The 57,671-nt window shown below is 40.5% G+C and carries 50 protein-coding genes (1 of these 50 only partly in view); 15 read left to right on the plus strand and 35 right to left on the minus strand.

Annotation, left to right across the window (positions count from 1 at the left end; all coding sequences use genetic code 11):
* Both EZJ28_RS03460 and EZJ28_RS03465 read right to left on the minus strand, forming a co-directional pair.
* A protein-coding gene (locus EZJ28_RS03460; protein WP_131394980.1) for a nucleoside permease crosses the window boundary here: on the minus strand, positions 1-1,044 show its 5' portion. It extends 195 nt beyond the left edge of the window; only the first 1,044 of its 1,239 coding nucleotides appear in the window; the start codon lies at positions 1,042-1,044; the stop codon falls past the left edge of the window.
* A gap of 21 nt (positions 1,045-1,065) precedes the next feature.
* A complete protein-coding gene (locus tag EZJ28_RS03465) occupies positions 1,066-2,067 on the minus strand; it encodes a sugar phosphate isomerase/epimerase (protein WP_131394982.1) in 1,002 nt (333 codons plus the stop codon).
* A gap of 136 nt (positions 2,068-2,203) precedes the next feature.
* On the opposite strand from EZJ28_RS03465, the gene EZJ28_RS03470 reads away from it, so the two are divergent.
* Positions 2,204-3,907, plus strand: a complete 1,704-nt coding sequence (locus EZJ28_RS03470; RefSeq protein ID WP_131394984.1) for a GMC oxidoreductase — start codon at positions 2,204-2,206, stop codon at positions 3,905-3,907.
* Between the two features lie 10 nt (positions 3,908-3,917).
* On the plus strand, positions 3,918-4,562 hold the full coding sequence (locus EZJ28_RS03475; protein WP_131394986.1) for a gluconate 2-dehydrogenase subunit 3 family protein: 645 nt from the start codon (positions 3,918-3,920) through the stop codon (positions 4,560-4,562).
* 84 nt (positions 4,563-4,646) lie between these two features.
* Here the strand turns inward: EZJ28_RS03475 and EZJ28_RS03480 are convergent, their stop codons facing one another.
* Entirely contained in the window at positions 4,647-5,522 is an 876-nt protein-coding gene (locus EZJ28_RS03480) for a diacylglycerol kinase family protein (RefSeq protein WP_131394988.1), read from the minus strand.
* Between the two features lie 67 nt (positions 5,523-5,589).
* Here EZJ28_RS03480 and EZJ28_RS03485 point away from each other — a divergent pair, with 67 nt between their 5' ends.
* A complete protein-coding gene (locus tag EZJ28_RS03485) occupies positions 5,590-6,555 on the plus strand; it encodes an App1 family protein (RefSeq protein WP_131394990.1) in 966 nt (321 codons plus the stop codon).
* Between the two features lie 47 nt (positions 6,556-6,602).
* Here EZJ28_RS03485 and EZJ28_RS03490 read toward each other — a convergent pair whose 3' ends face one another.
* The 7 genes from EZJ28_RS03490 to EZJ28_RS03520 all read right to left on the minus strand — a co-directional run bounded on the left by EZJ28_RS03490 (position 6,603) and on the right by EZJ28_RS03520 (position 16,197).
* Positions 6,603-9,893 (minus strand): hypothetical protein, encoded by a 3,291-nt coding sequence (locus EZJ28_RS03490; protein WP_131394992.1) that lies wholly within the window; start codon positions 9,891-9,893, stop codon positions 6,603-6,605.
* Between the two features lie 125 nt (positions 9,894-10,018).
* Complete coding sequence (locus EZJ28_RS03495) at positions 10,019-10,849, minus strand: hypothetical protein (protein WP_131394994.1); 831 nt, start codon at positions 10,847-10,849, stop codon at positions 10,019-10,021.
* An 18-nt stretch (positions 10,850-10,867) separates the two neighbouring features.
* Entirely contained in the window at positions 10,868-11,071 is a 204-nt protein-coding gene (locus EZJ28_RS03500; RefSeq protein ID WP_131394996.1) for a hypothetical protein, read from the minus strand.
* 158 nt (positions 11,072-11,229) lie between these two features.
* On the minus strand, positions 11,230-12,081 hold the full coding sequence (locus EZJ28_RS03505; protein WP_131394998.1) for a dienelactone hydrolase family protein: 852 nt from the start codon (positions 12,079-12,081) through the stop codon (positions 11,230-11,232).
* A gap of 15 nt (positions 12,082-12,096) precedes the next feature.
* Positions 12,097-13,368 carry a M28 family metallopeptidase gene (locus EZJ28_RS03510; RefSeq protein WP_394346088.1) on the minus strand — a complete coding sequence of 424 codons (1,272 nt, stop codon included), beginning with the start codon at positions 13,366-13,368 and terminating at the stop codon, positions 12,097-12,099.
* A gap of 189 nt (positions 13,369-13,557) precedes the next feature.
* On the minus strand, positions 13,558-13,845 hold the full coding sequence (locus tag EZJ28_RS03515; RefSeq protein ID WP_165499023.1) for a YtxH domain-containing protein: 288 nt from the start codon (positions 13,843-13,845) through the stop codon (positions 13,558-13,560).
* A gap of 138 nt (positions 13,846-13,983) precedes the next feature.
* Positions 13,984-16,197 (minus strand): bifunctional alpha,alpha-trehalose-phosphate synthase (UDP-forming)/trehalose-phosphatase, encoded by a 2,214-nt coding sequence (locus tag EZJ28_RS03520; RefSeq protein WP_131395004.1) that lies wholly within the window; start codon positions 16,195-16,197, stop codon positions 13,984-13,986.
* 95 nt (positions 16,198-16,292) lie between these two features.
* Here EZJ28_RS03520 and EZJ28_RS03525 point away from each other — a divergent pair, with 95 nt between their 5' ends.
* Complete coding sequence (locus EZJ28_RS03525; RefSeq protein WP_131395006.1) at positions 16,293-18,089, plus strand: glycoside hydrolase family 15 protein; 1,797 nt, start codon at positions 16,293-16,295, stop codon at positions 18,087-18,089.
* Here the strand turns inward: EZJ28_RS03525 and EZJ28_RS03530 are convergent.
* The 7 genes from EZJ28_RS03530 to purL form a co-directional block, all read right to left on the minus strand.
* Complete coding sequence (locus EZJ28_RS03530) at positions 18,080-19,141, minus strand: mechanosensitive ion channel family protein (protein ID WP_131395008.1); 1,062 nt, start codon at positions 19,139-19,141, stop codon at positions 18,080-18,082. The genes EZJ28_RS03525 and EZJ28_RS03530 overlap by 10 nt on opposite strands.
* Before the next feature lie 152 nt (positions 19,142-19,293).
* Positions 19,294-21,108: an acyl-CoA dehydrogenase family protein gene (locus EZJ28_RS03535; protein WP_131395010.1), complete on the minus strand. Its 1,815-nt coding sequence runs from the start codon at positions 21,106-21,108 to the stop codon at positions 19,294-19,296.
* A gap of 69 nt (positions 21,109-21,177) precedes the next feature.
* The gene (locus EZJ28_RS03540) at positions 21,178-22,368 is read right to left on the minus strand and encodes an acetyl-CoA C-acyltransferase (RefSeq protein ID WP_131395013.1); all 1,191 of its coding nucleotides are present in this window, start codon (positions 22,366-22,368) and stop codon (positions 21,178-21,180) included.
* 64 nt (positions 22,369-22,432) lie between these two features.
* On the minus strand, positions 22,433-24,838 hold the full coding sequence (locus tag EZJ28_RS03545; RefSeq protein ID WP_131395015.1) for a 3-hydroxyacyl-CoA dehydrogenase/enoyl-CoA hydratase family protein: 2,406 nt from the start codon (positions 24,836-24,838) through the stop codon (positions 22,433-22,435).
* A 32-nt stretch (positions 24,839-24,870) separates the two neighbouring features.
* Positions 24,871-25,332 (minus strand): MarR family winged helix-turn-helix transcriptional regulator, encoded by a 462-nt coding sequence (locus tag EZJ28_RS03550; RefSeq protein ID WP_131395017.1) that lies wholly within the window; start codon positions 25,330-25,332, stop codon positions 24,871-24,873.
* Between the two features lie 162 nt (positions 25,333-25,494).
* A complete protein-coding gene (locus tag EZJ28_RS03555) occupies positions 25,495-27,276 on the minus strand; it encodes a long-chain fatty acid--CoA ligase (RefSeq protein WP_131395019.1) in 1,782 nt (593 codons plus the stop codon).
* A 124-nt stretch (positions 27,277-27,400) separates the two neighbouring features.
* A complete protein-coding gene (gene purL / locus EZJ28_RS03560; RefSeq protein ID WP_131395021.1) occupies positions 27,401-31,066 on the minus strand; it encodes a phosphoribosylformylglycinamidine synthase in 3,666 nt (1,221 codons plus the stop codon).
* 137 nt (positions 31,067-31,203) lie between these two features.
* On the opposite strand from purL, the gene EZJ28_RS03565 reads away from it, so the two are divergent.
* Positions 31,204-31,770 (plus strand): DUF4377 domain-containing protein, encoded by a 567-nt coding sequence (locus EZJ28_RS03565; protein WP_242670062.1) that lies wholly within the window; start codon positions 31,204-31,206, stop codon positions 31,768-31,770.
* A gap of 25 nt (positions 31,771-31,795) precedes the next feature.
* Here the strand turns inward: EZJ28_RS03565 and EZJ28_RS03570 are convergent, their stop codons facing one another.
* Positions 31,796-33,007, minus strand: a complete 1,212-nt coding sequence (locus EZJ28_RS03570) for an RsmB/NOP family class I SAM-dependent RNA methyltransferase (protein WP_131395023.1) — start codon at positions 33,005-33,007, stop codon at positions 31,796-31,798.
* Positions 33,008-33,079: 72 nt separating this feature from the next.
* Between EZJ28_RS03570 and EZJ28_RS03575 the strand changes: the two genes are divergently transcribed.
* Positions 33,080-34,147 carry an oxidoreductase gene (locus EZJ28_RS03575; RefSeq protein ID WP_131395025.1) on the plus strand — a complete coding sequence of 356 codons (1,068 nt, stop codon included), beginning with the start codon at positions 33,080-33,082 and terminating at the stop codon, positions 34,145-34,147.
* Between the two features lie 80 nt (positions 34,148-34,227).
* Here the strand turns inward: EZJ28_RS03575 and EZJ28_RS03580 are convergent, their stop codons facing one another.
* From EZJ28_RS03580 to EZJ28_RS03590, 3 genes are read right to left on the minus strand one after another with little or no spacing between them, the layout of a single operon-like run.
* On the minus strand, positions 34,228-34,680 hold the full coding sequence (locus EZJ28_RS03580) for a hypothetical protein (protein ID WP_131395027.1): 453 nt from the start codon (positions 34,678-34,680) through the stop codon (positions 34,228-34,230).
* A 3-nt stretch (positions 34,681-34,683) separates the two neighbouring features.
* On the minus strand, positions 34,684-35,214 hold the full coding sequence (locus EZJ28_RS03585; RefSeq protein WP_131395029.1) for a hypothetical protein: 531 nt from the start codon (positions 35,212-35,214) through the stop codon (positions 34,684-34,686).
* A 31-nt stretch (positions 35,215-35,245) separates the two neighbouring features.
* Entirely contained in the window at positions 35,246-35,791 is a 546-nt protein-coding gene (locus EZJ28_RS03590; protein WP_131395031.1) for an RNA polymerase sigma factor, read from the minus strand.
* A gap of 377 nt (positions 35,792-36,168) precedes the next feature.
* Here EZJ28_RS03590 and EZJ28_RS03595 point away from each other — a divergent pair, with 377 nt between their 5' ends.
* Positions 36,169-36,525: a hypothetical protein gene (locus EZJ28_RS03595; RefSeq protein WP_131395033.1), complete on the plus strand. Its 357-nt coding sequence runs from the start codon at positions 36,169-36,171 to the stop codon at positions 36,523-36,525.
* Positions 36,526-36,570: 45 nt separating this feature from the next.
* Here the strand turns inward: EZJ28_RS03595 and EZJ28_RS03600 are convergent, their stop codons facing one another.
* The 4 genes from EZJ28_RS03600 to EZJ28_RS03615 are packed head-to-tail and all read right to left on the minus strand — an operon-like array spanning position 36,571 to position 41,676.
* Positions 36,571-38,394 carry an ABC transporter ATP-binding protein gene (locus EZJ28_RS03600; RefSeq protein ID WP_131395035.1) on the minus strand — a complete coding sequence of 608 codons (1,824 nt, stop codon included), beginning with the start codon at positions 38,392-38,394 and terminating at the stop codon, positions 36,571-36,573.
* Positions 38,395-38,404: 10 nt separating this feature from the next.
* Positions 38,405-40,135, minus strand: coding sequence for a phospho-sugar mutase (locus EZJ28_RS03605; RefSeq protein ID WP_131395037.1), 1,731 nt, complete (start codon positions 40,133-40,135; stop codon positions 38,405-38,407).
* 49 nt (positions 40,136-40,184) lie between these two features.
* The gene (locus EZJ28_RS03610) at positions 40,185-41,144 is read right to left on the minus strand and encodes a glycosyltransferase family 2 protein (protein WP_131395039.1); all 960 of its coding nucleotides are present in this window, start codon (positions 41,142-41,144) and stop codon (positions 40,185-40,187) included.
* Position 41,145: 1 nt separating this feature from the next.
* Positions 41,146-41,676, minus strand: coding sequence for a DUF4199 domain-containing protein (locus EZJ28_RS03615; protein WP_131395041.1), 531 nt, complete (start codon positions 41,674-41,676; stop codon positions 41,146-41,148).
* 146 nt (positions 41,677-41,822) lie between these two features.
* On the opposite strand from EZJ28_RS03615, the gene EZJ28_RS03620 reads away from it, so the two are divergent.
* Both EZJ28_RS03620 and EZJ28_RS03625 read left to right on the plus strand, forming a co-directional pair.
* Positions 41,823-42,077: a type B 50S ribosomal protein L31 gene (locus tag EZJ28_RS03620; RefSeq protein ID WP_131395043.1), complete on the plus strand. Its 255-nt coding sequence runs from the start codon at positions 41,823-41,825 to the stop codon at positions 42,075-42,077.
* 124 nt (positions 42,078-42,201) lie between these two features.
* The gene (locus EZJ28_RS03625) at positions 42,202-43,374 is read left to right on the plus strand and encodes a GlmU family protein (RefSeq protein WP_131395045.1); all 1,173 of its coding nucleotides are present in this window, start codon (positions 42,202-42,204) and stop codon (positions 43,372-43,374) included.
* Here EZJ28_RS03625 and EZJ28_RS03630 read toward each other — a convergent pair.
* Entirely contained in the window at positions 43,371-43,634 is a 264-nt protein-coding gene (locus EZJ28_RS03630) for a hypothetical protein (protein ID WP_131395047.1), read from the minus strand. The genes EZJ28_RS03625 and EZJ28_RS03630 overlap by 4 nt on opposite strands.
* Before the next feature lie 159 nt (positions 43,635-43,793).
* Between EZJ28_RS03630 and mtaB the strand changes: the two genes are divergently transcribed.
* The gene (gene mtaB / locus EZJ28_RS03635) at positions 43,794-45,125 is read left to right on the plus strand and encodes a tRNA (N(6)-L-threonylcarbamoyladenosine(37)-C(2))-methylthiotransferase MtaB (protein ID WP_131395049.1); all 1,332 of its coding nucleotides are present in this window, start codon (positions 43,794-43,796) and stop codon (positions 45,123-45,125) included.
* Here mtaB and EZJ28_RS03640 read toward each other — a convergent pair.
* Complete coding sequence (locus EZJ28_RS03640; protein ID WP_131395051.1) at positions 45,122-45,418, minus strand: GNAT family N-acetyltransferase; 297 nt, start codon at positions 45,416-45,418, stop codon at positions 45,122-45,124. The genes mtaB and EZJ28_RS03640 overlap by 4 nt on opposite strands.
* Before the next feature lie 10 nt (positions 45,419-45,428).
* Positions 45,429-46,142: a pirin family protein gene (locus EZJ28_RS03645; RefSeq protein ID WP_131395053.1), complete on the minus strand. Its 714-nt coding sequence runs from the start codon at positions 46,140-46,142 to the stop codon at positions 45,429-45,431.
* A gap of 100 nt (positions 46,143-46,242) precedes the next feature.
* On the opposite strand from EZJ28_RS03645, the gene EZJ28_RS03650 reads away from it, so the two are divergent.
* Both EZJ28_RS03650 and EZJ28_RS03655 read left to right on the plus strand, forming a co-directional pair.
* Positions 46,243-46,947, plus strand: coding sequence for an alpha/beta fold hydrolase (locus EZJ28_RS03650; RefSeq protein WP_131395055.1), 705 nt, complete (start codon positions 46,243-46,245; stop codon positions 46,945-46,947).
* 6 nt (positions 46,948-46,953) lie between these two features.
* On the plus strand, positions 46,954-47,919 hold the full coding sequence (locus EZJ28_RS03655) for a lytic transglycosylase domain-containing protein (RefSeq protein WP_131395057.1): 966 nt from the start codon (positions 46,954-46,956) through the stop codon (positions 47,917-47,919).
* 15 nt (positions 47,920-47,934) lie between these two features.
* On the opposite strand, the gene EZJ28_RS03660 is transcribed toward EZJ28_RS03655, so the two are convergent.
* Complete coding sequence (locus EZJ28_RS03660; RefSeq protein WP_131395059.1) at positions 47,935-48,636, minus strand: TlpA disulfide reductase family protein; 702 nt, start codon at positions 48,634-48,636, stop codon at positions 47,935-47,937.
* 119 nt (positions 48,637-48,755) lie between these two features.
* Positions 48,756-49,271, minus strand: a complete 516-nt coding sequence (locus EZJ28_RS03665) for a DUF2892 domain-containing protein (protein ID WP_131395061.1) — start codon at positions 49,269-49,271, stop codon at positions 48,756-48,758.
* Positions 49,272-49,423: 152 nt separating this feature from the next.
* On the opposite strand from EZJ28_RS03665, the gene rpmH reads away from it, so the two are divergent.
* The 3 genes from rpmH (at position 49,424) to EZJ28_RS03680 (ending at position 53,196) form a co-directional block, all read left to right on the plus strand.
* Entirely contained in the window at positions 49,424-49,582 is a 159-nt protein-coding gene (gene rpmH, locus EZJ28_RS03670; RefSeq protein WP_011708966.1) for a 50S ribosomal protein L34, read from the plus strand.
* 101 nt (positions 49,583-49,683) lie between these two features.
* Entirely contained in the window at positions 49,684-52,536 is a 2,853-nt protein-coding gene (gene carB, locus EZJ28_RS03675; RefSeq protein ID WP_131395063.1) for a carbamoyl-phosphate synthase large subunit, read from the plus strand.
* A 261-nt stretch (positions 52,537-52,797) separates the two neighbouring features.
* On the plus strand, positions 52,798-53,196 hold the full coding sequence (locus tag EZJ28_RS03680) for a DUF423 domain-containing protein (protein ID WP_131395065.1): 399 nt from the start codon (positions 52,798-52,800) through the stop codon (positions 53,194-53,196).
* Positions 53,197-53,205: 9 nt separating this feature from the next.
* Here EZJ28_RS03680 and EZJ28_RS03685 read toward each other — a convergent pair whose 3' ends face one another.
* The 5 genes from EZJ28_RS03685 to rmuC are packed head-to-tail and all read right to left on the minus strand — an operon-like array spanning position 53,206 to position 57,635.
* Entirely contained in the window at positions 53,206-54,156 is a 951-nt protein-coding gene (locus EZJ28_RS03685; protein ID WP_131395067.1) for a bile acid:sodium symporter family protein, read from the minus strand.
* Positions 54,153-54,704, minus strand: a complete 552-nt coding sequence (locus EZJ28_RS03690; protein ID WP_131395069.1) for an acyl-CoA thioesterase — start codon at positions 54,702-54,704, stop codon at positions 54,153-54,155. The genes EZJ28_RS03685 and EZJ28_RS03690 overlap by 4 nt, the downstream gene beginning before the upstream one ends.
* Before the next feature lie 2 nt (positions 54,705-54,706).
* The gene (locus tag EZJ28_RS03695) at positions 54,707-55,072 is read right to left on the minus strand and encodes a 6-phosphogluconate dehydrogenase (RefSeq protein ID WP_131395071.1); all 366 of its coding nucleotides are present in this window, start codon (positions 55,070-55,072) and stop codon (positions 54,707-54,709) included.
* Positions 55,073-55,074: 2 nt separating this feature from the next.
* Positions 55,075-56,211 (minus strand): serine hydrolase, encoded by a 1,137-nt coding sequence (locus tag EZJ28_RS03700; RefSeq protein ID WP_131395073.1) that lies wholly within the window; start codon positions 56,209-56,211, stop codon positions 55,075-55,077.
* Positions 56,208-57,635, minus strand: a complete 1,428-nt coding sequence (rmuC, locus tag EZJ28_RS03705; protein ID WP_131395074.1) for a DNA recombination protein RmuC — start codon at positions 57,633-57,635, stop codon at positions 56,208-56,210. The genes EZJ28_RS03700 and rmuC overlap by 4 nt, the downstream gene beginning before the upstream one ends.
* Between the last annotated feature and the right edge of the window lie 36 nt (positions 57,636-57,671).

A 57,671-nucleotide genomic window follows, 5' to 3' on the forward strand; every position in this document is an offset into this window, starting at 1 on the left:
AAGCGTTATAAGCCCTTGTGCTGAACTTTTGTATTTGTCGCCTGCCTTAAAATCTGTATAGATCTGACCTGAGACAAAAAAGAAGTCATAGCAGATACCGTGCAGGGCAATCCCTGTAATTAGCATAAAGATAAGTTCTCCGGTATCACCATAAGCAAATAGAAGATACCTTAGGATCCAGGCCAGCATCCCTGCAATTATCGTCATTTTGAATCCAAATCTTTTAAAGAAAAAGGGGAGCAATAACATAAAGAGTACTTCAGAAACCTGCCCAATGGTCATTAAACCAGTTGGATTTTCAACACCGATCTCTGAAAGGAAAGGATTGGTATTCTGATAATAAAAGGCCAGAGGTATACATATAAGGACGGAAGCTGCAAAGAACATGAGGAAATTCTTGTCTTTAAGAAGCCCGAGTGCATCAAGGCCAAGAGTTTCAACAATACTAACCTTTTTGGATTTGTCGGTAGAAGGAGGTGTTTTAGGAAGCGTAAAGCTGAACAGACCAAGAAAGGCCGAAGCGATACTCACCATCAAAAATGTATATTTCAACATTCCTTCTTCACGTGCTGCGGGTGCATCCCAGAAGAACACATAGCTTATTACCAGTCCGGCTACGATCCATCCAATGGTCCCGAATACCCTGATATATGAAAATTCCTTTGCAGGATCTGTCATTTGATTAAAGCTTACTGAATTCACCAGCGCGAGGGTTGGCATATAGGCGATCATATAGCCGAGTACTAAAGGATAGAATTCAGCAAAATCTGTACTCGCATACATCATGTAAAGTAGAATGGCTCCAAGAATATGAAGGAAACCAAGTATCCTTTCAGCGTTAAAGAAACGGTCGGCAATAAGACCTATAATAAAAGGGGCAATAATTGCTCCCCAGGACTGGGTTGAGAATGCCGTGGATATTTGTACATCGGTTGCATTTAGATTATATCCCAGAAATGTTCCAAGGGTTACAAACCAACCACCCCAGATAAAGAATTCAAGAAACATCATCAGGGAAAGTTGAAATCTAACAAGTTTAGTCATGGTATTTGATTGGTTACAGGTTTATAGTTGTTTTCCGGTTGTTATAAGTAATTCTTTAGTCGCAATAATGCCTTCCTGGGCTGAGATACTGTCTCCTTCAAATTCGATTCCTATATACCCGTTATATCCAGCATCTTTAATGATTTGAAGCATCTTCTTATAATCTATTAATTCTTCATCCCCATTTTCGTCAAAAGAATATGACTTGGCACTAACGGCCTTGGCATAAGGCATCATTTTTTCAACACCCTCATATCGGGGATACTCCTCTATACATTCAGCATCCCATTGTTCGCCATCTTTTCTTTTAAGACAGAAATTACCAAAATCGGGGAGTGTTCCACAATTTTCCATATCCACCATTTCCATCACCTCAACAAGGAGATCGGCATCTGAAGAGAGGTAACCATGATTCTCAACCAGCACGTTCACATTTTTATCGGCAGCATATTCTGAAAGTTTAGAGAGGGCATCGGCTGAAGCATTTTTCCATTCTTCCCGGTCCTTGGTGCCAAAAAGGTTTACACGCACGGAATGACATCCAAGAAAACTGGCTGCATCTACCCATTTTTTATGATTTTCCACGGCTTTATTCCGGGCAACCGAGTCGGTCACGGCAAGATCTCCTTCACCATCAATCATAAGAAGAAGATTCTGGACTCCAAACTCCTCACTTTTAGCTTTCAGGCTATCCAGTACCAGTTGCATTTCTGCTTGCGGATCTTCAGCCTCATTAATTCGGGTTGCATAGAAACCGGTAACATATTCTATACCTTCAAATCCCATTTCATTGGCCTTTTCAGCAAAATCCATAGGATCCAGTTCACCGCTGAAGATGGACTTGTTAAGGGACCACTGTGCCAGTGATATTTTAAAGAAAAGAGAATCGGTTTTTGCGTTTACAGTCTCTGTTGAAGAGTTTTCTTTAGTGTTTTCTGTCTTGTTCTTACAGGAAATAATACTGATGCTTAATAAAAGGCTGATAATCAGAAAACTTGGTAGTCTGAGTGTTTTCGAGGTCATTTTATATGTTGAAACTTAAGGATTAATTAAATCGAATTTTAAATGTAGGCTTTTTTTCAAAGATGTAAAATTATAAGCTTAAATTTATATATTTGACAGGTTTCGAAATAAATTTTCACCGAAAAATCAAAAAATTGTGAGTAACATTTATGAAAATGACAGCTATGATGCAATAGTTGTTGGTACTGGTATTAGTGGTGGCTGGGCGGCCAAGGAATTATGTGAAAAGGGTTTTAAGACCTTGGTTCTGGAAAGAGGAAGAATGGTGGAACATGTCAAGGACTATCCAACAATGAACGACGATCCTTGGGATTATAAATATAAGGGACAAATAACAAGCGAAGAAAAGAAAAGGCAGTTTAAACAGGCCCGAACGGGATATACCACTAGTGCTCCAAGTAAGCACTGGTTCGTAGATGATATTAAACATCCATATAACGAGGTAAAGCGGTTTGACTGGATGCGTGGCTATCATGTTGGAGGAAGGTCTATTATGTGGGGCAGGCATAGCTACAGGTTGAGTGATCTGGATTTCGAAGCTAATAAAAAAGATGGGCATGGAGTTGACTGGCCCGTTCGTTATGAGGATATCGCCCCCTGGTATGATTATGTAGAATCATATATTGGGGTATGCGGTGAAAAGCTTGGATTAAGCCAATTGCCAGATGGTCAGTTTTTACCACCGATGGATCTTAACTGTGTTGAAGATCATTTTAGACAGAGTATAGCAGAGAACTTTGATGGCAGGGTGATGACCTCAGGTAGGGTTGCTCATATTACCGGTGATAAAAAATTCGAAGGCCGATCAAAATGTCAGTTCAGAAACCGCTGTATAAGAGGTTGTCCTTACGGAGCCTATTTTAGCAGTAATTCTTCCACACTTCCGGCTGCGAGCCGAACTGGGAATATGGATCTTAGACCTTATTCTATTGTTTCCCAGGTTCTATATGATCCGGATACCAAAAGAGCTACAGGTGTAAAGGTCATCGATACCGAGACCAAGGAAGAATTTGAATATAAAGCAAATGTGATTTTCCTGTGTGCCTCAGCCATGGCTTCCACAAGTATTCTTATGCAGTCAAAAAGCGACCGATTCCCGGATGGAATGGGGAACGATAGTGGAGAGTTGGGACATAATATTATGGACCATCACTTTAGAGTGGGTGCTTCAGGTAAATATGATGGCTTTGAAGATTCTTATTATAAGGGGCGGAAACCTAACGGGATCTACCTACCTCGTTTCCGTAATCTGAATGGACAGGACAAAGATGTAGATTTTGTGAGAGGTTATGGATACCAGGGAGGTGCGAGTCGTAATAATTGGCAAGATACCATCGCTGAGCTTGGTTATGGTAATGAGCTAAAGGAAGCAGTTAGTAAACCTGGAGGATGGACAATGGGGATTAATGCTTTTGGTGAATGTCTCCCATATCATGAGAATAAAATGACGCTTGATTATGATAAACTTGATGATTGGGGATTACCAACTGTTACTTTCGACGCCGAATTTAAGGAGAATGAACTAAAAATGAGGAAAGATATGAAAGAACAAGCTGTTACCATGCTTGATAAAGCCGGCTTTAAGGACATAACTCCATACGATAGTCTCGGTGCTCCGGGGTTGGGAATCCATGAAATGGGTACGGCAAGAATGGGGCGTGATCCTAAAACCTCGGTGTTGAATGGAAATAACCAGATACATGCTGTTCCTAATGTGTATGTGACCGATGGAGCCTTTATGACCTCCTCCGGTTGCCAGAACCCATCACTTACTTATATGGCATTTACAGCAAGAGCGGTAGATCATGCCTCTAAGAACTTTAAAAAATCTAACGCGTAAAAAAAGAATTATGAACAGGAGACAGGCTTTAAGAAATATAGGATTTGGAGCAGGAATTTTAGTGGTTGGTCCATCAACCCTTAGTTTACTACAAAGCTGTAAAAATGATCCGGATTATGACTGGCAACCGGTTTTTCTTAGTGCTTCTCACGGATTTGCACTTAAGAAGATAGTTGATATTATCATTCCTACTACCGAAACTCCGGGCGCAGGAGACCTTAATATTGCACAGTTCATAGACTCTTATATGAATGAAGTAGCAGGCGAACGCAGAAGAGAAGCATTCCTTGAATCGGCTGATGCTTTTTCCAGCGCTTTTAAAAATGAATATGAGAAAGCGCATGAAGAAGGAAATGATGAGGAATTCGAGAGTATCGTCAAAAAATACCTCAAAGCTTCACCAGCGGAGAAAGAAGAATATGTAAAGCGGAATACCGAAACACAGGATGCTCAGGATCCACAACCTGAAAGCGAGATTAATGCAGATGCGGGCGCTTACGCTTACCTGACTGCTGTTAGGGATATGGCTATATGGGCCTGGAAGAACAGTGAAGAAATAGGAGAAAATCATTTATGGTACGATCCTGTACCAGGAGAATATATTCCTTGCGGGCCAGTTGAAGAACTGGGGAATGGTAAGGCAATGTCGCTATAAGCTCTAAAGTCCGGCATATCAATAAAGTGCTATACACTTTTTAACAGGGGAAAGCCGAACCAGGTATTACTATGTTTGAATAACCTAAGGAACCACAACTCTAAGTTTCTCAGGTAACATTTTGATTTCTATGTCGGTTTTCTTGCCTATATATTCTCCGTCTATCTGAAAGGGAACAGGTTTCTCACATATAACTTTGGCACTGGTTGTTGGAATAATTTCTACAAAATCCGGATCCAGGTCGGTTTCGTTCCTAAGAGTTTTTAAGATCTCTGAAAAACTAAGTTTTTTGAATATGAGTATCTCGAAGACTCCGTCATTTGGTTCGCCTTCTGGATTCACATTTGCTCCTGTACCATATTTCTTGGCGTTCGCAAAGCCTAATAAGACTGCTGAAGCATCATTCTCATAATCATCGGCTTTTATCTTAAAATGAAACGGAAATTCGCTCTGTATCAGCGTTGGAATACTCTGTATGAGATATCCGAATTTACCGCGTATGGATGAGTTCTCATAGTTCTTTATCAGCTCGGCGTTTATACCAAGATCGCTCATATGAAGACAGATAAGTCCGTTGAGAGAGAGTATGTCCAGATCAAGATAATTGTCACCAAGAGCGATATCAATCTGCTCGGTCAGAGTTTCAGGGAGAGAAAGGTTAACCGCAAGTCCATTTGCCGAACCTACAGGAATGATCCCCATGCTTATTTCAGATTTATAAAGTACGTCTGCAACCAGGTTAATGGTCCCGTCTCCACCGGCCACAATAATCCGGTCAATATCATGTTGCTCCAGTAAGGCTATTAGCTTTTCCCTGTCATCTTCACCGGTTGTGGAATACAGATGAAATTTCTTATTCTCTTCTTGCAGCTTCTCTTCAACTTCTGAAATGATCCTACGTTTGTCCGTATTGCCCGCAATGGGGTTTACAACCAATAAAACTTCCTTAAAATTTGTCATATGTATGCATGAAAAGCCTAAAAATAACTATTTTGGAATGAAGGAATTTTAAAAAAAGGCCAATATTTTGAAACTCGATCTTAAGTTATACAGAGGTTATGTGAATGGAGGGGAACTGGTTGTTTTTGGTCATTTATTCAAATCATGGGCTCCTGATAAGTACAGTATAGAAAAACGTGGTATTAAGCATGCCTATGCTATTCTGCATAAATTCCGCATTAAACCTCTCGAGAATTTTGAAGTGCGCCTGCAATTCAAGGACCTTGATGTTACTACAAAGACAATGGACGATGGTTATTTCAGGTTCACGGTTCCATATGAAGCTGAACTCGAACCGGGATGGCATCAATATGAAGTGAGCTGCAAGATGTTCGATTTCGGGATGATCGAAAAAGGGGAGTTGTTAAAACCATATCCCAGTAAGTTTGGAATTATTTCAGATATAGATGATACTTTTCTAATTTCACACAGCAATAGTTTTTTTAAAAAGCTTTATGTGATGTTATCTAAAAACATCAATAAGCGAAAGGTGTTTGATGATGTGGTTAAACATTATCAGAAATTAAGTTCGGCGGGACAGGATAGCAATAAGGCTTCCAATTCCTTTTTTTATGTGTCAAGCAGTGAATGGAACCTATATGACTTTATTTCTGAATTCTCAGATCTTCATGATCTTCCCAAGGCAATAATAAAGCTAAAAAAGATCAAAACAGGTCTTACTGACTTTATAGGGTCGGGCAGAGGGAATCATGATCATAAGTTCATAAAAATAAAGGATATCATTTCTTTTTACCCTCACCTTAAGTATGTATTGCTTGGAGACGATTCCCAGCATGATCCATACCTATATGAAAGGATATGTAAAACCTTTCCTTTGAATATCAAGGCAGTTTATATTAGGCAAACCAAATCTGCACAGAAAAAAAAGGTTCAAAAAGTAATGGAGAATATTGAAAGCATGAATATAAGCACCTGCTATTTTCGTAATAGTGAAAAGGCCATCGCTCATTCGGAAGAAGAGGATATAATATAAAAAAAGCCCCGCGCTCAGGCAGGGCTTTTTATTACTCCGTAATTTTTTTAATTACCAAGCTCAAAGGTCTTAACCTCTTTGAAGACCGGTAGATCAATACTTTCCATTTCTGAACGGTATTCAGGCCAGTCTTCCTGGAAAAACTCATTCGTTTTCTCCAGGGCATCCTTTAAGTCATTTCTGGCATGTTTCATAAGAGTATGCTCCGTTTCGGTTAGGCCAGTTTGGCGTGTACTTATATAATGATTTGCCACACCTATTCTTTCCATCACGGTCATCTCATTATTTCTTACAATTCCCTGTCTTTTATCTTCTTTACCCAAAAATATCGCTATCACTTCGTCAATAGATTCGATTATTTCCTTGCTTTTCTCCAGTTCATCTTCAAAGACCTCTTTGCCATTCTCCTGGGCTTTGAAGTCCTTTTGGAAGTTTTCAGCTATGTTTCTGCTTTCTACCAGCTGCTTAACTGCATCAGCGGCCTTTTGGGTCATTTTCTCAAGTTCTTTGAGGCTGGTGTATACCTCTTCGATATTTTCAGAGGAAACATCCAGTCTTGGATCAGACTCTACTTTTATAGTTTCTTCTGAAGTTTGATCACCGTAGTGTAATACCAGTCTGTAAGTTCCTGGTTTCACATCAACTCCGGAAGGTTCAGACTTTGATTCTTTTATTTCCCTTGATGGTCTTTCAGCTCCTTTTTCGTTAAGACGCCATATCATTGTATGCACTCCGGTAGTATCCGGTGCTTTCTGTTTTAGGGTTCTTATAAGTCGATCACCGTCATAAATATTCAGTTTTATTGAATCCCATTTTACTTCCGTAACCTCAGTTTTTGTGGAATCCGACTCTTTTACGGTAGGTTCAACACCTCCTGATTCACCTTCACGGTCCTTTCTACTACGCTTTTTGGGTTTTTTACGAGCTTCTTCTTCCTCCTTTTCAGCCTCTTTCTCAGCTTTTTCAGGAACCTCTACAAAATAAGTGATCCGTGCGCCTCCGGGACGGTTTTCTCCATGATAAGTAGCGTCTGCTCCAAACCTGCTGCCTGTTGGCTGCTGGTATGCGGAGTGGTATGCTGTGGGCGGTTCAAACAATGCCACCTTATTTTTCAAAAGCGACTCATTTTGGGCTATAGCTCTGAACGGCCTGATATCGTCAAGCACCCATGCCGACCTTCCAAATGTTCCTATTACGAGGTCATGTTCCCTTGGGTGAATTACAAGATCCTTCACTGAAACCGTAGGAAAACCATTGGTATATTTTTGCCAGTCTTTCCCCGCATTGAATGATACGTATAAACCATCATCAGTCCCAAGGAACATAAGGTTCTTTTCTTCCGGATCTTCGACAATGCTTAAAGCATAACTTTCAGTGTCATTCTCATCAACGATACGTGTCCAGCTTTTTCCGTAATTGGTGGTACGGTACGCGTAAGGAGTATAATTGTACCTTCTGTAGTCATTCGCAACAAGTAAAGCTTCACCTTTATTCTTGTTAGAAGCTTTTATCTGAACGATCCAGCTGCCTTCCGGTAATCCCGGCAGGTTACCTGATACATCGGTCCAGTTCTCACCACCATCTGTGGTATAATGTACTTTTCCGTCGTCAGTGCCAACCCACATCATATTTTTTTCAAGCGGGGAAGGTTCAATTACGAGGATAGTGGTGTAATTCTCGGCTCCAGTCGCGTCTATGGTAAGTCCGCCACTTTCTTCCTGTTTCTGCTTTTCAGGATCGTTAGTGGTCAAATCTGGAGATATAACTTCCCAGGTAAGACCTTTATCAGTACTCTTATGTACAAACTGGCTTCCGAAATAAATGGTATTATTATCGAACGGATCGATATTAATAGCCGAATTCCAGTTGAACCTCAGTTCTACTTCAGGATCCGGATGCGTTGGTTTTACCGTATAATTATTTCCGGTAAGGTAATCATAGCGACTTACGTATCCCTGCTGACTCATACTCCAGCCATAGCGGCTGTCGTCTTTATCAGGAACCACATCAAAACCATCTCCAAAAGAGATCTCCTGCCAATATGAGTTTCTGATTCCCTGGGATTTCCATACATAAGCGGGCCCTCTCCAGCTTCCGTTATCCTGCATTCCGCCGTAGACATTATATGGGTATTCATTGTCCACTGCAATATGATAGAACTGGGCGACAGGAAGATTGGTTACGAATCTCCAGGTCTTTCCGCCATCCCGGGTTATATTAAGGCCTCCGTCATTACCATCCATCATAAAGCTGCCATCTTTGGGATGTATCCACCAGGCATGGTGATCTGGATGAACACCATTATCAACTCCGTATGCTGGCATGAGCGATTCAAAACTCTTTCCTCCATCTTCCGAAACATTCACATAGGTAAAGACAGAATATAGACGATTAGAATTTTGAGGGTCTACGAAAATATCACTGTAATAGAATGGACGGTTTCCAATCTCCTCCTTATCATTGATCATTTTCCAGGAAAATCCACCATCATTAGATTTATACAATGCATTCTTTTTAGATTCTACAAGCGCATAAATGATATTGGAATCACTGGGCGCTATCGCAAGACCTATACGACCCAGTTTACCTTCAGGTAATCCGTCTTCGGCCGTTTTTTCTTCCCATGTCTCACCGCCATCATAAGTAATGAAGAGACCAGAGCCTTCACCACCAGATTTGAAGAACCAGGGGTCCCGCTTGTGTTCCCACATGGCTGCGATTAATTTATTAGGATTGTTTGGATCCATAACCAGATCAGCGGCACCGGTGAGCTTATTAGCATATAATATCTTTTCCCATGTCTTACCACCATCGGTAGTCTTATAAACCCCTCTTTCTTCATGCGCACCCCATGGCGAGCCTATAGCTGCTGCATAAACAATATCGGGATTAGTGGGATGAATAATAACCCGGTGAATATGTCGGGTTTCTTCCAATCCCATATTAGTCCATGACCTGCCACCATCAAGTGACCTGTAGATTCCATAACCACCATTAAGGCTATTCCTTGGGTTTCCTTCACCGGTTCCAACCCAGATCACTGAAGGGTTGCTTTGCTGAATTGCCACAGAGCCTATGGAGGCCGTCACCTGATCGTCAAATACAGGTTCCCATTTAACACCACCACTTGTAGACTTCCAAAGTCCTCCAGATGCGGTTCCTATGTACATGATATCAGGATTATCTGTCACAACATCTATGGAAGTTACCCTACCGCTCATGCCGGCGGGCCCAATGTTACGGGGCGTTTTGTTTTTTAATAAAGAAAGATCAACATTCTGTCCTACTGCTATAAACGTAAATAACATTAAGGACAGACTTAAGTACAGTTTGCTCATAAATTGATTGATTAAATTTAAAAATGCGGTTCAAGATACTGATTTTAGCATAAATATTTTAGCAGGATCCTGAAATGAAAAAAGGGACCGTGATGGTCCCTTTATCTTAGTCGGTCAGAATGAAATTATTGAAATTCCTTCCTGTCATAAAATTCATCTGTTATCCTTCTTCTTTTAAGGTTTCTATATCTGTTATCATCAGGAATTCGACGCTTATCTCTTTTCCAATCCATATCATCGTCCAGCGTAGGTTCAGGGTCAAGGTCATTTAATTCATCCCGATAGGTCAATTCTTCATCATAATCTTCACGCAGGTTTCTATCCCTGTCTGAAGAATATTTCATTCTGGTTTTTTCCCTTCTCATTCTTTCCTCAGCGTCACCGGATGGGGTGTGAGTGTGAACATCGTCATCTGCCACTTCACGTCTTCTTTCTTCAGCCAGTGTGGCTTCCTCACGACGTCTCAACTCCCTTTCGCGCAGCTCGGCATCAGTATATTCTCTTTCACGACGTGGTTTTCTGCGCTCATAAGAGCCCATTACATGTCTTTCATAGTCCCGGCTGATGTGACTACCTGATCTATAACGTTTGGTCTCCGCAAAGGTTTGATAATTGATGCTTTCGGTGAATACAAATTTGTCATCACGGTTCAGGCTGATAAGTCCTATGGGGATAATAATATGATTTTCCCCTTCTTTATTTATGAATTCATGAATTTCAGAATCGATATGTGCAGCATAAGGATCGTGGTTGGCATCTATAATGCTTTGATCCACTTCAACATCTACATAAACCACTTTTCCGAGTTCCTTATTCACCAGCAGATTATCTACCTTTCCAATCACCCTGTTATCCAGGTCTTTCACTACCCATCCACGTATATCGGGATCTTTTGGATTAATCTTATATCCCTTCAATTCACTCATTTGATATAAGTGTTTTTCCTTCTTACTCATAACATCGTCTTTAATTGGTTAAACTGTGATTTCTTCGATTCGAAGGGGTTCTGAATCAGTTCTTATTTGAGTAACCTCTTCGATTTCTTCGGTTTCCATATCATCGGTATCCTCTGTATCCATACTTCCATAAAAATAAAGGAAGATAATTACTGCCAGGATTATTATAAGAAACAACCAGGGCCATACAGGTTTCTTCTTTTCAACCCTTATGTCTGCCATAATTAGAACTTTTTGGTTAATTGAATAACTAAATTAGGCAGAGCCAATGCTAATTTTCTATAAGTTTAGTGTAAAGTATTGTTAATTAGTATTTTGTTGTATTAAGGCATATAAAAACCCCGCTATCCGGCGGGGTTTAAAAATCCTATATACTTGTTTCATTTCAGTAATTTCAGCAATCTCTTCCAGGCCTCATCATGTGCTTTCCTGTTCCCGGGCTCGGCATTTTCTTCATGGCCACTTCTCATAAAGGCATGGCCTGCGTTTTCGTAGATCTTGTACTTATAGGTTTTGCCTGCCTCTTTCATTAATTTTTCCGTTTCTTCGATAGTTGAATTCACCCTGTTATCATTTCCTCCATAATAGCCATATACTGGCGCTGAGATCCTTTCCATTTCAGCAGGATCTTCCGGACCGGTGCCATAAAAGACATGTGCTGAAGTGATTTCCTGATTATTAGTAGCATATTGAAAAGTCTGGGAGCCTCCCCAGCAAAAACCAACAACGGCTACTTCACCTGTAGAGGCAGAATCATTTTTGATGTATTCATAGGCAGCATTGAGATCGGCTGTTACCTGGTCTTTATCAAGATCGTAGATTGCTGTTCTGGCGGCATCGGAATTTTCAAAATCCGTAGTACGCTTTTTTCCTTCTGCAGTATTGGAAATAAGGTCCGGAGCGATAACCAGAAATCCTTTTGACGCAAGCTTATCAGCAAATAGCCTCGCCCAGTCATTCAACCCCCGGTTTTCATGGATCACGATAACCGGTTTTGCTTTTTCCGATTTTTCGGGATAGACCACGAAGGCTTCAAAGTCCCTTTCTCCATGAGATAAAGTCACCCATTCATGATGCCTGGGAGACTGTGAAAGCTCATTGTTTTCCTCGGGCTCCCCGGTTACGGTCTCCTTTTTTGCGGTTTCTTGCTCCTTATGTTCCTTAGTATCTTTACAGGAATGAATTACACCCAGACAGAGGAATAAAAGGAAGAAGAGTTTTGAATTTTTCATAATATTAAATATTGCTTATCTGAACGTTCCGGAAGGGAAAACCACCAGACTTTCATGGCCATTCTTACCTACTGCGGCAACTCCAAATAAATAGTTATCTATAACAATACCTTCAAGGGTGAACTCGGTAACATCACCTACAAATCTTGAATGTTGCCATTGAGGAGCGGTCGTATGGCGCCAGTAGATCTTGTAGCCTGCGATATCGCCTTCAACCGGTTCCCATCTTAACCTGGTACTTGGCTCAACAATTCCGCCTATCTCTACTTTTTCCGGGGCAGGAGGGGCCCAGGCCAGGCTCGCAAGGTTAATAGCATTCACTGCGGTAAGTTTTTTCGCGTAATCAAAATTCACTCCTTCGATCACATCGCCATATTCTATCCCGTTTTCGGTTCTGATATCCTGATGCTGCCGGTTATAATTTTCATGAGCTTCCATGATTCTCACGCCTGCAAAACCAAGATCATTGAATGGCCTGTGATGCCCGCCACGGCCAAAGCGGTCAAGGCGATAGATCATCATTGGGTTCATTTCCGGCATATATGTTTCCACGTTCTTATGGATATAACGTGCCAGCTGACGGGATATACCATCTACCTCTCCACCGTAGAACCTCCTCATTCTTCTTTCCTGTTCGGTTTCAGTAGGAGGTACGGGTTCTGAAAATATCCGGAAACTGCGGTTATCTATGACTCCATCCACACCTTCAATATTTCCTATCATATCATTGTTAAGAATTCCAATGATCTCCCAGCCCTGCTTTTTAGCATATTCGGCCAGGCCTTTTCCTCCGAACAGACCCTGTTCCTCTCCGGAAAGACCAACATAAATAATACTGCTTTCAAATTCATACTGAGACAAAACCCTGGCTGCTTCCATGGTGCCTGCCATTCCACTGGCATTATCATTGGCGCCGGGAGCATCTGTTGTAAAATCCATAGTATTGCTGGCGCGGGAATCGATATCTCCACTCATAATTACATAACGGTTGGGATACCTGGTTCCCTTTTGAATCGCCACAACGTTTACCACCCATGCTTCCTTGGGAATTCGCTCACCATCCTCGGGAGTTACATAATCCTTTTGATAGAAAACATCAAGACAGTTATTACATTTTGAAGAAATACTCTCAAATTCAGATTTTATCCATCTTCTGGCCGCTCCAATACCACGGGTTTCTGAAACCGTGTCACTAAAGGTGTTACGAGTGCCAAATCCGGCAAGCTTACGTATGTCATGCTCCAGGCTATCGGCAGAAACTTCATCAATAATCTCATATAAACGCATATCGGTATCCTGCGCGCTAGTGGAAAAAGTAAGGCTACAACATGCAACTAGAAAAAAAGTAAATCGGGGGAATATTTTCATGATATAATAATTATTAGATTTCTAAAATACACAAGTTTCAGAGATTTCTGAAAAAAATAAGGCCCCGGAAAATCTCCGGGGCCTTACTAACAATCAATTTTCTATAAATTAACTTGCTTTCATTTCATGCATTTCGGCTTTGGCCTCATTCATTTTTTCTTTAGACTTTGTGCGGGCCATATTGGCTTTGGTTTTTGCCTTAAGCGCTTCTACTTTATGATTAATAGAATCTGTAAAGTCATGAATGCTTCTATTGGCTCCCTTGATATAGTCGTCGCCTTTCTGAGTGATAGCTTTTCTGGTATCCTTACCTTTATTAGGCGCAAATAGTATTCCTGCCACTGCACCTGCTACTGCTCCCGAAAGAAGCCCTATTAACAATTTTCCTGATTTCATAGAATTTGGTTTTAAATTGGTTCGATTTAAATTCATAGGATAAAATTACGCAGAAAAAAACCTGAAGCCATATGCTCGTAGTTAATGTATCTTTAAACTTTTGGTTTAATTGCAAATAAATTTAACACAGCTATTCCCTTAGAGGTTATCTCTAAATTTTTCCAGCAGGGACCTTACTTTTGGAGTTCCTTCTACATAATATCTCGCACTTGTCTTTTTAATTCCAACCTTCACTGTATGAGCGGTTTCAGGTAGTTCACTGAACATGTACTCATCTGTCCAGTCATCGCCAATCGCAAATATGAAATCGTAATTCTCACCTACCAGCTTCTTGGTGCAGGCTTTTCCTTTATTCACATCACTGCTTTTGATCTCCAGGACCTTGTTGCCTTCAAGCACACTTAATCCACGGTTAGAGATAAGTTCTTTAAGAACGTTGCTTAGTTCATTGGCTCGTATCTCTCCAAGTTGAGGATCAGCTTTGCGGTAATGCCAGGCCAGTGAGTAGTTCTTTTCTTCAATGAAAGTACCGGGAGTCCTATCTACAAATGTTTCTATCACCGGTCTCACCGCATCCATCCATTCACTTTTCACATTTTCAGATAATTCCCATTCTCCATCTATCTGTCTCATCCAGACGCCATGTTCGGAAATGAGCTCAACGGGTACGTCCTTCCACCAGCTTCCCAGGGTATTCTTATCACGACCACTAATAAGTACCACGTCAGTATCTTCCTTGGAGTTAAGCTCCTTAATAAGTTCCTTTAATTCTTTATCTGGCTTGGCATCTTCCGGTTTGTCTACAAAATTAACCAGCGTACCATCGTAGTCTATGAAAAGTATTTTCTTGCTGGCATTTTTGAATTGCTGCATGATCTCCTGGGAGATTTCCGGGGTAATCCTGGTTGCCTTAAAGCTATCCCTGTTTTCCCTGGTGGCTCTAAGGGAGTTCATGAAATCCTGCGCCCATTTTTCTACACTGTATCTTCTAAGTCTCTTCTGAAGCATCTTGTTTCTTTCAACCTGCTCTTCCTTAGGCATATGGAAAGCAGTTTTCAGGGCCTCGGAAACCTGTTCAAAATTATTCGGATTAATGATAAGCGCTTCGTTCATTTCATGTGCTGCTCCCGCCATCTCACTAAGTATAAGCACCCCTGTACGATCTGTTCGGGTAGCGATATATTCTTTTGCTACGAGGTTCATCCCGTCACGTATTGGCGTTAATAAGGCAATTTCACAGGTGGTATACAGGTCAATAAGGTTCTCGAAAGGCATGGAACGATAAAAGTACCAGATAGGAGTCCAGCTAACCGTAGAAAACTTACCATTGATCCTGCCTACCAGTTCATCTACCTCACGTTTCAGTTTTCTATACTGGGGAACATTTGATCTTGACGGCACTGCCAGCATTACAAGTCTCACTTTTTCAATGTATTCAGGATTCCTGTCAAGAAAGTATTCAAAGGCTCTTATACGATGAGCGATACCTTTGGTGTAATCGAGCCTGTCTATACTGAGGATCATTTTGGCCTCGGGAGTGGCTTCAAGGTGATGGTCCAGCCTCCGTTGTAGTTCCGATTGATTTTCTGCCGTACTTTCAAAATGATCCAGCGCAGCCTGTTCAAATTTCTTATAATCGATGCCCATAGGGAAGGAGTCTACTTTCACGATCCTGTCTGGCAGGGCTACTTCATTAAAATCCACCTGATGTCTTAGGATACGGCTCACCGCACTGAAGAAGTGCCGTTCATAATCATAGGTGTGAAACCCTATAAGATCGGCACCCAACATTCCTTTTAGTACTTCGTCCCTCCAGGGAAGAGTTCGGAAGACTTCATAAGAAGGGAAGGGGATATGGTTAAAAAAACCAATAACGGCTTCGGGTGCCTGTTCTCTTATCATATTAGGTACCAGCAGCAATTGGTAGTCATGTACCCATATCACATCGCCTTCTTCATAATACTTTAAGATCTCGTCTGCATATTTCTGGTTAACCTCTTTATACACCCGCCAGAAATTCTGGTCGGATTCTGTATATTCCATAAAATAATGAAAGAGAGGCCAGATGGTTCGATTGCTGAAACCATAGTAAAACCCATCAATTTCATCTGAAGTAAGGTGAACTGCCACACAGTTTTCTTCCCTTGCTTTTTTCTGAACTTCCTCTTTAAGATCTTCAGGGATTTCTTCTTCGGTAAGACCGGGCCAGCCCATCCATATGCTATCCCCATCCTTATGGAAGGATTTCAAGCCGGTAGCAAGACCTCCAACACTTGGAGTTACTTCGAGATGATTGTTTTCTATGGATATTTGAAGAGGTAGTCGGTTAGAAATGATGATAGTTTTACTCATAATTAAATCTAAATGCTGTTGCGACGAATTTGTTTTTTCTTAAATTTCCGAAAATCATTTCAGACAGCCATTGATTTAAAAGATTTTTAAGATATATGGACAACTTAGATTATGGTATAATAAGTAATTGTAAAAGCTGTGCTTTAATTTCCAAAACGGGTTCACTGGACTGGTGCTGCATGCCCAATTTTGATTCATCGGCCATGTTTGCCAAATTACTGGATGAGGAAATAGGCGGTAGTTTTGAGATAGAGGTTAGTGACGATTATAAGATAACACAGGAATATCTGTGGGAAACCAATATTCTGAGCACTGTATTTGATAATGGGGAGGATTCATTTCAGCTTATAGACTTTATGCCGCGATATGCACGGGAAGATGGGTCTTATTATGCCCCGCCGGATGTAATAAGGTTTTTCAGACATATTGGAGGCACACCCAAATTCAGAATTAAATATGATCCCAAACTGGATTATGCACGCGAGAAGACCTATAATGAGAACAAAGGCGATTACATAAAGAGCTATACCAAAGAGGGTAAGTATGATTCATTGTATTTCTATTCCAGTTTTAACCTGAATGATATAGTTGATAGAAAAGAGATAAGCTTAACGAAGAATGAGTATTGTCTGGTAGGTTATCACGAAAAATTGGTAGAGCAATCACTGGATAGGTCTTATCTCAAATTTCAACGAACAAAGGTCTATTGGATGAACTGGAGTGAAAAGACTACCCGTTACAATCACTATGGCCATGAGATCATGAGAAGCGCTCTGGTTTTAAAGGCACTTAGCTATAAAAAATCAGGCGCTGTTCTGGCAGCTGCGACCACATCACTTCCTGAAACCATTGGTGAAGAACGAAACTGGGACTATCGGTTCTGCTGGATAAGGGATGCATCTATGGTGATCAAGGTAATGGCCGGATTGGGTCATATCAAATCGGCTAAGGATTTCCTTCAGTTCATTATCGACATTATTCCTCATAAGGATGAGAAAATACAGATTATGTACGGTATTAACGGAGAGAAAGAACTTACCGAACATATTTTGAATCATCTGAAGGGATATAAAAATTCCCGGCCGGTACGAACGGGTAACGCGGCATATATTCAGAAACAGAACGATATTTACGGAATTCTGATGGAAGTGATCTATCAGCAATTTTTGATGTTCGAAACCTCTCTTGAAAACTCTGAGGCACTTTGGACCGTGGTACGGGGAATAGTAATGATAGTTCAGGAGAATTGGAAGAAACCCGATAAAGGTATCTGGGAACTTAGAACCGAGGACCGTCATTTCGTATTTTCAAAACTCTTATGCTGGGTGGCTGTAGACAGAGCGATCAAGATTGGCGAGGTCTTACGTATGGGGATCAATGATACGCGCTGGAAGGCCTTACGCGAAGAAATTTATGAGGATATCTATAAGAATGGATGGAATGAGGAAAAGCAGGCTTATACGCAGTACTATGGCTCTAAAGACCTGGACGCCTCCACCTTGCTTATGCAACCTTATGGCTTTATTGAAGCTGACGACCCGCGATTTATAAGTACCGTTAAGGCCACCGAAGAAGAGCTATGCGAAGACGGCCTGATGTATCGCTACAAGAATAGTGATGACTTTGGAAAACCCACTTCTTCCTTCACTATTTGTACTTTCTGGCTAATAGACAGTCTTTACAAAATAGGCGAAAAGAAAAAAGCCAAGAAGATGTTTGACCAGTTATTATCTTACAGCAATCACCTGGGCCTTTTTAGTGAGGATATAGACTTTAAGACAAAGCGTTTACTGGGGAATTTTCCTCAGGCGTATTCACATCTTGCTTTGATAGAAACAGCTGCCAACTTTAGTAAAGGTATCGCAACCGATGGAATGATATTTCAGGAATAGTTTTTCCGGGAATCACTGTCGCGGTCTATACTTACGCGTGATTTTGGCAGGAACTGAGGGTATTCCTTTTGAATGAACTCTAACAGCTTTTCTCTGAGGAATACCCTTAAATCCCATGCTGTTGGTGAGTTTCGGGCACTAACCAGCACTCTTAGTTCAACAGATTTTTCAGTGGTGTTAGTTACCTGTAGTACATTCACGTTGCCATCCCACAGGTCTGTAGAATTCAACAGGCGGGTCTGTTCGTTCCTGAGGGCGTCAATTGGAAGACCATAATCAGCATAGATATAAACGGTTCCAAGAATATCTGCCGAAGTTCTTGTCCAGTTCTGAAAGGTGTTTTCAATAAAATAAGTAGTAGGGACCACAAGTCTTCTTTTATCCCAGACCCTCACCACTACATAAGTAAGATTGATCTCTTCTATCCAGCCCCATTCTCCTTCAACAATCACAACATCATCCAGCCTTATTGGTTGCGTGATAGCGATCTGAATACCCGCCAGCAAGGTTCCTATGGCTTTTTGGGCAGCAAGACCAATGATGATGCCGGCAATCCCTGCCGAGGTAAGCAGACTAACTCCAACGGACCTTATACTGTCAAAACTCATCAATGCTATTCCCAGTGCCAGAATTACGATAATAAAGATCACAATATTTTCCAGGATCATATACTGAGTATAAACTTTGCGGGCTTTCAGGTTATCAGTGCTTTCCACATCATATTTCCTTAACATCCTTTTTTTGAACACTTTGAAGAGCAGAATAAGAAACCACGCAACACTGAATATAATTCCAATTACACTTACATGTCCAACGATCTTTTTTGTGGCTTCAAAATGAAAAATATCACCTATCACTGCGATCTGGGCTATAAGAGAGGCCAGAAATATAAGTAAGGGAACCCGTATCTTTTGTGCGAAATTTACCGGAAGTATGTTGCCGGGATCTTTTCCAAGTCGCTTAAGTATATAGAAAGCAAAGGAGAAAGTAAGGATAAGAATAAGTATGCCGCCAATAATATAAGTGCTTGTATTTCTTTCCAGTTCCAGCATTTTTGGTTGGTTTTATACTTAAAGCTACTAAAAATGACTGCTTCGGAAAATGAAAAGGTCCATATTTATATAACTTTAACCAAATAGGATTTGGTTTAAACAAAAGAAGCCCCGCAATTCGCGAGGCTTCCTTCAGTTAACAGAATACTTAATTAAAAGCAATATTTATTTTCTGAAGTAAGCTTTTCAGCTATAACATTTCTAAGTTCAATAATATTAGGCTGATTCTGATATTTGGTGAAACGCTTCAGTCCCATAAGCATCATACGTTGTTCGTCGCCATCTGCAAAGGAAATAATACCTTCTTTAGCCTTAGTGTTGATCAGGTCAACCGCGTGGTAAAGGTATAATTTGGCCATGGCGATCTGTTCTTTCTGGCTTTCAGCTCCAAATCTTTTAGCATTCTTTTCTGTTCTGAGAATGCCAGATTCTGCCATATAGATCTCGATAAGGATATCTGCAGCGGCAAGTAGCAATTGCTGATGTTCTTCCAGATCTGGTCCAAATTTCTGAACGGCACTTCCGGCTACCATTAGAAAAACTTTTTTCAATTTGCCGATCATTGCTTTTTCTTCGCTGAATAGCTCAGAATAGTCAGGTTTTTCCATAGAAGGAATACCCGTAAGTTCATCAGCCACTTTTGTAGCCGGTCCAAGCAGGTCAACGTGACCTTTCATGGCTTTTTTAACCAGCATACCCACGGCCAGCATACGGTTGATCTCGTTAGTTCCCTCATAGATTCTCGCGATACGTGCATCTCTCCAGGCAGATTCCATAGGAGTATCAGCAGAGAAGCCCATTCCACCAAATATCTGTATACCTTCATCAGTACAATTCTGTACATCTTCAGAACAGGCAACTTTAAGAATAGAACATTCAATCGCATATTCCTCGAAGCTTTTTAATTCGGCTTCAGCGTGAGACTTTCCTTCTTCCAGCCTGATATTGATTCGATCCTCAATATTCTTAGCCGCACGATAGTTAGCCGCTTCACCTACATAGGCAGAAGCTGCCATTTCGGCAAGTTTAGACTTGATAGCCCCAAATTTGGCTATTGGAGTCTTGAACTGCACCCGATCGTTGGCATATTTCACGGCCACATCGGTTACCCTTCTCTGGGCATCAAGCGTTGCCGCCGCAAGTTTTATACGTCCTACGTTCAATGCATTCATCGCAATCTTGAAACCATTGCCGCGTTCTGATAGCATATTCTCAACAGGAATTTCAGTTTCATCGAAGAACACCTGACGAGTTGAGGAGGAGTGAATACCAAGTTTTTTCTCTTCTTCACCAAAAGTGATCCCGTTAGGATTCTCTTTATCATACTCTACAATGAATCCGGTAATGTTCTTATCGTCCTCAATTCTTGCAAATACAATAAAGACCGATGCGAATCCGGCATTGGAGATCCACATTTTCTGTCCGCTTATCTTGTAGCTTCTACCGTCTTCTGAAAGTACCGCTTTGGTTTTTCCCGAATTGGCATCACTACCCGCGCCAGGTTCGGTAAGACAGTAAGCACCAAACCATTCGCCAGTAGCCAATTTAGGAACATATTTTTTCTTCTGCTCTTCGTTTCCGTAAAGAAGAATAGGTAAAGTTCCAATACCTGTATGTGCTCCAAAAGCCGTGGCTATAGAACCGGTAGCACCTGAAATATAATCGCAAACCAGCATTGTGGATACAAAGCCCATTCCGAGTCCGTCATACTCTTCTGGTACACCTACACCCAGGAATCCCAGTTCGGCAGCTTTGTTCATTACCTCTTCAGTAAGGGCATAGTTCTTCTTTTCAAATTCTTCTTTTTTCGGCCAGATCTCACGATCTACAAATTCTTTGACCGAATCTTTCATCATTTTCTGCTCCTCATTAAGGTCTTCAGGAGTGAAAATATCTTCACTTTTAGTTTCCTTCACAAGGAACTGACCTCCGCGAAGCATATCTTTTTTTTCTGTATCTGTACTCATTCTTGTAATTATTTATTGAGAATAGGATTCTCTATAGTGTATCTAGTTCTTGTTGATTGTGATTATGCATTAAAAAACCTCATAAACTCCAGCTGCACCCTGGCCGGTACCTACACACATGGTAACCATGGCATATTTATCCTTCAGGTTTCTTTTTTTCATTTCATCAAAAATCTGTACCGAAAGTTTTGCTCCCGTGCATCCTAGAGGGTGCCCCATAGAGATCGCTCCTCCGTTCACATTCACTCTTTTCTGATCCAGATCAAGCTCTCTCATAACAGCCAGGGACTGGGAAGCGAATGCCTCATTTAACTCGATAAGTTCAAGGTCTTCTTTCTTAAGTCCGGCCTGTTTAAGTGCTTTCGGAATAGCATAAACCGGCCCGATACCCATGATCCTTGGTTCAACTCCTACAGCTGAATAACTTACCAGTCTCGCCACCGGTTCAAGATTCAGCTCTTTAACCATTTCTTCGCTCATTACCATGGCAAAAGCTGCGCCGTCACTCATTTGGGAAGAATTTCCCGCAGTAACGCTTCCGCCATCTGCAAATACCGGTCTTAGTTTGTTCAGAACCTCGATAGAAGTGTCTTTACGCGGACCTTCATCCTTATTTACTGTATAAGATTTAGTTTGTTTCTTACCATTTTCATCAACATAAGTTTCATCAATATTGATGGGTGCTATCTGATCCTGGAAACGGTCTTCGGCCTGAGCCTTAATGGCTTTTTGATGAGAGTTGTAAGCAAATTCATCCTGGTCTTCACGTGAGACTTTGTATTTATTTGCCACTGCCTCGGCAGTAAGTCCCATTCCCCAGTAATAATCTTCATGACCCTGCTTTGCAAGTTCATAATCTGGTACTGGCTTGTAACCACCCATAGGTATGTAGCTCATACTTTCGGCACCCCCGGCAATTATACAATCTGCCATACCATTCTGGATCTTGGCGGTAGCGATCGCGATGGTTTCCAGACCTGAAGCACAATAACGATTGACCGTCATTCCCGGAACATCTTCAATTTTCAATCCCATAAGTGAGATCAGGCGACCTACGTTTAGCCCCTGTTCAGCCTCTGGCATTGCATTTCCAACGATCACATCATCGATACGTTTTTTATCAAATTCAGGAAGTTTATCCATCATATATTGGATGGTTTCAGCAGCCAGCTCATCAGGTCTTTTAAACCTGAACACTCCCCGTGGAGCCTTTCCTACTGCAGTCCTGTATGCTTTTACTATGTATGCTGTTTTTTTCATTATTTTAATTTTTGAATTAGAAATTTTAAATGTCAATTCATCTAAAATTCAACATCTATCATTTTTAATTTCTAAGAGGTTTTCCTTTTTTCAACATATGCTGAAGTCTTTCAAGGGTCTTGCGCTCTCCGGTCAAGGAAAGGAATGCTTCCCTTTCAAGATCTAAGAGGTATTGTTCACTTACTTTTTGATTTTCTGAAAGATCTCCACCAGCCATTACATAGGCCAGTTTGTTTGCGATCTTCTGATCATGCTCGCTAATGTAGTTTCCGGCTTTCATCTGGTCAGTTCCTACCAGAAAGGCTCCAAGGGCCTGCTTACCAAGAACCTTTATGTCTGTTCTATGAATTGGTTTGGTATAACCGTTCTCAGCCATTAGTAAGGCATGTTTTTTAGCTATTGCCAGCTGCCTGTCCGGATTTACTACCACGATATCCTTTCCTTTCTGAAGAATATTCAGGTCATAGGCTTCATATGCCGACGTTGAGACCTTTGCCATCCCAATGGTAAGAAAATGCTCTCTCAACCTGTTTAGTTCCACATCATCTTTTTCAAAGGTATCTGCCGCTCTTACTGTCATCTCTTTGGTTCCTCCTCCACCGGGGATAACTCCTACTCCAAATTCAACCAATCCGATATAGGTTTCTGCTGCGGCAACCACTTTATCGGCATGTAGCGAAAGTTCGCAACCACCTCCAAGGGTCATGGCATGAGGCGCAGCAACAGTTGGAATAGAGGAGTAGCGCATACGCATCATGGTATCCTGGAAGTATTTGACAGCCATGTTCAGTTCGTCATATTCCTGTTCTACAGCCATCATGAAGATCATCCCGATATTGGCTCCTACAGAGAAGTTCTTTCCGTTGTTGGCAACAACAAGTCCCTGGTAATCCTTTTCAGCAATGTCAATAGCCTTATTAATGCCATCCAGTACATCACCGCCAATGGTGTTCATCTTGCTTCTGAATTCCACATTAAGGATTCCATCGCCAAGGTCTTCCACAACCACGCCGGTGTTCTTGAAAACCTCTTTTGATTCTCTGATATTGTCAAGAATAATGAAGGCGTCCTGACCAGGTACTTTCTTCTGCGCTTTAGCGTCTATATTGTAGTAGTAGGTTGCACCTTCTTTTACAGTGTAGAAGCTATCACTACCATTTTCAAGCATCTCATTAACCCAGGCAGCGGGTTCATAACCCTCTTCCTTCATCATTTCGATACCTTTCTTTACACCAATTGCATCCCAGATCTGGAAAGGTCCATGCTCCCAGCCAAAACCGGCTTTCATAGCATCATCTATCTTGTATAGTTCGTCTGAGATCTCGGGTATCCTGTTAGATACATAAGCAAATAGGGCAGAGAAGGTCTTTCTGTAGAATTCTCCGGCCTTATCCTTTCCATTAACAAGAACTTCAAAACGGTCTTCTACCTTATCTATGGATTTTGTTAGTTCTAATGTGGCAAAAGACGCACTTTTTCTGTCCCGATATTCCATGGTTTCCAGATCGAGTGATTTGATCTCGCTTGAACCATCATCTTTTTTGATCTTTTTATAAAATCCCTGACCGGTTTTACTTCCATGCCATTTATTTTCCATCATGGTATTGATGAAATTAGGAAGTGCGAACAGATCGTGCTGTTCATCGTCCGGTACGTTCTCGTAAAGCCCGTTCGCTACATGCACCAAAGTGTCTAATCCTACAACATCCACTGTTCTGAAGGTTGCCGATTTCTGTCGGCCAATCACCGGCCCGGTAAGTTTATCAACTTCTTCAATGGTCATTCCCATATCCTTAACCATATGGAACAGGCTCATAATACTGAAGATACCTATACGATTACCAATAAATGCAGGGGTGTCTTTTGCAAGAACTGGTTTTTTACCAAGAAATTTCTCTCCATACATATGAAGGAAATCCAGTACCTCCTCAGAAGTTTCTTTTCCAGGAATGATCTCAAACAGTCTTAAATATCTTGGAGGGTTAAAAAAGTGGGTTCCGCAGAAGTGTTTTTTGAAATCTTCACTTCTTCCTTCGGTCATGAAGTTTATTGGAATACCTGAAGTGTTGGTGGTAATTAGGGTACCAGGTTTCCGGTGTTTTTCCAGTTTCTCAAATACCTGCTTCTTGATATCAAGGCGTTCTACCACGACTTCAATTATCCAGTCTGCTTCTGACACTTTCGAAATATCATCTTCCAGGTTCCCTGTCTTTATACGACTTGCAAAATCCTGATGATAAATTGGAGAGGGTTTGGACTTTAAAGAGTTCTGTAATGAGTCGTTTACGATACGGTTTCGAACTGCTTTATCATCCAGGCTTAATCCTTTTTTCTCCTCTTTGTCTGTGAGTTCCCTGGGTACAATATCAAGGAGTAGTACCTCCACGCCTATATTGGCGAAATGGCAGGCAATACCGCTTCCCATTATACCTGAGCCGATTACTGCAACTTTATTTATCCTTCTTTTCATTTTTTGGTGTTTATCAATTTCCCTCCCGGTTTTTACCGGGATTCTTTTATTTTAATTTCTTCGGTATAAATTTTCTTTTCGCTGATCAATTCCATTATAGTGTTGGCTACTTCTATAAAGGTATGCAGGTCCTTTTCGGATACGTTTTCCTTGACCGCTTCATCAAAACGGAGCACTACTCTTTTGGAGTAATCTCTCATCTCCTTTCCAAATTCGGTAAGGTGAATAAGAACACTGCGCCCATCACTAGGATTTTTCTTTCTTATAATAAGCCCTTTGTCCTCCATGGTCTTTAGAATCCTTGAAAGACTGGTCGCTTCCATTCCCATTTTAGGGCCCAGGGAAGTGGAAGGAGTCCCTTCTTCAGGGTCTATACTTAAAAGGGCAAACCCCGTAGCCATAGTACTACCTGCTTTTCCCGCCTCTTCATTATACATTTTAGAGACAGCCATCCAGGTTGCACGAAGCACATAATCTATTGTCTTTTCTTTCATGGTTGATTTGAATGATTCCAAAGTTAGAAAAAAATATTATGCATGCATAATAAATTCATTTAAAAATTCGGATTTGATGAAAATTATACGCTGAAATATGTTAAAACAAAAAAACTCCTCTGTTCGGGAGGAGTTTTTTTTATTAAAATGTCAATACTTCAGTTAAAATCTGTCGTACAGCTTTTCATATAAGTCGTGATATTTATCACGAATATTACGTCTTTTCAATTTCATAGTAGGGGTGAGCTGTTCACCTTCCACGGTCCAGGCTTCCGGGGTTAGGGCAAAGGTCTTCACCTGTTCCCATTTTCCGAATTTTTGGTTATAGAAATCCACTTCTTCCTGGATGCGTTCCTTTACCAAATCGTTATTGGCAATATTTTCCTCGCTGCCATCTCCCAGATCTATCTTTTTGCGACGAGCCCATTCTGTAATGAATTCAAAATTTGGCTGTATAAGCGCTGCGGGCATCTTTTCTCCGTCACCTACCACCATGATCTGTTCTATAAAACGGGATTGTTTCATGGTGTTTTCAATGAGCTGTGGTGCCACATATTTACCTCCCGAGGTCTTGAACATTTCCTTTTTCCTGTCTGTTATTCTAAGGAAGCCCTCTTTATCCAATTCGCCAATGTCACCGGTATGGAAGAACCCATCAGAATTAAGCACTTCATCGGTTTTTTCTTTATCCTTATAATAGCCTTTCATGATGTTGGTTCCTTTGGCCAGGATCTCTCCATCTTCGGCAATCTTCACCTCCACATTCTTAAGAGGTTTACCCACAGTGCCAATCTTAAAGCCATGATCGCGCTCATCATTCACGGCAATCACTGGAGAAGTTTCGGTTAAGCCGTAACCTTCCATAACAGGGATTCCGGCTGCTGCAAAAACTCTCGCGAGACGTGGTTGCAATGCGGCACTTCCTGAAACTATCAGTTCTATATTACCTCCAAGTCCTTCTTTCCATTTAGAGAAAATAAGTTTCCTGGCAATATTCAGTCTGAATTCATACCACCAGCCATTCGCTCCATAAGGTTCGTATTTTAAACCAAGTTCTATAGCCCAGTAGAATAACTTCTGTTTAACTCCACTTAAGGTTGAGCCTTTCGCTACTATCTTATCATATACTTTCTCAAGCAATCTTGGAACGGCAGTTATAACATGGGGTTTTACTTCCTTAAGGTTATCGCTGATTTTTTCAATGGATTCGGCAAAATAAACCGAAACAGAATAATACTGGTAGAGATACAATATCATTCTTTCAAAAATATGACACACCGGTAAAAAGCTAAGTGCAACATAAGTTCCTGTTTCAAACGGAACGCGTGGAGCACTTCCCAGTACATTGCTTACAATGTTCTCATGAGAAAGCATCACACCTTTTGGTCTTCCCGTAGTACCCGAAGTATAGATAAGAGTGGCCAGGTCATCGGGTTTAACCGATTTCTTGAGTTGTTCCACCTCGTCCTGATTGGCCTTGTCCTTACCTTCCTCCAGGACTTCCTTCCAGCTTTTGCAATCATTCAGGTCATCAAAACTATATACCTCTTCTAATTTGGTATTCGCCTTAATGTGATTGACCTTCGTTAGAACCTCTTCATCCGAAACAAAGCAGAATTTAGCCTCACTGTGATTGAGAACATATTCATAATCCTCTTCGGAAATAGTAGGATAAATGGGGACATTCTGTGCACCAATCTGAAGGATTCCTATATCCATCACGTTCCATTCTGTCCTGTTGGTGGTAGAAATCACCGCAATCTTATCATTAGGTTTTACCCCTAAGCGCAGTAGCCCGCGGCTTATGGTGTTTGCCTGGTCAATATACTGTTGCGTTGAAATCGCCTGCCATTTTCCATCGTATTTGGTTGCGAATGCCTCCTCTAGAGGGTGGTTCTCAAGCTGAAAATAGGGAAAATCAAAGAGTCTTTTTATCTCATTCATGAAGTTGATCTATTAGATAACTGTTGCAAAATAGAAAAAAAGTGAGCGTCTTCAAATCGATATTTTAAAAAAAAAGGGATGTTTTTTAACATCCCTTTAATAAAGCTTTAATTTTTAACTTTTTTCACGCCTTTTTCTCAAGCCATTTTCTGGCATTTACAAAGGCCTCAAGCCACGGAGAAGCCTCATCTTTTCTTCCTTTAGGGTAATGAGCCCAGTTCCACTGGAAAGTTGATCGTTCCAAATGAGGCATCATTACCAGGTGTCTCCCGGAATCATCGGTGAGGATTGCGGTATTATAATGAGATCCGTTAGGATTTGCCGGATAACCTTCATAACCGTATTTTCCAACGATCCTGTACTTCTCTTCTTCATAAGGGAAGCTGAACTTACCTTCACCATGAGCGGCCCAGATTCCAAGTTTGCTTCCGCCAAGAGTGGAAAGCATCACCGAATCGTTTTCCTGAATTTCAACCGAAGTGAAATTACATTCGAATTTATGGGATTCGTTATGCAGCATTTTTGGTTTCTGATCATGGTCTGGGTTGATGAGTCCAAGTTCTATGAACAACTGGCAACCATTACAAACACCTAATGAGAGTGTGTCTTTTCTTGCGAAGAAATCGTCAAGGGCTTTTTTAGCTTTCTCATTATACAGGAAAGCGCCTGCCCATCCTTTCGCACTTCCCAGCACATCCGAATTTGAGAATCCTCCAACTGCCGCGATAAACTGAATATCTTCCAGTGTTTCACGACCGGTAATCAGGTCGGTCATATGAACATCCTTCACATCAAATCCAGCCAGGTGCATGGCACGTGCCATTTCCCTTTCTGAATTTGAGCCTTTTTCCCGAATGATCGCTGCCTTAATCTTAGACTTGTTAGCATCAAGTTCAGGTAATTTGCCTGTGAAATGTTCAGGGAATTTAAATTCCAGGGGCTGGTCTTTATAATTATTGTAGCGTTCTGTGGCCTTGTCTATTCCGCTCTGTCTTTCGTCTAGCAGGAAAGAGGTCTTATACCAGGTATCCCTTAATTCCGGAATGTTGAAGCTTAGATTAGCTCCGGTATTTCTTATTTTCAATTCTTTTCCTTCCGTAACCTTTCCGATATTAAAGAATTCAATTTTATTTTCTTTCAGCATATCTTCTACTGAAGAATCTTTGGCCTGGAAGACTATTCCGCAGTTTTCATTGAAAAGAAGTTTTATGATGTCTCTTTCATTTAATTCGGAAAGATTCAGATCGGCTGATAGATTTACATCGGCAAAACACATTTCCAGTAAAGTAGTGATGAGTCCTCCTGAAGCTACATCGTGTCCGGCCAGGATGAGATCTTTCCTGATAAGCTGCTGAATGGTATTAAATGTCTCAACAAACTTTTTGTCATTCTGAATGCTTGGAACTTCATTCCCGACTTTATTCAGTATCTGGGCAAACGAGGAACCTCCAAGCTTGAACTTGTCCTGGGAAAGATTGATATAATAAATATCTCCGCCATCTTTCTGCAGAACAGGTTCCACCACTTTGGTAATATCGTCACAATGCCCCGCGGCAGATATGATAACTGTTCCCGGAGAGATCACCTCTCCATCTTTATATTTCTGTTTCATGGAAAGAGAGTCCTTTCCTGTAGGCACATTAATGCCAAGAGAAATTGCAAATTTTGACACTCCTTCAACTGCTTCATAAAGCCTTGCATCTTCACCTTCATTATTGCAGGGCCACATCCAGTTGGCTGAAAGTGAGATAGATTTCAGACCTTTTTCAAGAGGAGCCCAAACTATATTTGAAAGAGCTTCAGCTATTGAATTCCTGGATCCGGCAACGGGATCTACAAGAGCCGAAACAGGAGAATGCCCAATGGAAGTGGCAACTCCTTCTTTTCCCCTGTAATCCAGAGCCATTACTCCGCAGTTGTTCAGCGGTAACTGAAGAGGTCCGGCGGTCTGCTGTTTTGCAACCCTTCCCGAAACGCAGCGGTCTACCTTGTTGGTAAGCCAGTCTTTACAGGCTACTGCCTCAAGTTGTAGTACCTGATTCAGATATTCATGAATTTTAGAAGTCTCATAACTGACCTCAGAATAATCTCTTTTTATCTTTTTATCGGTCATTACCGTTTTGGGAGAACTTCCAAACATGTCAGATAGTTCCAGGTCCATCGGTTTCTGGCCAGATTTTTTTCCTTCAAAAGTAAAGCGGTGATCGCCGGTCACGTCGCCAACTTCATACATTGGAGAACGTTCCCTGTCTGCCACTCGCTTAAGTTTTTCAATTTCGGCTTCCCCAATCACCAGTCCCATTCGTTCCTGGGATTCGTTTCCAATGATCTCTTTTGCCGAAAGGGTGGGGTCCCCAACAGGAAGAGCATCAAGGTCTATTTTTCCACCTTTTTCCTCTACCAGCTCGCTCAGACAGTTAAGGTGTCCACCAGCACCATGGTCGTGAATGGAAACAATCGGGTTCTCATCGGCTTCTACCATCCCGCGAACGGCATTGGCCGCTCTTTTCTGCATTTCGGGGTTAGATCGCTGGATAGCGTTCAGTTCGATACCGCTACTGAATTCCCCGGTATCTGCTGAAGAAACAGCGGCTCCACCCATTCCAATGCGGTAATTTTCACCTCCAAGAACAACTATTTTATCTCCTTTGTTTGGAACGTCCTTTTTTGCCTGGCTAGCTTTACCATATCCTACACCTCCCGCAAGCATGATTACTTTATCATACCCAAGGGAACGATCATGTTCAGCATGCTCAAAGGTTAGAACTGAACCTGAAATAAGCGGCTGACCAAATTTATTTCCAAAATCGGAAGCTCCATTAGAGGCTTTTATAAGGATATCCATTGGAGTCTGGTATAACCATTCTCTTTCTTTCATTCCATTCTCCCATTTTCTGTCTTTTTCAAGTCGGGAATAAGAAGTCATATAAACGGCTGTTCCCGCTAGTGGGAGGGAGCCTTTTCCTCCGGCAAGCCTGTCTCGTATCTCACCGCCACTACCTGTAGCTGCACCATTGAAAGGTTCTACAGTGGTAGGGAAGTTATGTGTTTCGGCTTTTAGAGATATTACCGAATCAAAATCTTTGTTTTCGTAAAAATCAGGAACATCTGCAGACTTTGGAGCGAACTGTTCAACCTTTGGCCCTTTTACAAACGCTACGTTATCCTTGTATGCTGAAACTATATCATTGGGATTCTCTTCGGAAGTCTTTCGGATAAGTTTGAATAAAGAAACCGGTTTTTCTTCACCATCTATAATAAATGTTCCGTTGAAGATCTTATGGCGACAATGCTCAGAATTTACCTGAGAGAAACCAAAGACTTCAGAATCGGTAAGTTTTCTACCCAGACGATCGGCCAATCCCTGAAGGTAAGCCACTTCTTCAATATTCAGAGCTAAACCTTCCTGCTGATTAAATGCCTCGATATCGTCCACCTCAATAATAGGAGCGGGGTTGATATGAATATCGAAAATGTCCTGATCCAGGCCTTCATATTTCTGCGAGAGCATAGGATCATAATCATGAAAGTGCTTATCAACCCGGAGGAATTCTTCAATCCTGATAAGACCATGAATTCCCATGTTCTGGGTTATTTCAACGGCATTGGTACTCCAGGGAGTGATCATGGCGGCACGTGGACCAACAAAAAAATCTGCCAGGGCAGATTTATTTATTTGTTGAGTATTTCCGAAAAGCCAGTTCAATTTAGCGATTTCCTGTGCTGAAAGTTCTGAGTGGGTTTCTACAGCAAAAACCTTAGTAGTTTGGTTTCCGAAGAAAAGGATCATCTAGTATGTTTTGTGTTGTTTTTGAAAGGCACAAATTTATGATTTTTTCTTTGCTAGAATAAATATTTTAAGAAAGTTAAGTTTTAAATCTTTTCAATATTGAGTATCTTAAGAGTATCAATCAAAAACTTCTCATCATGTATCTCAAGTACAGTATAATTTTGGTAATTGCTTTGGCCGTTTTCTCCGGGAATAGTTCCTGTTCAATTGTTGGTAACGAAGCAAATCCATTAAAAGTGGAGAATATGCGAATTAATCATTTTCGGCAGACAGGAATTGGTGAGGGGTTGCATTTGGTGTACCTGGTACAGGAAAGCGAAGAAATTGGAGGAGGAAAATGGAGTTTTTTTTATGATGAGATAGAAGGCTTTGATTATGAACTGGGCTACATCTACGATTTAAAAGTAAGGAAAGTCGAGATTGAAAATCCGCCATTGGATGGTTCTGCCGTTAAATACATACTTGTAAACGTTAGGTCCAAAGAGAAAGCTCCAGCTAATGTAAGTTTTGATATCAACCTTAAGAATTTCGGTCACAGTTTTATTACCGAACATGAGGATGGACCGTATTTACTTTATCAGTATAAGATAGATTGTAGCAATATGTGTGAAAGCCTTCAATCTGAAATCGAATCGAAGGAAATTGTTACCGGTACGTTCTTTCATGGACCCGATGAAAGTCTTATCCTGCATTCACTAAAGTAAGTTACTGGATCTATTGGATTATGATCTACTTTTTTTCTAAAAGTGCCATATAGAATCCGTCATAGCCACTTTCGCTTGAAAGTATGGTCTTTTCCTTTTTAAGTGTGAATTCACTTCCTTCCTCAGTTTTCAGGAATTTCTGAACCTGTTGCTGGTTTTCAGATGGCAGAATGGAGCAGGTAGCATATACGAGCTTACCTCCGTTCTTTACAATCCTGGAATATTTTTGCAGGATTTCCAACTGTGTGTTTCGAATATTTTCAAGAAACTCCGGCTGTAATTTCCATTTCGCATCCGGGTTCCGGCTCAAGACACCTAATCCGCTACAGGGAGCATCAATAAGGACCCTGTCTGCAGTATTATATAGTTTTTTGATCACTTTAGTGGAATCTATACTTCTGGTATCTATATTATGTGCTCCGGCCCGTTTAGCCCGGCGCTTAAGCTCTTTAAGTTTATTTCCATAAATATCCAAAGCAATTATCTGGCCTTTATTTTCCATCAGTGCGGCAAGATGCAGGGTCTTTCCTCCGGCACCGGCACAGGTATCTACCACACGCATTCCGGGTTCTACATTAAGGAATTCGGCTACTCTTTGGGAACTGGCGTCCTGAACTTCGAATAATCCATCCTTGAATGCCTTTGTTTTGAAAATATTAGCCCGTTCCTTTAATTGAAGCGCTTCAGGATAATTCCTGAGATTTGCAGTTTCTATACCTTCTTCCAGAAGAGTTTCTGCAAGTTGTTGTGGAGTGGTTTTAAGTTTATTCGCCCTTATAACCACGGGTGCCTGAGTGTTAAGTGCATGTAATTCTTTAGTCCATGTTTTATCTCCCAGTTCTTTGGCCCCAAGTTCGTCAAGCCAGTCGGGGACAGATTCCCGGTATTTTCTTGTTTTGCTTAATTCGTCAAATTTACCCTTAATTCGCCTTACAGGTGTTGCTTCAAATTGCGGCCAGTCTGGTAATTTGATTCCTCTAAGTACGCACCACACAGCAAACATTCTAAAGAGGTCTTCCCGTGAAAAAGGCTCTTTTACTTCAGCTATTTCGGCATAAAGTCTTTTCCATCGCACAATATCATAGGTGGTTTCGGCTATAAAACTTCTATCTCTTGAGCCCCATCGTTTATCTCTTTTCAGAGTCTTTTCAATCACCTTATCGGCATAGAACCCTTCATTAAATATTTCGGCAAGAGCATCTATAGTGGCAAAAACAAGATTTCTGTGTAGGCGCATAAATTTCCTTTAAAGCGGCAAAGTTACGGTTTTTTGAATGGGAAAAATTTATATTTGAAGCAAATTCCTGATATGAGAAAAATAAGTTTGTTACTGGTTTTAATGGTTTTCGCCTGCAAAAATGACAATAAGAATAATGAATCTGAAATTGCTGATAACCGAGAGCCAAAATACTTTGAGTCTGTCGAAATGGAGGTGCTGCTCGAAGATGATTCTTTAAGTGTACGGGCTATTGAGGTAATAGGGCAGAATCTGGCTTTTGCCGGGAATAATGGCAAATATGGTCTATACAACGCAGCGAACAATAGCTGGAAGACTAATGTTCAGAAATTTGACACTATTGTTCCTGAATTTCGCGCAGTAGCCAGTACGGCGAACGATTTTTTTATGCTGAGTGTCGCGAATCCCGCATTACTATATAAGACGGGTGATTCAGGACAAATGGAGCTTGTATATAAAGAGCAAAATGAGAAGGTGTTCTACGATGCCATAGCCTTCTGGAATGATATGGAAGGGATCGCTATGGGAGATCCTACCGATTCTTGTATTTCAATAATCATCACCAGAAATGGAGGCAAAAGCTGGAGTAAACTGGATTGTGATAAGTTACCAGGATCTGATGAAGGTGAAGCTGCCTTTGCAGCGAGCAATTCTAATATTGCTTTAGAAGGGGAGAAGACCTGGATACTTACGGGTGGGGTGAAATCGAGAGTCTTTTATTCTCCGGATAAAGGAAAAACCTGGGAAGTTTTTAAAACACCGTTGTTACAGGGCAAGCCAACAACTGGAGGTTACAGTATGGATTTTTATGACTCCAAAAATGGAATTATAATCGGTGGGGATTATACCAATCCGGAAGGTAATACCGGGAATAAAGCGGTGACAAAAGACGGTGGGAAAACATGGGAATTGGTTGCCGATGGACAGGCTCCAGGATATAAAAGCAGTGTGAGATATGTTCCAGATTCAAATGCAGAACAGATCCTCGCAACCGGTTTTACGGGAATAGAGTATAGCAGGGATGCCGGGAAGAGCTGGAAGAAGCTTTCTGATGAAGGTTTCTATACCCTGAGATTTGTGAACGATTCTACTGCCTATGCAGCCGGAAAGAACCGTATCGCGAGATTGAGGTTTCGTTAAAATGAAATAATCCGACAGATATAGAACCTGCCGGATTATTCACTACTAACTAACCAAAAAACTAAATATGAATAGTAAAACTACTCACTGCTATTTGCATCTTTACGCTCTTTTTTTGAGCGATATTCTTTTATAAGCTTTTTATGGAATTCATCTTCCAGTTTGTGCATCTTGATAATATCCTTAGCTGAAATGATCTCTTTAAGATCCCTAAACAGCTGTTTTTTAATCTTATATTCCTCGTTCTCCACGCTGAGAAATTCATTTAAAAGCTCATTCGCCTGAGCCTCGTTGATGCACTCAACATTCTCAATATCTATATGTTCACGCTTGTGAAGATCACGTCTGGCCTTTTCGTACCTGTTATAAATAGGCCAGAACTTTTGTGCCACTTTATCATTAAGATTAAGTTCCTGCGTAAAATATGCCACCTTAAGGGCTTTTATTTGTTCCCATTTCTCACTGTCTGAATCCTGGGCTATCGCAGCCGGAACAGTAAGGAAGACTAAAAATATGATTATTAATTTTTTCATGATCTATTCTAAAATATAGCTAGGGTCCTCAATATTTTTATCAATATAATCCATAACCGTTTCAGGGTTTACAGAATAGAAATCAGAATCATCAATAAGCTTACCATCCTTCAAAATTAAATCAGAATAATCTGAGGTATTAAGATCTATAAAGCCCATTTCATATCCCTGATCGATATAATTCTCCATTATCGAAATTTCAATATCACCCCAGCCCACCGGTTGATCTGATGTGGTCTGGAAGAAGTTGCCCAACATGAGAATGAATATTGCCGCCACAGCAGCTGCATAGAAAAGGTATTCCTTTCTGAAAATACTTATAACAGGAGTACTGTCTTTAGTTTTTTGCAGGATCTTTTCTTCCAGGGTATCAAAATATCCGTCGGGAACTGCAAATCCACTCTGAGTAACAGGAAGTTTCACGGCTTCCTGCTCTTCGAGCTTACGCATCATTCTCTCTTCAAAGTTGTCAAAGTAATCTTTTGGGACCTTGAAGCCAGAATTCTTAGGATATTTTGATTTATCGGTCTTCATCGTTTCTTTGACTATAAGTTTTTCTAATGGTTTAATTAGTTTTTAAATATTCTTCAATTTTTTTTGCTGCATGATGATAAGAAGCCTTAAGAGCTCCTTCGCTGGTTTCCAGGATCTCAGCCATTTCCCGGTATTTTAGCTCTTCAAAATATTTCATATTGAATACCTGTTGCTGTTTTGCAGGCAACATAGCAATGGCCTTCTGTAATTTTAATTGTATTTCATTTCCTTCAAAATATACATCGCTTTCCAGATTATCCAGAATCTGGTTTTGTAATTCTTCAGAGGTTATTTGGGACCTTCTGGCTTTTTTATTGAGAAAAGTAATTGATTCGTTAGTGGCTATCCTGTACATCCAGCTGTATAGTTTACTATCGCCTTTAAACTGCTTAATGTTTCTATACACCTTGAGAAAGGTATTCTGGAGTATGTCGTCCGTATCATTATGATCCTTTACTATATTACGTATATGCCAGTACAGGCGCTCCTTATATTGCGCTATAAGTTCCCTGAAAGCTTCCTGTGAGGTTGAGCTGTCTTTCAGACGTTCTATAAATGGATCTTCGGCGTTTTGCAAGATTCTGTGATTAATATTTTAGATCAGGGCGTTAAAGGTATTGAAAAGCTAACATCTTCAAAAAGGAAAATTTTTAATACCAATAAGTAAGAAAAGTACTTCAAAATACTATATATGAATCGATAAAATACCTTTTTACCTGACAAAAAACATTTTTTGCTTGTTTAAATCAAACTTTATTGTATCTTTACTTCAACAAATGATTTAATCTTTTTTTGCCCCAAAAAATCGAATTAGATCTCATTATTTTCATTTGCCCCAAAGTGGAAATAATTTTTAATAAAAAATGGATGATACCTACTTTTATCATCCATTTTTTTATTTCTTAAATTTAAACAAAGAAGTTTTAATTTTAAAAGGCATAAAAAATATACACTATGAAAAAGTTTTGTTTCGTATCCATGTTGCTGATCTTTTTTATTTCATTCTCAGCCAACGCTCAGAATTCTTTCAACGATATTAAGGTAGGGGAAACTCTGATTATTCAGGATTCTGAACAATATCAGTATTCCCACATCGATTTTCCCAGGCCTAATTTTATAATCAAAACAGGAGGGATTGCTGATTATAAAAAATTAGTCGGAACCAGGGTAGTGGTTACCCGTATAGAAACTGAAGGTGAAGAGACCAGGGTAAGCCTGAAAAGGAAGGATGGTAAAAAATTCTTTGGAAGTTTCGCACTGGTAAGCGCAAATCTCGAAAAAGCGATTACATCGGGGGAATTAAAAAGATAGCAGGTTAAAGTATAATAAAAATGCCCGGGATCCCGGGCATTTTTATTAGTCGAAAGATTGCATTTCAACCAGTTTCCTGTAGGTGCCGTTTGCTGAGATCAGTTCCTGATGCTTTCCCTGTTCTACAATCTCACCTCGTTGCATTACCACTATATTATCAGCATTCTGAATGGTAGACAGTCTATGGGCAATGACTACCGAGGTACGGTTCTTCATCATATTTTCCAGGGCTTTTTGTACCAGTTTTTCACTTTCGGTATCCAGTGCTGATGTTGCTTCATCCAGTATCATAACCGGTGGATTCTTTAAAACAGCCCTTGCAATGGAGAGGCGTTGTTTTTGACCGCCACTTAATTTATTTCCACTGTCACCAATATTGGTATCCAGTTGTTGTGGCAGGTCTTTTACAAATTCCCAGGCATTTGCTACTTTCAATGCCTCGATGATCTCTTCATCGCTAGCGTCATTTTTTCCAAGGGAAACATTGTTTCTAATAGTATCATTAAATAGGATGGAATCCTGCGTTACCAACCCCATAAGGTCTCTTAAAGATGCTTTTTTGATATCGCGAATATCTGTACCGTCAATTTTAATACTGCCGTCGTTTACATCATAAAACCTTGTGATAAGGTTGGCAATTGTAGATTTTCCTGAACCGGACTTTCCTACTAGTGCTATTGTGCGGCCCTTTGGTACTTTTATACTGAAATTCTTCAGAACACTTTCCTTTTCATAGCTGAAGCTTACATTCTCAATGCTGATCTCGTTCTCAAATTCCTTCTTATCAATTGCATTTGGCGCATCGGTAAGGTTTGATGGAGTTTCCAGCACGTCCAGGATACGTTCAGCAGCAGCATTACCCTTCTTCACGCTATAGGAGGCCTTGGAAATCTGTTTGGCCGGAGTAAGGATGTTGTAGGCCAGACCAAGAAAGGCTATAAAAGTTGCCGCGTCCAGGGTTCCTTCAACCAGCACCATATTCCCTCCAAACCACAAAATGATAACGATCACAAATATTCCCAGAAATTCACTCGTGGGAGAAGCCAGATTCTGACGGTTAACCAGCTTATTAAGAATGGAATTCAACCTGTTTGTGGATTCCTGAAACCTGGAATAGAATTTTTTTTCGGCATTAAAGCCCTTAACGATCTTAAGACTGGATAATGTTTCTTCCACTATACTCAGAAAATGTCCGTTTTCTTCCTGTGCCAGGTTCGATTGTTTCTTTAACTGTTTGCCAATCAGAGAAATTATAAATCCCGAGATAGGAAGAAATATAAAGACAAAAAGCGTAAGCTTGGCGCTCATCATCAGCATCGCGATGATCGTAAAAAGGATGGTTAGCGGTTCCCTTACAATTAGCTCAAGAATGGATAAAAATGAAGTCTGGACTTCATTAACATCAGCTGTGATACGCGAAATAGTGTCTCCCTTTCTTTTTTCTGAAAAATAGGAGACAGGCAGTTCCAGGATCTTTTTATAGACCGTATCTCTGAGATCTCTTAGCACTCCATTTCGCAGAAATGTAAGGAAAAACGAACTCAGGTATCCGAACAGGTTCTTTAGAAAGAACAAAAGCACCACAATACCACAAATAAAGACAAGAGCGGCAACTTCATCTTCATTGACTTTCTGAGTTACATAATAATTGAAATGATTAACTGCATAGTCCTTTATACCCGCAATACCATCCCATTCGGGTTTGGCGGCAACCCTTTTCGTTTTGTCAAAGAGTACCTGAATCACCGGTATCAATGCGATAAACGAAAGGGTACTGAAGACCGCGTATAAAATATTGCAAATAATATTCAGTATCGCGAATTGTTTATAAGGGATCGCGAACTGTAGTATTTTCCGGAAATAGGTCATTTAAAAACAGTTAGCCCAGTTTAAGTTCCTGTTTGATACGGGCAATTTTATCACTCAGTTTCTGATTTTCCTCAGCATAGTCTTCTATAGATTCCAATTCGGTATTCACACTGAAGTAGAATTTGATCTTTGGTTCTGTTCCACTAGGCCTTGCGGCTATCTTGGTGCCATTTTCAGTATAATAAATAAGCACATTGGACTTGGGGATATCTATGGTATTTTCGGTATGGTCAAGGGTGTTCTTTGAAACGGAAGACTTATAATCTTCTACAAGGACAACCTTTTCTCCATCAATTTCCTCCCATGGATTCCCTCTAAGATCTATCAGCATTTGTTTTATCTCCTTTTCTCCTTCAATCCCTTTTTTTACTAAAGAAATTAGCTCTTCTCTATAAAGACCGTATCTGGTATAAAGTTCAAGCAGTTTTTTATAAAAGGAGCTCCCTTCCGCCTTCATTGTAGCGGCGATCTCACATGCGAGTAGGGTAGCGGTAACCGCATCCTTGTCTCTTACAAACTCACCTACCATGTAGCCAAAACTTTCTTCACCGCCCCCAATAAAATCAAGTTCAGGGTGATCTTTGATCAGTTTTGCGATCCATTTAAAGCCGGTAAGCACCTCCATATATTCAACACCGTAATCTTCCACCAGGTTTTTTAGCATAGGTGTGGATACGATGGTAGAGGCTACAAATTCGTTTCCATTTATTCTACCTTCTTTCTTCCATTGCTCTAAAAGGAACCAGGTCATGACCAGCATGGTTTGATTTCCGTTCAGCAGAATCATTTCACCATTTAGATCCCTTACGGCAACTCCGAGCCTGTCACAATCAGGGTCCGTTCCTATGACGATATCGGCATTTTGCTTTTCCGCCAGTTCAAGAGCCATTTTAAGAGCTTCGGGTTCTTCAGGGTTAGGAGACTCTACAGTTGGGAAATTTCCATTGGGTTCCTTTTGTTCTTCTACAAGGGAAACAGTTGTGAAACCAGCTTTTTGCAATACCTCAGGAACCATGGTGATCGAAGTGCCATGTAGAGAAGTAAAAACGACTTTTAGGTTTTCCCTGGCGGATGCCGGAATATTAAAACTTCCGTTCTTTACCGAAGCTTCTGCAAAAGCTTCGTCTACCTCTGAGTCTATTTTCTGTATAAGGTCCTCGTTCGCGTTGAAATTAATTGCATCATATTCCAGGCTGTTAATGGTTTCTACCAGTTCTGTATCCTGTGGTGGAACCAGTTGGCCGCCATCCTCCCAGTAAACTTTATATCCGTTATACTCTGGCGGATTATGACTTGCGGTTAAAACAATCCCGCACTGACAGTTAAGTTTTTTTACAGCGAATGAAAGCTCCGGGGTAGGTCTTAATTCCGAAAAAAGATAAACTTTGATACCATTAGCTGAGAATACATCAGCTACTACTTTCGCCAGTTTCTGACTGTTATTACGGCAATCGTAAGCGATGGCCACTTTTATTTCCTGATCGGGAAATGATCGTTTTAAGTAATCTGATAAGCCCTGGGTATTCTTTCCTAGAGTGTATCTATTAATGCGGTTGGTACCCACACCCATAACACCACGCATTCCTCCGGTTCCGAATTCAGCATTCTTATAGAAGCTTTCCTCCAGCTCTTTTGGGTTTTCTTTTATCAAACGGTTTATTTCGTCCTTGGTTTCGGTGTCGAATATATCGGTAAGCCAGGCTTTGGCCTTTTTAAGAATATCAGGGTTAACTGTAGGCATAATTTAATTTTTTTGCTTAGCAAAAATAAACATTAATCCGGGAAAGCTCCTAAAGATTAGAAGTGGTTTTCTTGATGAGATACCGCTCTTTATCCCTTTTTGATCTTAAAATTAGCTCACCCAGGAATCCTGCTAGAAAAAATTGTGTTCCTATGATCATTACAGTGAGAGAGATATAAAACCATGGGTTTTGGGCAACAAGGGTATTGGGAAGGTCGTGGTATAATTTGTAAAGTTTGGAAAACCCGATCCATCCCGCAGAGATGAAACCAATGATGAACATTAGCACACCCAGGGCACCAAAAAGATGCATAGGCCGGCGACCGAATTTTGAAAGGAACCAGATGCTTAAAAGGTCTAAAAACCCGTGAATAAAGCGGTTTATTCCGAATTTCGTATTCCCATATTTTCTCGCCTGGTGCTGAACTTCCTTTTCGGTGATTTTATAAAAACCGGCATTCTTGGCAAGAACAGGGATATAACGGTGCATTTCACCATATACGTCAATGTTTTTTATTACCTCCTTGCGGTAGGCTTTAAGTCCGCAATTAAAATCATGTAATTTCACTCCAGAAGTTTTTCTGGCGGCGGCGTTGAAAACTTTAGACGGCAGGTTCTTGGTCAGTACGTTATCATAACGTTTTTTCTTCCAGCCAGAAACCAGGTCGAATCCGTCCTTTACTATCATATCATAAAGTTCGGGGATCTCTTCCGGGTTGTCCTGAAGGTCGGCATCCATAGTGATCACTACATCTCCCTGGGCTCTAAGGAAGCCTGCATGCAAGGCCTGAGACTTGCCATAATTCCGGTTGAAGCGTATACCTTTAACCGCTTCATCATTTTTGGAAAGCGATTCAATGGTCTTCCAGGAAGCGTCAGTACTTCCGTCGTCAATAAAAATGATCTCATAAGAAAAGGAATTGGACCGCAAAACCTTTGCGATCCAATCATATAATTCTGCAAGAGATTGCTCTTCGTTAAGAAGTGGTATTACAACCGATATCTGCATTTTAAACGTTAGTTGGCTCTTTTTCTCTAAAAATTAATGCAATAATAAGACCTATTAATGAAAATAGAACTAATTGTGAAGCAAAACCGATAAGAACATTTTTAAGTGAAAAAGTATTTTCCTGTTCCATTTTAGCCATTTGCTCATTGATCTGTGCTTCCGGAACGCCGAAATTTTCAAGCATCGCCATTTGTTTTTCCATAGTTAATTCTTTCAGAGTTTGCGCGGCATCAGGATCTATAACATTAAATAGTAGCAGGCTGAAGACGGTTGCTATTAATAAACCAAGAAATATTGTTAGGAAATAAGTGGCAAATGCGCTTTTAAAACTAAAGAGTCCTGGGTGGATTTTTTTTGCCTGTCTAACGGCCATGATTGATAATACCAGAATTAGAACGAGGTTTATCACCATCATATACCATTCGGTCATAAGTTCAAGACTAAAGGCGTAAATGAGAACAGATACAAGAACTAAGGCGATCCCAAGATACACACCGTAACTGGTAGCCAGCTTTTTTGAAGACGATTCCATAATTTGAAGTTTGATAGTTTTTAGCAGTTAGTTAACAAATATAACAAAACGTTACATTAGAGCCGGCTCAAAAGTTTTTTGAAATTTATTTGTAGTTGTTGAGTTAATGCTTAAATTTGCACCTCGAAAATTAAAAGATCAAAGCGATGAAGCAGGGAATCCATCCGGAAAATTATAGATTGGTAGCATTTAAAGATATGTCTAACGAGGACGTATTTATCACAAAGTCTACTGCCAAAACAAAAGAGACTATTGAAGTTGACGGAACTGAATACCCGTTGGTGAAACTGGAAATTTCCAGAACTTCTCACCCATATTATACAGGTCAGACTAAACTTGTTGATAGTGCGGGTAGAATTGATAAATTCAAGAATAAGTACTCGAAATTCAAGAAAAAGTAATTTTTCCTGTTTTTAAGATATATATAAAGCCGCTTTTTAGCGGCTTTTTTTGATTATGTGAAATTTATGATAATTACTTTCCTGTTGTTCAGGAACTGTTATTTTTGATGCAAATTGCAAAATAATGAACTATATTCTCTTTGATGGTCCATCGAGAAATGACCTTTTACCATTTACATTTACCAGGCCGGTGGCTGATATAAGGGTTGGTGTCCTTAGTATTCGTAAAAAGTGGGAAAAGCATCTTGAAACGACCACTTCTACCAGTACAGAAGATTATCTGAGTGGCAAATGGCCAATGCGTTTGGAAGAGCATAATATTTTCATTAACTCCTCCTTCCTTCCAACTCCCATTCTTGTGGAGCAGATTAAAAACCTGAAAAGTGGTGAAGCTATTCTTTCCGGAGAGGATACAGTGGCTTATTTCCAGGATGGAGCAACTGAACCACAGCTTTCCGAATTAAAAAAGATAGAAGTTAAGGACGAGGTTCTGAAAATCGCCCATACCTGGGAAATCTTTTCAAAGAATGCTGATGCGATTCAGCTTGATTTCGATCTTCTTACCAAAGGCCGGGAATCATATGAAATTCATGAATCTAATTATGTAAAGGCTCCCGAAAATATCTTCATTGAAGAAGGAGCAGTAGTGGAGAATTGTTCATTAAATGCTTCTGCAGGTCCTATTTATATTGGAAAGGATGTCCTGATCATGGAAGGTTCCCTTATCAGAGGGCCTCTGGCGGTTGGGGAGAATTCTGTGATTAAAATGGGAGCGAAGATCTATGGAGCTACCACCGTTGGTCCTTATTGTAAAGTAGGGGGAGAGATAAATAATTCAGTATTGTTTGAGAACACCAGCAAAGGGCATGATGGCTACCTGGGAAATTCAGTACTTGGGGAATGGTGTAATATAGGTGCCGACTCTAACAATTCAAACCTAAAGAATAATTACGCTGAAGTGCGTATCTGGAATTATAATACCGAAAGATTCGCCAAAACCGGACTTCAGTTTTGTGGTTTACTTATGGGTGACCATAGTAAGTGTGGGATCAATACCATGTTCAATACGGGAACAGTGGTAGGAGTTAGTGCCAATATCTTTGGCAGCGGATTTCCCAGGAACTTTATCCCAAGTTTCAGCTGGGGTGGAAGTGCCGGTACCAGTACCTACAAGATTGAAAAAGTCTTTGAAACGGCTGAAATGGTTATGCAAAGACGTAATACTGAGCTCACAGTGGAAGACAGGAAGATTTTGCATCATGTATTTGACCTTACATCCAAGTGGCGAAGGGGTTAAGAGACTAGATAAAAAATGAGGATTGCCAGGATAAGAAATATTAAGATTGAAATAATAAGCACTTTGTAATGCTTGTTTTTCTGCGCTCTTATGATGTCAAGCCGGAACTGTTCCAGATCTTCATCGCTTAGGCGGCCTTTTTGAAGTAGTTCCTTAAAATCACTACTAAGCCCCGTCCCTTTAGAAAATATTTTCTGTTGAAGTAGGGGTTCAGAATTATTTCCGTTAACCGGAGTACTTTTGTTTTCCTTAATTTGCATTCTCTTCTATAGAAGTATTTAAATGTACAAAAAAATACAGTTTAAATCTTAAGTTTCAGAGTAGGCCATAATTACCTATGCGGGAGTATTTTATCAAACCATTTTAAGTTGGTATCTTTGCAGCCCCTAAAAACGGGTTATGAAAAATAAAAGTTGGCTATGAGCGCGAAGAAAGTTGCATTTTATACCTTGGGTTGTAAACTCAATTTTTCAGAAACATCTACCATTGCAAGGTCTTTCGAAAACGAAGGTTTTGAAAGAGTTGAGTTTACCGATAGGGCTGATATCTATGTGATCAATACCTGTTCGGTTACCGAAAATGCCGATAAGCGTTTCAAGACCATAGTCAAACAGGCTCAAAAGATCAATGAGAATGCTTTTTTAATCGCGGTTGGCTGTTATGCTCAGCTAAAGCCTGAGGAGCTGGCAGAGGTAGATGGCGTTGACCTGGTTTTAGGGGCTACTGAAAAATTCAAGGTAACCGATTACCTAAACGATCTTACAAAAAACGATTTTGGGGAAGTGCATTCCTGTGAGATCGATGAAGCTGACTTTTATGTGGGTTCTTATTCTATAGGGGATCGAACAAGAGCTTTTCTGAAAGTTCAGGATGGCTGTGATTACAAGTGTACCTATTGCACCATTCCTTTAGCTCGTGGAATTTCAAGAAGTGATAAACTGGAGAATGTTCTGAAAAATGCAGCTGAAATTTCAGAGCAGGGTATTAAAGAGATCGTTCTAACAGGGGTTAATATTGGGGATTACGGTAAGGGCGAATTCGGAAATAAAAAGCATGAACATACATTTTTAGACCTGGTTAAGGCGCTGGATGAAGTGGAAGGAATTGAACGGCTTAGAATTTCATCTATAGAGCCCAACCTGCTTAAAAATGAGACTATAGATTTTGTTGCTCAGAGTAAAACTTTTGTTCCGCATTTTCATATCCCTCTTCAAAGTGGGAGTGATGAGATTTTAAAGCTGATGCGACGCAGGTATTTGAGCGATCTTTATGTAGACAGGGTGGAACAGATCAAAAAAGTGATGCCTAATGCCTGTATAGGGGTAGATGTGATTGTTGGTTTTCCCGGAGAGACTGAAGAGCATTTCCTCGAAACATATAATTTCCTGAATAAGCTCGATATCTCTTATCTGCACGTATTCACATATTCTGAAAGGGATAATACTCCTGCGACCGACATGGATGGCGTTGTGCCATTGAAAGTCAGAAAGAAAAGAAGTAAAATGCTTAGAGGTTTATCTGCGAAGAAAAGAAGAGCATTCTATGAAAGCCAGTTGGGCAACACCTGTACGGTGCTGTTTGAAGGGGAAAATAAAGAAGGTTATATTCACGGTTTTACAGAGAACTATGTGAAAGTAAAAGCTCCATGGGATCCGGCAAAAGTAAATACCCTTCAGAAGATTAAACTAACTGAAATAGATGTAGATGGCCTGGTAAGGTTTGAAAGTCTTACCGAGGCGGCGACAGTTTAGATATTTATACCCACAGGCAGAAGATCTTTATATTTTCTGCGATGTCTCCTCATAAACCCCGCAATCTCAGGACTTGTAGGAACCACACGTGTATTTCTTTCCTTGATTTCGGAAAGAACCGCCTTGATAAATTCTTCCTGACGATTTTCGGTATTCTCTGGCATTATCAATTTGGTGAGAAAAATCTTGCGTTCCTGCTGCGAATATTCGATAGTTGCCAGTTCTTCATTTATCCGGGTTTCAAACTGTCTTAAAAACTCGTTGTCTGTGATTGTTAATGCATTATCGCTCATACCTGTAAAATTAACTCATAGGCACTTCAATTAAAAGAACCTTGGAAGAATTTTTAAAATTTAAAGTAATTTGGGAGGTGTCCCACACACCAACAGCGTCCCGTTTATTAAGCAGGGTTTCGTCAACCTCTGCCTCACCATCTATCAAAAACACATATACCCCATGAGTTTTGTCTTTTAGCTCGTATTCTATTTTCTTCCCTGCTTCAAATTCCCCTAGAGAAAGATAGGCCTGCTGGTTTATCCATAAAGAATTTTCTGTACCCTTCGATTTGGGAGAAACTATGTTAACCAGCTTATCGGGTTCCAGCAAGTTAGAAAAGTCTTTCTGTTCATATCGTGGTTCAAGACCGTTCTTCTCAGGAAAGATCCATATTTGAAGCATATTGAGATCGTCCTGGGAAGAATTGAACTCACTATGTTCAACTCCTGTCCCTGCACTCATCACCTGAACTTCTCCAGCTTTGATCACACCTGTATTATTCATGGAATCCTTATGTCTAACCTCTCCGCTTAACGGGATCGTTATGATCTCCATATTTTCGTGTGGATGAGTACCAAAGCCCATACCTGCTTTCACAATATCATCGTTCAGAACTCTTAACTGGCCAAATTGAACTTTGTTGGGGTTAAAATAATTTGCAAAACTGAATGAATAATTAGCATTAAGCCAGCCAAAATTTGCGGTACCCCGCGAATCCGCAGGATGTATTACTTTCTCCATTTTTTATGAATTCGTAATTTGAAAGTCGAGTATTAAGCAGTAATTTTGATGGTTAAATTTACGATTAAATGCCAGCATTCTTTGTTATATACATGTTAAAATGAAACAGGATAAAGACCTCATACATGTATATCTAATGCCCGGTATGGCTACTGATAAAGCTATTTTTGAGAATATTAATTTGCCTTCTGAAAGCTTTAAAATGCACTATCTGGAATGGCAGATTCCTGAAAAGGATGAAAGCTTACCTGATTACTCAAAAAGACTGCTTCAGTTCGTAAAGCATGAAGAACCTGTGCTTATTGGGGTGTCATTTGGCGGGGTAATTGTACAGGAAATGGCTAAGTTCTTAAAACTTAAACGGCTTATCATAGTTTCCAGTGTAAAATGCACTGATGAATTGCCGCCTCGTATGAAATTTGCCTCAAAAACGGGACTCTTTAAGATCATTCCGACGAAACTGGCAGATTATGTGGATTATTTTGAAAAGATCGCAGTGGGTGATTTTCTAAAGACCAGGGCGAGACTTTATAAGCAGTTCATTTCTATACGCGACACGCGGTATCTTAACTGGGCTATCAGGAATATGGTAAACTGGAGATGTGAGAAGCCAGACGAAAGAGTGATTCATATACATGGGAATAAGGATGAAGTTTTTCCTGTAAAGAATATTTCTAATGCGATAATCGTTAAGGGAGGTACCCATATAATGATAATTAATAGATTTCGTTGGTTTAATGAGAACCTGCCCGAACTTATTATGTCGGGAATCCTGAAGAAGAAAGAACCTGAAAAAGTTAATTAAAGAATTATGAAGATTTTAAAAAATGCATTGCTGATTGTTGGATTGATCACGGTTTGTGGCGTAAGTATACATGCCGTACAACGTGAAGATGGAGCTGTGATGAGCCGGGAGAAGATTAAAAATAAAGCGACTGATAACCCTCTTAGAAGTGTAGCAGATACATACAAAATTGTAGCCCTGCCCATGCCCGATAAGCTGGATTTCGCAGGAGAACCTGTTCCCCTGGAAGATCCCGATGTATACGAAAGGATGGATCGCGAATTACTGGTAAACACTTACTGGCAGTCTAATGCGATGCTATTAATGAAACGGGCGAATAAGTACTTTCCTCTCGTGGAGAAAGTTTTAAAGGAGGAAGGTATACCAGAGGACTTCAAATACCTGGCGGTAATAGAAAGCGGACTCACCCAGGCAGTATCCCCTGCAAGGGCCATTGGTTTCTGGCAGATCCTTGAAAGTACAGGAAAGGAATACGGGCTGGAGATCAACGATAATGTGGACGAGAGATATCATATTGAAAAGTCAACACGTGCTGCCAGTGATTATCTTAAAAAGGCAAAAGCCAGGTTCGGTTCCTGGACACTTGCTGCGGCGTCTTACAATGCCGGACAGTACGGAATTGATAAGCAATTGGAGAGACAGAAAGTATCAGATTATTATGATTTGCTCCTTGGAGAAGAAACAGGAAGGTATATTTTTAGAATACTTGCATTAAAGGAAATAATGAATAATCCTGAAAAATATGGATTCAGTTTTGATGATGATGATCTTTATCAGCCCATTCCCGTAAATAAGGTAAAGGTTGACACTGTTGTAAAGGATTTTCCTGATTTTGCTGAAAAATTCGGTATCAACTATAAGATACTTAAGGTGCATAACCCCTGGTTGAGGGATGATCATCTTAAGAATGCATCAAGAAAGACCTATTATATAGATATTCCGGAAGAGGGGCATTATCCTGCTGTACAGTAAAAATGGTACTTAAATTTATTCGAGGGAGATATTTTCAGCATAAACTTCCTCGTACTCGTTTATAAGGTTTTTAGATATGGAAGTTTCAAGAGCAATGAAATTTTCCCGATAGGCTTTTTCAGGTTCGGTTTGTAAAGCGGGGAAAACGCTTCTTCTTATTTCCATTATCTTCTTGTCATCAGATAATAGAAAACAGGTTGGTAGACCCAGTGAATGTTTGAGTTGTTTGACCACGTAGGCACCGTTGTTCTCTCTTTCGTCAACATAAACCACAGAAATATTCGAGGAGAATTGTCTGGCCATTTCTTTTGCTTTGTCCCGAGTATCCCAGAATAATACTACAAAGTCTATCTGGTCCTTGTATTGGGCGGCAAGATCATTGAGTGCAGGGATTTCCCCCTTACTGGGTATACACCACGAGGAATAGGTGATCAAAAATACAGGTTTCTCATAATCGTATAGTTCCACCTGTTTTTTCTTCAGGTTACTGAACTTGAAATTATCCATATAGGAACCTTCCAGCTGGTTATTGGTGAAATCTTCAAAAAGCATTTTTGCTTTTTTGTAGTCATTCATCCTGTAAGCAAGGTCTGCTTTTTTATTATAATCAGAAAGGTGTTCGAAAAGTACCTGAGAGAAGAATGTCCTGTCCTGCAGGTTTTGCTGGGAAAATACCGTGGGGCCAATAAACAGTAAAACTAGTAATAGTTTTTTCATGCAACGTCAAGTGGGGCTGTTACACTGCGAAAGTAGTCCAGCTTTTTGTTGCAGAAAAATATTATCGTTTAACGGCTAATTTATTAGATAAAGTAACTTTCTGAAAAGTAAAAAAGAATTTAGATCTTTTTCATTTGCTCCTTCATCATTCTTATCTGATCGTTCATCATACCATGTTTGTCAAGCTTCTTGGCTTCATTCAAAAGCATGGTGGCTTCTCTTTTTCTTCTTTTCGTCATTGCTATTCCGGCAAGGTTTAGTTTGGCCATAGCCAGGTCGTGGTCCATAGAAAGCCCTAATCTGATAGCTCGCTTAAAGAATTTCTCAGCCTGGGTGATATTGGTTTGAGATACCATGAGTCCGTGCAGGTACCAGTAATAACCCTGCTGTTTCTGTGTAAGTGCTTTTTCAGGATCTTTTATTTTGTCAAGCCATTTTTTTGCTCCGTCAAAATCCTGTTTTCTAAGGCGAAGAAATGCCAGTAATATCATTTCATTTTTGAAATACAGGAATATGAAAATCCCTGAAAGCAGGATCAGAAAGATCCCATTACCAATATTCCCGTCAATAAACTGCCAGATCGCAGCAGCGATGATTAAACCGGCTAAAACTAATTTGATATTCTTGTTGAACATTTTTATCTCAATTTTGCAGGCGGCAAAGGTAATAAAAACAATTCAAAATTATTTTAATTTAGTATTTGCAGTACTTAAAAAGCTTTGTATATTTGCACGCAGTTTTTAAGACAGCTAAATAACGAATTTACAGAAGATAAAAGATATTCACAATGAAAAGAACGTTTCAACCATCTAAAAGGAAAAGAAAAAATAAGCACGGTTTCAGGGAGCGTATGGCCAGTGCAAACGGAAGAAAGGTCCTTGCAAGAAGAAGGGCTAAAGGAAGAAAGAAATTATCTGTATCTTCTGAAAACAGACATAAACACTAATGAATCACGTTATTCGAAATAATAAAGGTGTTACTTTTTAAGTAACGCCTTTTTTTATATCCACACGCTTCTTATTTTTACCGCGAACACAACAAAACATCATGCCGAAGAACAAAGACATCAAATGCGTTTTAATTATAGGTTCTGGTCCCATTATCATAGGACAGGCCTGTGAATTCGATTATTCCGGAACCCAGTCACTGCGTTCCTTGAAGGAGGATGGGATCAAGACCGTACTCATAAATTCCAATCCAGCAACCATCATGACCGATCCATCCATGGCCGATCATGTGTATCTGAAACCGCTGACCACAAAATCTATAGTTGAAATATTAAAGGAACATCCTGAGATCGATGCGGTGTTGCCAACTATGGGAGGGCAGACTGCGTTGAATTTATGTATTGAGGCTGACGAAAAGGGGATATGGAACGACTACAATGTAAAACTTATAGGTGTTGATATTGATGCTATCAATATTTGTGAAGATCGTGAACAGTTTAAACAGTTAATGGGAAGGATTGGTATTCCGGTAGCTCCCGCGAAAACTGTTACCTCTTATTTACAGGGGAAGGAAGTAGCTCAGGAGTTCGGTTATCCGTTAGTGATAAGGGCGTCATTTACCCTTGGTGGAGGAGGAGCAGGCTTTGTGCACCGTGCCGAGGATTTTGATGAAATGCTTACCTATGGCCTTGAAACCTCACCTATACATGAGGTCTTAATTGATAAAGCCCTTCTAGGCTGGAAGGAGTATGAAGTAGAATTGCTGCGTGATAAGAACGATAATGTGGTGATCATTTGTACCGTGGAAAACATGGATCCTATGGGGATCCACACCGGTGATTCCATCACCGTAGCACCTGCAATGACTCTTAGCGACAGTGCTTTCCAGAGAATGAGGGATATGGCCATTAAAATGATGCGTAGTATCGGAGACTTTGCCGGGGGATGTAATGTGCAGTTCGCGGTAAGCCCTGATGAAAAAGAAGATATCTATGCAATCGAGATCAACCCTCGTGTTTCCAGGTCTTCTGCACTCGCTTCAAAAGCAACAGGATATCCAATTGCTAAAGTAGCAACCAAACTTGCTTTGGGATATAATCTTGATGAGCTTGATAACCAAATCACCAAATCCACTTCGGCTTTATTCGAGCCTTCTCTTGATTATGTGATCGTAAAGATTCCAAGATGGAATTTTGACAAATTTGAGGGAGCAGACCGCACTTTAGGTCTTCAGATGAAATCTGTTGGAGAGGTTATGGGAATAGGAAGGTCTTTCCAGGAAGCTTTACATAAAGCCACCCAGTCCCTTGAGATCAAGAGAAACGGGATTGGTGCAGATGGTAAAGGTTATAAGGATTACGACCAGATTATAGATAAACTTACCCATCCCAGCTGGGACAGGGTTTTTGTAATCTATGATGCTATCCAGATGGGTATTCCATTAAGCAGGATACATGAGATTACCAAGATAGATATGTGGTTCCTTAAGCAATATGAAGAGCTGCATGCCCTGGAAAACGAGATTTCAACTTACGATATACATTCGCTTCCAAAAGACTTACTTCTTGAGGCGAAACAAAAAGGTTTCGCCGACAGGCAGATCGCTCATATGCTGGATTGCTGGGAAAGTGAAGTTTACAAGAAAAGAGAAGAGCTTGGCGTGAACAGGGTTTATAAGCTGGTGGATACCTGTGCTGCCGAATTTAAAGCAGAAACACCTTATTACTACTCCACTTTTGAGGATGAGATTCGCTCAAAAGACGGAGAAGTTTATATCGATAACGAAAGTAAAGTTTCAGATAGAAAGAAAATCGTAGTTCTAGGTTCTGGGCCAAACAGGATAGGTCAGGGGATAGAGTTCGATTACAGTTGTGTGCACGGTGTGCTTGCCGCTGCCGAGTGTGGGTATGAGACTATTATGATCAACTGTAATCCTGAAACGGTTTCAACAGACTTCGATGTAGCTGATAAACTGTATTTTGAACCAGTATTCTGGGAGCATATCTACGATATTATACGCCATGAGAAACCAGAAGGAGTGATCGTTCAATTGGGTGGGCAGACAGCTCTTAAACTGGCTGAGAAACTTGACAGATATGGCATTAAGATCATGGGAACCAGTTTTGAGGCGCTTGATCTGGCTGAAGATAGAGGTAGTTTCTCAAAACTTCTTCAGGCTAACGATATTCCTTATCCAGAGTTCGGTACTGCCGAGAACGCGGATGAAGCTCTTGCACTGGCCGATGAACTAAATTTCCCTATCCTGGTAAGGCCGTCTTACGTGCTTGGAGGTCAGGGGATGAAGATCGTTATCAATAAAGATGAACTCGAGGAGCACGTGGTAGATCTTCTAAGAAAGATCCCTAACAACAAACTCCTGCTAGACCACTATCTTGATGGGGCTATAGAAGCCGAAGCTGATGCTATCTGTGATGGAGAAGATGTGTATATCATCGGAATTATGGAGCATATTGAGCCTTGCGGTATTCACTCTGGTGATTCCAATGCATTATTACCTCCTTTTAACCTGGGAGATCTGGTAATGCAGCAGATCAAGGATCACACGAAAAAGATCGCCCTTGCTCTTAATACTGTGGGGCTGATCAACATACAGTTTGCGATTAAGGATGAAAAGGTTTATATAATAGAAGCAAATCCAAGAGCTTCGAGAACAGTACCATTCATCGCAAAGGCATATAAAGAGCCTTACGTGAACTATGCGACTAAAGTGATGCTTGGTGAGAAAAAGATCAAGGATTTCAAATTCAATCCTCAGCTTGATGGATATGCCATCAAACAGCCGGTCTTCTCTTTTAATAAATTCCCTAAGGTAAATAAACAATTAGGACCAGAGATGAAGAGTACCGGAGAGAGTATCCTTTTCATTGAAAGCTTAAAAGATGATGATTTCTATGATCTGTACTCAAGAAGAAAGATGTATCTGAGTAAATAGAAACATTAAAATAAACATAAAGTCATTTTGACTGAAAATTGAAATCGGTACATTCGAAAATCTTTTTTCATTCAAAATGACTTTTTTATTTTAGGGGCGCAACATTTTTTTAATGTTAGCAGGGGTTAAAATTGTCACGTCGAGTTGAGCCGGGACCTTTTTAAACTATTGACTCTCCTCAATGTGACTGGAATCTGTTTGAGATTTTAAATTGGCATTATACATTTTTACTTTATAATAAATTAAAATACGTGTTAACTTATGAAGGAAATGATATTGATTTTTGGCGGTATATTAGGAACCCTTTCAGTTATCTTAGGCGCCTTTGGTGCTCATGCGTTAAGAAGGTCGTTTAATGATGATCAATTGAGAAGCTTTGAGGTAGGGGTTAGGTATCAGATGTATCATTCAGTCATGTTAATTATTTCCGGAATTGTCTTTCCTTTTACTGAAACTGGCCAGGTGCTCACGGCATGGTGCTTTATCATAGGGATAATTCTGTTTTCCTTCAGTATCTACGCCCTTACTTATAGCGATTCAAGAGGAAAGAAATTAAAACTCCTCGGCCCGATCACCCCGGTGGGAGGATTATTTCTGATAATTGGCTGGATACTTTTTACTTTTAATATTGCAGAAATCGCTCTTTACCTGCAACCCTGATCGCTTAGTTCACGTCATTTCCCTTTTCCTGTATTTTTCGGCGAACCAGGCCACAAGTATTAATTGTGCGGAATGGTAGAGCATAATAGGCAGTAGTAATAATCCTGAGCTTGCCGTATTTCCAAAGATCACCCTTACCATTACTGAGCCGTGAACAAGGGATTTTTTGGTTCCGCAGAACTGGGCGGCGATCTTATCTTCAGTATTCAATCCGATCATATTGCTGAATAAGGCAAGACCTAAGAATACCAGGAAAAATAATGCCAGGACGATAGCAGCCATTTTGATTAGTTCGTCTACAGCTACAGTGCTGAAAAGCTCTGAGGTGAAGGAATTACTGAAGCTTGAGTAGATGATCAGGATTATGGTTGTTTTGTCGAACAGACTCAATTGTTTACTATATTTCCTGGCCATATTCCCGAAATATCGCTGAAGAAACAATCCAATTGCCAGTGGCAGGATAATTTGCAGAAATAACTTCTGAAACACTTCAAGAAAATCGAAGTCAGTGGTCTTTTCCAGCATAAAACCTATCCATAATGGTGTTGCCACGATTCCTATTAATCCGGATAGGCTGGCATTAAATATGGCTGCCGGTAAATTTCCTTTTGCCAGTGCTACCATAACTACCGAGGATGAAACAGTGGAAGGGAGTGTTCCCAGGAAAAAAAGAGCGATCCATAGGTCAGATCTCAGCCCATCTTCAAAGAGGGGCAGACAGGCCAGGCATACCAAGGGGAAAATTATAAAGGTGGTAAGGTGTATGATGATATGTACCCGGTAATTTAACAAACCGGCTTTGAATTCGGCGGGTGCCAGTTTCAGGCCGTAAAAGAAAAAAATAAGTCCAATCCCAATATCGGTAATGGTCTTAAGAGGGAGTAACATGGTGCCTTCCGGATAAAAATATGCGATCCCGATAGCGATAAAGATGGCTAGTATAAATCCGTGGGACCTCAAGCTTCTTTTTCTAATTTTACTTTATGATCTTCCAGGAGATGGAAGTATTTATCTGAAGAAAAATCGGTTTCCAGGAATTCCTGGACCCTTTTCTTTTTCATATTCTTCTTTTTGATGCTTTTGGCAAAGCGTCTTATTTCATTGTCGTTTTTAAGAATAAGTCCCGGCACTTCAATGGATTTTCCTTCTTTGTCCTTTGCGACCATAGTGAAATAAGAAGAATTGCAGTGTTTTTTATCCCCTGTCTGAATATTCTCCGCTTCCACTCGAATGCCTATCACCATAGAGCTGCGACCTACATAATTTACTGAGGCCTTCATGGTAACCAGTTCACCTATTTCAATAGGTCTTAGAAAATCAACGGTATCAACACTGGCGGTTACGCAATAGGCGCCGGAATGCTTGGAAGCGCAGGCGAAAGCGATCTGGTCAAGTAATGAGAGAATATAACCTCCATGGATCTTCCCGTTAAAATTAGAATGGGAGGGAAGCATAAGTTCCGAAATTACAACATGACTCTCTTCTACGGTCTTAAAATCTTTCTGCATAGTTATTTTCTAAAATGGGGACTCTCGCTCTTTTCCACCTCGGTTATAAAGTATTTGGTATCACCCCAGAAGAAGAAGGTGTCAAAACGCTCAATATAAGTGAGCTTTACATAATTACCTTCGTATTCCTGTAGCTTCTTTATCACATCATCGTCTTTATCAAGGACGGAAAACTGGAATATCTGAGCCCCGCTTATTCCCTGGCTTATCTCGCCTTCCCAGGTTTTTGAAATAACACCCTTTCGGCTGAACTTGATAAGTTCACCGCTTCTGGTGCCTTCGCTGTACGGAACGAAGTAGATGAAGGCGTAGTACAGAAGCCATAGGATCAAAACGCCACCCAGTATGTAAGCTAAGGTCTTTTTCATCTTTAGAGGTTCTTATAAACTAAATTGAGGAAATCTTCCAGTCTGGAAGGTTCGAGCCATCGGATCACTATTACTATTTTATTTTTCTGGTCCACAACGATAAAATTTCCGCCAAAGCCTGCAGCATAGAAGATGTGTTCATCGATATTTTCCATATGGCGGTCCCCTTCGGAATTCAGCCACCACATATAGCCATAATTTGGATTTGTACTGGAGGCCTGCATAGCTTCAGATATCAGATCTTCTGGGATCAGTTCTTTTTTACCCCATTTTCCGTTATTCATAAAAAGAAGTCCGAACCTGGCCATATCTTCGGTATTTATGAACATTCCGCCGCCGGAATGCCCTCCGCCGCTTACCGACTGCATTTTTAGTCCGTCTATGGTGGTCCATGAATTTTCGTACCCAAACCATCTCCAGCTTTGTGAGGCATCGATAGGATCCATGATATTCTCTTTCAAAACTTTTGGTAGTGGCTTTCTGAAAACATTCAGTAAAGAGTAGGCGAGTACGTTTACACGCACATCATTGTATTTGAAGTGAGTACCTGGTTCATGCAGTTCTCTGGATCGCCATTGATCTATGTTCTGATCCTGGGGCGGTCTGTCGGCCCAGTCGAATCCGCCCCATAGCTGCCCGCTCCAGTCTGAATTTTGCTGAAGCAGGTGCGTCCAGGTGATCTTGGAATTATGCTCTCCTTCAAAAGTGTTGTCCCATACATAATTGATCACCGGCTCATTGAATTCGGTAATAAGACCTTTATCCCTGGCAAGAAGAGCTGTAGTAGAAAGGAAACTTTTGGTCACACTAAAGGTCATATCCACTCTTCTGGTGTCTCCCCATTTCGCGACCAGATATCCATCTTTTAGTATCATTCCCGCCGGGCCGCCTCTTCTCTTGGTAGGCCCCAGGATTTTGTGATAAGGTTCATGTTGAAAACCTTTTAGAATTGCCTGTCGCAGGTCTTTTGATCCGGAGTATTCGTTATTTTTGGCGAATTCGACTGCCTCAGAGAAATCAAGCTGATATTCTGAAGTTGATTTTTCCTGCCATTCTCCGGCAGGAGGGAAGTAGATATCCTGGGCATGGAGCTGAAAGAAATAAAAATTCAGCGCTACTAATAATATAATTTTTCTCATCTAAGGTTCAATGTCGGGTTTTCAGATTCTTCTTCCTCTTCATCTTCAACTTCAGCGCGGTTCAGTAGTTTTTGATCCATCTGTTTGCTTGCTTTTGCGCCCAGCTTTTTTAGTTTTTCAACCCTTCTAATAAGGTTTCCTTTGCCGGTAAGCTTCTTCATAGCACCTTCATAGGAGTTCTGAACGGTACCAATCTGTCTTCCTAGTTTAAGTAGCTCATCGGTAAGGTTAGTAAACGAGTCATACAAGGCTCCGGCCTGGGTTGCGATCTGTATCGCATTCTGTTTCTGCTTCTCGTTCTGCCACATGCTGTCTATGGTCTTTAAAACAGCCAGCAGGGTAGTTGGTGTTACAATAATGATGTTTTTCTCGAAAGCATCGCTGTAAAGTGCAGGGTATTCATTGGACGCGATCGCGAAGGCAGCCTCTATAGGAATGAAAAGCAATACGAAATCGGGACTTTCCATCTGGTAGAGCGAATGGTAGTTCTTATTGCTAAGCTCATTCACACGGTTTCTAACAGAAATAAGGTGGTTTTTTAAATGGCTCGATTTCTCATCTTCTTCTGCCTCGTTAATATAGCGTTCGTAGGCATTCAGAGAGACTTTGGAGTCTACCACCATTTTCTTTTCGCCCGGGAGATGGATAATCACATCAGGCATCACTCTTTTGCCTTCCTCGGTATTGAAACTTTGCTGAACAAAATATTCACTGTCTTTCTGAAGTCCACTTCTTTCTAGAACTCTTTCCAGAACCATCTCACCCCAGTTTCCCTGCATTTTGGTGTCGCCTTTCAGAGCTTTGGTGAGGTTGGTAGCATCTTCACTAATTTTCAGGCTTTGCTCATTAAGGAATTTCAGTTTCTCACCTAATTCAGCATGTCTTTTTACAGATTCGGAATCGCTTTTATTTACTTTTTCTTCAAATTCCTTGATCTTCTTCTGAAGCGGATCCAAAATATTTTCAATATTCTGCTTATTGAGAGTGGTGAACTTCTCCGATTTCTGATCAAGTATTTTATTCGCAAGATTCTCAAATTCCTTGGTGAATTTCTCCTGAAGTTTTTCTACCTCCGCTTTTTGCTCTTCATTTCTTTCCTGAAGATTATTGAATTCTGAGATTTTCCTGGTTAGTTGCAGGCTGATATTTTCCTTCTCTTTTCTTATTTCTTCCCTTTCTCTCTCAATTTTTTCTATATCTGTATGAGCTTCGTTCTTAAGCTGCTGGATCTCGGACTTATGATTTTCTAAATCATTATTAATCTGATTCTTAAGCTCTTCTATCTGAAGAGATAGTTGAGAGTTTCTTTCTTCCAGTCTTCCGGTCTCGTTTTTGGATTTCAGCCCTGAAATAAGCTTTCCTATATAGATTCCTATCCCTAAGGCAACAAGGAAAATTAAAGCAATGAGAAGATATTCATTCATGAAATTCGAGGTTTTCCCAAAGATACTTATTTAAGA

It is taken from the genome of Gramella sp. KN1008 (assembly GCF_004332155.1).
Classification (GTDB): domain Bacteria; phylum Bacteroidota; class Bacteroidia; order Flavobacteriales; family Flavobacteriaceae; genus Christiangramia.

Bases quoted from the DNA above. Each gene is read 5' to 3' on its own strand.
- EZJ28_RS03530 (WP_131395008.1), bottom strand. From the start codon at position 19,141: ATGCTGGAACTGGAAAGAAATACAAGCACTTATATTATTGGCGGCATA.
- EZJ28_RS03550 (WP_131395017.1), bottom strand. From the start codon at position 25,332: ATGAAAGAAAAGACAATAGATTATGTGCTTCGTGCAACCTGGATGGCT.
- mtaB (WP_131395049.1), top strand. From the start codon at position 43,794: ATGAGCGCGAAGAAAGTTGCATTTTATACCTTGGGTTGTAAACTCAAT.
- EZJ28_RS03520 (WP_131395004.1), bottom strand. From the start codon at position 16,197: ATGAGTAAAACTATCATCATTTCTAACCGACTACCTCTTCAAATATCC.
- EZJ28_RS03540 (WP_131395013.1), bottom strand. From the start codon at position 22,368: ATGAAAAAAACAGCATACATAGTAAAAGCATACAGGACTGCAGTAGGA.
- EZJ28_RS03605 (WP_131395037.1), bottom strand. From the start codon at position 40,135: ATGCCTACAGTTAACCCTGATATTCTTAAAAAGGCCAAAGCCTGGCTT.
- EZJ28_RS03680 (WP_131395065.1), top strand. From the start codon at position 52,798: ATGAAGGAAATGATATTGATTTTTGGCGGTATATTAGGAACCCTTTCA.
- EZJ28_RS03575 (WP_131395025.1), top strand. From the start codon at position 33,080: ATGAGAAAAATAAGTTTGTTACTGGTTTTAATGGTTTTCGCCTGCAAA.
- EZJ28_RS03475 (WP_131394986.1), top strand. From the start codon at position 3,918: ATGAACAGGAGACAGGCTTTAAGAAATATAGGATTTGGAGCAGGAATT.
- EZJ28_RS03695 (WP_131395071.1), bottom strand. From the start codon at position 55,072: ATGAAAAAGACCTTAGCTTACATACTGGGTGGCGTTTTGATCCTATGG.
- EZJ28_RS03585 (WP_131395029.1), bottom strand. From the start codon at position 35,214: ATGAAGACCGATAAATCAAAATATCCTAAGAATTCTGGCTTCAAGGTC.
- EZJ28_RS03535 (WP_131395010.1), bottom strand. From the start codon at position 21,108: ATGAGTACAGATACAGAAAAAAAAGATATGCTTCGCGGAGGTCAGTTC.
- EZJ28_RS03645 (WP_131395053.1), bottom strand. From the start codon at position 46,142: ATGGAGAAAGTAATACATCCTGCGGATTCGCGGGGTACCGCAAATTTT.
- EZJ28_RS03480 (WP_131394988.1), bottom strand. From the start codon at position 5,522: ATGACAAATTTTAAGGAAGTTTTATTGGTTGTAAACCCCATTGCGGGC.
- EZJ28_RS03665 (WP_131395061.1), bottom strand. From the start codon at position 49,271: ATGTTCAACAAGAATATCAAATTAGTTTTAGCCGGTTTAATCATCGCT.
- EZJ28_RS03620 (WP_131395043.1), top strand. From the start codon at position 41,823: ATGAAGCAGGGAATCCATCCGGAAAATTATAGATTGGTAGCATTTAAA.
- EZJ28_RS03465 (WP_131394982.1), bottom strand. From the start codon at position 2,067: ATGACCTCGAAAACACTCAGACTACCAAGTTTTCTGATTATCAGCCTT.
- rpmH (WP_011708966.1), top strand. From the start codon at position 49,424: ATGAAAAGAACGTTTCAACCATCTAAAAGGAAAAGAAAAAATAAGCAC.
- EZJ28_RS03525 (WP_131395006.1), top strand. From the start codon at position 16,293: ATGGACAACTTAGATTATGGTATAATAAGTAATTGTAAAAGCTGTGCT.
- EZJ28_RS03595 (WP_131395033.1), top strand. From the start codon at position 36,169: ATGAAAAAGTTTTGTTTCGTATCCATGTTGCTGATCTTTTTTATTTCA.
- EZJ28_RS03490 (WP_131394992.1), bottom strand. From the start codon at position 9,893: ATGAGCAAACTGTACTTAAGTCTGTCCTTAATGTTATTTACGTTTATA.
- EZJ28_RS03615 (WP_131395041.1), bottom strand. From the start codon at position 41,676: ATGGAATCGTCTTCAAAAAAGCTGGCTACCAGTTACGGTGTGTATCTT.
- EZJ28_RS03580 (WP_131395027.1), bottom strand. From the start codon at position 34,680: ATGAAAAAATTAATAATCATATTTTTAGTCTTCCTTACTGTTCCGGCT.
- EZJ28_RS03515 (WP_165499023.1), bottom strand. From the start codon at position 13,845: ATGAAATCAGGAAAATTGTTAATAGGGCTTCTTTCGGGAGCAGTAGCA.
- EZJ28_RS03640 (WP_131395051.1), bottom strand. From the start codon at position 45,418: ATGAGCGATAATGCATTAACAATCACAGACAACGAGTTTTTAAGACAG.
- EZJ28_RS03505 (WP_131394998.1), bottom strand. From the start codon at position 12,081: ATGAAAAATTCAAAACTCTTCTTCCTTTTATTCCTCTGTCTGGGTGTA.
- EZJ28_RS03495 (WP_131394994.1), bottom strand. From the start codon at position 10,849: ATGAGTAAGAAGGAAAAACACTTATATCAAATGAGTGAATTGAAGGGA.
- EZJ28_RS03650 (WP_131395055.1), top strand. From the start codon at position 46,243: ATGAAACAGGATAAAGACCTCATACATGTATATCTAATGCCCGGTATG.
- EZJ28_RS03660 (WP_131395059.1), bottom strand. From the start codon at position 48,636: ATGAAAAAACTATTACTAGTTTTACTGTTTATTGGCCCCACGGTATTT.
- EZJ28_RS03565 (WP_242670062.1), top strand. From the start codon at position 31,204: ATGTATCTCAAGTACAGTATAATTTTGGTAATTGCTTTGGCCGTTTTC.
- EZJ28_RS03625 (WP_131395045.1), top strand. From the start codon at position 42,202: ATGAACTATATTCTCTTTGATGGTCCATCGAGAAATGACCTTTTACCA.
- EZJ28_RS03630 (WP_131395047.1), bottom strand. From the start codon at position 43,634: ATGCAAATTAAGGAAAACAAAAGTACTCCGGTTAACGGAAATAATTCT.
- EZJ28_RS03510 (WP_394346088.1), bottom strand. From the start codon at position 13,368: ATGCGTTTATATGAGATTATTGATGAAGTTTCTGCCGATAGCCTGGAG.
- EZJ28_RS03500 (WP_131394996.1), bottom strand. From the start codon at position 11,071: ATGGCAGACATAAGGGTTGAAAAGAAGAAACCTGTATGGCCCTGGTTG.
- EZJ28_RS03655 (WP_131395057.1), top strand. From the start codon at position 46,954: ATGAAGATTTTAAAAAATGCATTGCTGATTGTTGGATTGATCACGGTT.
- EZJ28_RS03570 (WP_131395023.1), bottom strand. From the start codon at position 33,007: ATGCGCCTACACAGAAATCTTGTTTTTGCCACTATAGATGCTCTTGCC.
- purL (WP_131395021.1), bottom strand. From the start codon at position 31,066: ATGATCCTTTTCTTCGGAAACCAAACTACTAAGGTTTTTGCTGTAGAA.
- EZJ28_RS03600 (WP_131395035.1), bottom strand. From the start codon at position 38,394: ATGACCTATTTCCGGAAAATACTACAGTTCGCGATCCCTTATAAACAA.
- EZJ28_RS03610 (WP_131395039.1), bottom strand. From the start codon at position 41,144: ATGCAGATATCGGTTGTAATACCACTTCTTAACGAAGAGCAATCTCTT.
- carB (WP_131395063.1), top strand. From the start codon at position 49,684: ATGCCGAAGAACAAAGACATCAAATGCGTTTTAATTATAGGTTCTGGT.
- EZJ28_RS03545 (WP_131395015.1), bottom strand. From the start codon at position 24,838: ATGAAAAGAAGGATAAATAAAGTTGCAGTAATCGGCTCAGGTATAATG.
- EZJ28_RS03555 (WP_131395019.1), bottom strand. From the start codon at position 27,276: ATGAATGAGATAAAAAGACTCTTTGATTTTCCCTATTTTCAGCTTGAG.
- EZJ28_RS03690 (WP_131395069.1), bottom strand. From the start codon at position 54,704: ATGCAGAAAGATTTTAAGACCGTAGAAGAGAGTCATGTTGTAATTTCG.
- rmuC (WP_131395074.1), bottom strand. From the start codon at position 57,635: ATGAATGAATATCTTCTCATTGCTTTAATTTTCCTTGTTGCCTTAGGG.
- EZJ28_RS03700 (WP_131395073.1), bottom strand. From the start codon at position 56,211: ATGAGAAAAATTATATTATTAGTAGCGCTGAATTTTTATTTCTTTCAG.